The sequence below is a fragment of the Flavobacterium phragmitis genome (assembly GCF_900112575.1).
In the GTDB taxonomy this organism is placed as follows: Bacteria; Bacteroidota; Bacteroidia; order Flavobacteriales; family Flavobacteriaceae; genus Flavobacterium; species Flavobacterium phragmitis.
On sequence record NZ_FOMH01000007.1, the window covers coordinates 57672 to 115342 of the forward strand.

Annotated in this window: 56 protein-coding genes (2 of these 56 cut by a window edge); 23 read left to right on the top strand and 33 right to left on the bottom strand. The window is 33.6% G+C overall.

The genetic code is table 11. From position 1 onward, the window contains the following. A protein-coding gene (locus BM289_RS13375) for a hypothetical protein (RefSeq protein WP_091494343.1) crosses the window boundary here: on the top strand, positions 1-182 show its 3' end. The gene continues 226 nt to the left of window position 1, outside the view; 182 of the gene's 408 nt are visible here — the last part of the coding sequence; its start codon lies beyond the left edge, outside the window; the stop codon is at positions 180-182. A 139-nt stretch (positions 183-321) separates the two neighbouring features. Here the strand turns inward: BM289_RS13375 and BM289_RS13380 are convergent, their stop codons facing one another. Continuing rightward, a complete protein-coding gene (locus BM289_RS13380) occupies positions 322-1317 on the bottom strand; it encodes an NAD(P)H-dependent glycerol-3-phosphate dehydrogenase (protein WP_091494345.1) in 996 nt (331 codons plus the stop codon). 252 nt (positions 1318-1569) lie between these two features. On the opposite strand from BM289_RS13380, the gene BM289_RS13385 reads away from it, so the two are divergent. Then, a complete protein-coding gene (locus BM289_RS13385) occupies positions 1570-3981 on the top strand; it encodes a toxin-antitoxin system YwqK family antitoxin (protein WP_143102080.1) in 2412 nt (803 codons plus the stop codon). A gap of 221 nt (positions 3982-4202) precedes the next feature. Here BM289_RS13385 and BM289_RS13390 read toward each other — a convergent pair whose 3' ends face one another. Beyond that, positions 4203-5360, bottom strand: coding sequence for an iron-containing alcohol dehydrogenase (locus BM289_RS13390; RefSeq protein WP_091494349.1), 1158 nt, complete (start codon positions 5358-5360; stop codon positions 4203-4205). A gap of 339 nt (positions 5361-5699) precedes the next feature. Then, positions 5700-6461: a type 1 glutamine amidotransferase domain-containing protein gene (locus BM289_RS13395; RefSeq protein ID WP_167365426.1), complete on the bottom strand. Its 762-nt coding sequence runs from the start codon at positions 6459-6461 to the stop codon at positions 5700-5702. Between the two features lie 85 nt (positions 6462-6546). Between BM289_RS13395 and BM289_RS13400 the strand changes: the two genes are divergently transcribed. From BM289_RS13400 to BM289_RS13465, 14 genes are all read left to right on the top strand, one after another. Then, positions 6547-7452 (top strand): LysR family transcriptional regulator, encoded by a 906-nt coding sequence (locus BM289_RS13400; RefSeq protein WP_091494351.1) that lies wholly within the window; start codon positions 6547-6549, stop codon positions 7450-7452. A gap of 113 nt (positions 7453-7565) precedes the next feature. Beyond that, a complete protein-coding gene (locus tag BM289_RS13405) occupies positions 7566-7934 on the top strand; it encodes a PKD domain-containing protein (RefSeq protein ID WP_091494354.1) in 369 nt (122 codons plus the stop codon). 162 nt (positions 7935-8096) lie between these two features. After that, a complete protein-coding gene (locus tag BM289_RS13410) occupies positions 8097-8789 on the top strand; it encodes an NUDIX hydrolase (protein WP_091494356.1) in 693 nt (230 codons plus the stop codon). A 74-nt stretch (positions 8790-8863) separates the two neighbouring features. Continuing rightward, positions 8864-9697: a ribose-phosphate diphosphokinase gene (gene prs, locus BM289_RS13415; protein WP_091494358.1), complete on the top strand. Its 834-nt coding sequence runs from the start codon at positions 8864-8866 to the stop codon at positions 9695-9697. 104 nt (positions 9698-9801) lie between these two features. Further along, a complete protein-coding gene (locus BM289_RS13420) occupies positions 9802-10188 on the top strand; it encodes a hypothetical protein (protein WP_244165374.1) in 387 nt (128 codons plus the stop codon). A 2-nt stretch (positions 10189-10190) separates the two neighbouring features. Beyond that, complete coding sequence (locus BM289_RS13425) at positions 10191-11066, top strand: hypothetical protein (RefSeq protein ID WP_091494361.1); 876 nt, start codon at positions 10191-10193, stop codon at positions 11064-11066. Positions 11067-11511: 445 nt separating this feature from the next. Beyond that, entirely contained in the window at positions 11512-12600 is a 1089-nt protein-coding gene (locus BM289_RS13430) for an adenylosuccinate synthetase (protein WP_091494362.1), read from the top strand. A 106-nt stretch (positions 12601-12706) separates the two neighbouring features. Next, the gene (locus BM289_RS13435; protein WP_091494364.1) at positions 12707-13234 is read left to right on the top strand and encodes an NADAR family protein; all 528 of its coding nucleotides are present in this window, start codon (positions 12707-12709) and stop codon (positions 13232-13234) included. A 50-nt stretch (positions 13235-13284) separates the two neighbouring features. Then, positions 13285-13827, top strand: coding sequence for an RNA 2'-phosphotransferase (locus BM289_RS13440; RefSeq protein ID WP_091494366.1), 543 nt, complete (start codon positions 13285-13287; stop codon positions 13825-13827). Between the two features lie 2 nt (positions 13828-13829). Then, entirely contained in the window at positions 13830-14561 is a 732-nt protein-coding gene (locus BM289_RS13445) for a metallophosphoesterase family protein (RefSeq protein WP_091494367.1), read from the top strand. A gap of 2 nt (positions 14562-14563) precedes the next feature. Next, entirely contained in the window at positions 14564-15016 is a 453-nt protein-coding gene (locus tag BM289_RS13450; RefSeq protein WP_091494369.1) for a nucleoside 2-deoxyribosyltransferase domain-containing protein, read from the top strand. Between the two features lie 17 nt (positions 15017-15033). Next, complete coding sequence (locus tag BM289_RS13455; RefSeq protein ID WP_091494371.1) at positions 15034-16002, top strand: ADP-ribosylglycohydrolase family protein; 969 nt, start codon at positions 15034-15036, stop codon at positions 16000-16002. Then, complete coding sequence (locus BM289_RS13460; protein WP_091494372.1) at positions 15995-16303, top strand: hypothetical protein; 309 nt, start codon at positions 15995-15997, stop codon at positions 16301-16303. Before BM289_RS13455 ends, BM289_RS13460 begins: the two co-directional genes overlap by 8 nt. Before the next feature lie 9 nt (positions 16304-16312). Further along, a complete protein-coding gene (locus tag BM289_RS13465; RefSeq protein ID WP_091494374.1) occupies positions 16313-17782 on the top strand; it encodes a nicotinate phosphoribosyltransferase in 1470 nt (489 codons plus the stop codon). Between the two features lie 160 nt (positions 17783-17942). On the opposite strand, the gene nadD is transcribed toward BM289_RS13465, so the two are convergent. The 6 genes from nadD to BM289_RS13495 form a co-directional block, all read right to left on the bottom strand. Next, on the bottom strand, positions 17943-18524 hold the full coding sequence (gene nadD / locus BM289_RS13470; RefSeq protein WP_091494376.1) for a nicotinate (nicotinamide) nucleotide adenylyltransferase: 582 nt from the start codon (positions 18522-18524) through the stop codon (positions 17943-17945). 53 nt (positions 18525-18577) lie between these two features. Next, positions 18578-18943, bottom strand: a complete 366-nt coding sequence (locus BM289_RS13475) for a four helix bundle protein (RefSeq protein WP_091494378.1) — start codon at positions 18941-18943, stop codon at positions 18578-18580. A gap of 100 nt (positions 18944-19043) precedes the next feature. Next, a complete protein-coding gene (gene gmk, locus BM289_RS13480) occupies positions 19044-19616 on the bottom strand; it encodes a guanylate kinase (protein ID WP_091494380.1) in 573 nt (190 codons plus the stop codon). 25 nt (positions 19617-19641) lie between these two features. After that, a complete protein-coding gene (locus tag BM289_RS13485) occupies positions 19642-20172 on the bottom strand; it encodes a hypothetical protein (protein ID WP_143102081.1) in 531 nt (176 codons plus the stop codon). A 67-nt stretch (positions 20173-20239) separates the two neighbouring features. Then, positions 20240-21100, bottom strand: a complete 861-nt coding sequence (locus BM289_RS13490; protein WP_091494383.1) for a YicC/YloC family endoribonuclease — start codon at positions 21098-21100, stop codon at positions 20240-20242. A 272-nt stretch (positions 21101-21372) separates the two neighbouring features. After that, positions 21373-21720, bottom strand: coding sequence for an arsenate reductase family protein (locus BM289_RS13495; protein ID WP_091494385.1), 348 nt, complete (start codon positions 21718-21720; stop codon positions 21373-21375). Between the two features lie 81 nt (positions 21721-21801). On the opposite strand from BM289_RS13495, the gene BM289_RS13500 reads away from it, so the two are divergent. Beyond that, positions 21802-22257 carry a DinB family protein gene (locus BM289_RS13500; RefSeq protein WP_091494901.1) on the top strand — a complete coding sequence of 152 codons (456 nt, stop codon included), beginning with the start codon at positions 21802-21804 and terminating at the stop codon, positions 22255-22257. 32 nt (positions 22258-22289) lie between these two features. On the opposite strand, the gene BM289_RS13505 is transcribed toward BM289_RS13500, so the two are convergent. The 14 genes from BM289_RS13505 to uvrC all read right to left on the bottom strand — a co-directional run bounded on the left by BM289_RS13505 (position 22290) and on the right by uvrC (position 40506). After that, on the bottom strand, positions 22290-22781 hold the full coding sequence (locus BM289_RS13505) for a septal ring lytic transglycosylase RlpA family protein (protein ID WP_091494387.1): 492 nt from the start codon (positions 22779-22781) through the stop codon (positions 22290-22292). A 93-nt stretch (positions 22782-22874) separates the two neighbouring features. Next, a complete protein-coding gene (locus tag BM289_RS13510) occupies positions 22875-23297 on the bottom strand; it encodes a hypothetical protein (protein WP_091494389.1) in 423 nt (140 codons plus the stop codon). A 104-nt stretch (positions 23298-23401) separates the two neighbouring features. After that, on the bottom strand, positions 23402-26653 hold the full coding sequence (locus BM289_RS13515) for a TonB-dependent receptor (RefSeq protein ID WP_091494391.1): 3252 nt from the start codon (positions 26651-26653) through the stop codon (positions 23402-23404). Positions 26654-26972: 319 nt separating this feature from the next. Beyond that, the gene (gene pgi, locus BM289_RS13520; protein ID WP_091494393.1) at positions 26973-28616 is read right to left on the bottom strand and encodes a glucose-6-phosphate isomerase; all 1644 of its coding nucleotides are present in this window, start codon (positions 28614-28616) and stop codon (positions 26973-26975) included. A 113-nt stretch (positions 28617-28729) separates the two neighbouring features. Further along, a complete protein-coding gene (locus BM289_RS13525) occupies positions 28730-29176 on the bottom strand; it encodes a hypothetical protein (RefSeq protein WP_091494395.1) in 447 nt (148 codons plus the stop codon). 4 nt (positions 29177-29180) lie between these two features. Further along, the gene (locus tag BM289_RS13530) at positions 29181-29801 is read right to left on the bottom strand and encodes a hypothetical protein (RefSeq protein ID WP_091494397.1); all 621 of its coding nucleotides are present in this window, start codon (positions 29799-29801) and stop codon (positions 29181-29183) included. Positions 29802-29826: 25 nt separating this feature from the next. Further along, positions 29827-31047, bottom strand: coding sequence for a peptidoglycan DD-metalloendopeptidase family protein (locus tag BM289_RS13535; protein ID WP_091494399.1), 1221 nt, complete (start codon positions 31045-31047; stop codon positions 29827-29829). Between the two features lie 24 nt (positions 31048-31071). Continuing rightward, positions 31072-32013, bottom strand: coding sequence for a tryptophan 2,3-dioxygenase family protein (locus tag BM289_RS13540; RefSeq protein WP_091494401.1), 942 nt, complete (start codon positions 32011-32013; stop codon positions 31072-31074). Beyond that, positions 32010-32783: a DUF3108 domain-containing protein gene (locus tag BM289_RS13545; protein WP_091494403.1), complete on the bottom strand. Its 774-nt coding sequence runs from the start codon at positions 32781-32783 to the stop codon at positions 32010-32012. The genes BM289_RS13540 and BM289_RS13545 overlap by 4 nt, the downstream gene beginning before the upstream one ends. Positions 32784-33081: 298 nt before the next feature. Further along, a complete protein-coding gene (hppD, locus tag BM289_RS13550; protein ID WP_091494404.1) occupies positions 33082-34242 on the bottom strand; it encodes a 4-hydroxyphenylpyruvate dioxygenase in 1161 nt (386 codons plus the stop codon). A gap of 167 nt (positions 34243-34409) precedes the next feature. Continuing rightward, on the bottom strand, positions 34410-35567 hold the full coding sequence (locus tag BM289_RS13555; RefSeq protein WP_091494406.1) for a homogentisate 1,2-dioxygenase: 1158 nt from the start codon (positions 35565-35567) through the stop codon (positions 34410-34412). Positions 35568-35852: 285 nt separating this feature from the next. After that, positions 35853-38057, bottom strand: coding sequence for a patatin-like phospholipase family protein (locus BM289_RS13560; RefSeq protein WP_244165375.1), 2205 nt, complete (start codon positions 38055-38057; stop codon positions 35853-35855). Between the two features lie 130 nt (positions 38058-38187). Then, positions 38188-38625 (bottom strand): XAC2610-related protein, encoded by a 438-nt coding sequence (locus tag BM289_RS13565; RefSeq protein WP_091494410.1) that lies wholly within the window; start codon positions 38623-38625, stop codon positions 38188-38190. 81 nt (positions 38626-38706) lie between these two features. Next, entirely contained in the window at positions 38707-40506 is a 1800-nt protein-coding gene (gene uvrC / locus BM289_RS13570) for an excinuclease ABC subunit UvrC (RefSeq protein ID WP_091494413.1), read from the bottom strand. 137 nt (positions 40507-40643) lie between these two features. Between uvrC and BM289_RS13575 the strand changes: the two genes are divergently transcribed. From BM289_RS13575 to BM289_RS13585, 3 genes are all read left to right on the top strand, one after another. After that, entirely contained in the window at positions 40644-41621 is a 978-nt protein-coding gene (locus tag BM289_RS13575) for a succinylglutamate desuccinylase/aspartoacylase family protein (protein ID WP_091494415.1), read from the top strand. Next, positions 41608-42177: a 5-formyltetrahydrofolate cyclo-ligase gene (locus tag BM289_RS13580; RefSeq protein WP_091494417.1), complete on the top strand. Its 570-nt coding sequence runs from the start codon at positions 41608-41610 to the stop codon at positions 42175-42177. Before BM289_RS13575 ends, BM289_RS13580 begins: the two co-directional genes overlap by 14 nt. A gap of 364 nt (positions 42178-42541) precedes the next feature. Then, positions 42542-44095, top strand: coding sequence for a vWA domain-containing protein (locus tag BM289_RS13585; RefSeq protein WP_091494419.1), 1554 nt, complete (start codon positions 42542-42544; stop codon positions 44093-44095). An 84-nt stretch (positions 44096-44179) separates the two neighbouring features. On the opposite strand, the gene BM289_RS13590 is transcribed toward BM289_RS13585, so the two are convergent. The 8 genes from BM289_RS13590 to BM289_RS13625 form a co-directional block, all read right to left on the bottom strand. Then, positions 44180-44926 (bottom strand): tetratricopeptide repeat protein, encoded by a 747-nt coding sequence (locus tag BM289_RS13590; RefSeq protein ID WP_091494421.1) that lies wholly within the window; start codon positions 44924-44926, stop codon positions 44180-44182. 95 nt (positions 44927-45021) lie between these two features. Then, the gene (locus BM289_RS13595; protein WP_091494423.1) at positions 45022-46767 is read right to left on the bottom strand and encodes a BatD family protein; all 1746 of its coding nucleotides are present in this window, start codon (positions 46765-46767) and stop codon (positions 45022-45024) included. A gap of 88 nt (positions 46768-46855) precedes the next feature. Continuing rightward, positions 46856-47626: a tetratricopeptide repeat protein gene (locus BM289_RS13600; RefSeq protein ID WP_091494425.1), complete on the bottom strand. Its 771-nt coding sequence runs from the start codon at positions 47624-47626 to the stop codon at positions 46856-46858. Positions 47627-47744: 118 nt separating this feature from the next. After that, positions 47745-48788: a vWA domain-containing protein gene (locus BM289_RS13605; RefSeq protein WP_091494427.1), complete on the bottom strand. Its 1044-nt coding sequence runs from the start codon at positions 48786-48788 to the stop codon at positions 47745-47747. A gap of 80 nt (positions 48789-48868) precedes the next feature. After that, entirely contained in the window at positions 48869-49870 is a 1002-nt protein-coding gene (locus tag BM289_RS13610) for a vWA domain-containing protein (protein WP_091494429.1), read from the bottom strand. Then, complete coding sequence (locus BM289_RS13615) at positions 49870-51504, bottom strand: hypothetical protein (RefSeq protein ID WP_091494431.1); 1635 nt, start codon at positions 51502-51504, stop codon at positions 49870-49872. Before BM289_RS13615 ends, BM289_RS13610 begins: the two co-directional genes overlap by 1 nt. A gap of 64 nt (positions 51505-51568) precedes the next feature. After that, positions 51569-52432 carry a DUF58 domain-containing protein gene (locus tag BM289_RS13620; RefSeq protein ID WP_091494433.1) on the bottom strand — a complete coding sequence of 288 codons (864 nt, stop codon included), beginning with the start codon at positions 52430-52432 and terminating at the stop codon, positions 51569-51571. A 78-nt stretch (positions 52433-52510) separates the two neighbouring features. Beyond that, a complete protein-coding gene (locus BM289_RS13625; RefSeq protein WP_091494435.1) occupies positions 52511-53515 on the bottom strand; it encodes an AAA family ATPase in 1005 nt (334 codons plus the stop codon). A 212-nt stretch (positions 53516-53727) separates the two neighbouring features. On the opposite strand from BM289_RS13625, the gene BM289_RS13630 reads away from it, so the two are divergent. From BM289_RS13630 to BM289_RS13640, 3 genes are all read left to right on the top strand, one after another. Next, a complete protein-coding gene (locus tag BM289_RS13630) occupies positions 53728-54603 on the top strand; it encodes an aldo/keto reductase (RefSeq protein WP_091494437.1) in 876 nt (291 codons plus the stop codon). Between the two features lie 201 nt (positions 54604-54804). After that, positions 54805-55563: an SDR family NAD(P)-dependent oxidoreductase gene (locus BM289_RS13635; protein ID WP_091494903.1), complete on the top strand. Its 759-nt coding sequence runs from the start codon at positions 54805-54807 to the stop codon at positions 55561-55563. A gap of 104 nt (positions 55564-55667) precedes the next feature. Beyond that, positions 55668-56813: an ATP-binding protein gene (locus tag BM289_RS13640; RefSeq protein ID WP_091494439.1), complete on the top strand. Its 1146-nt coding sequence runs from the start codon at positions 55668-55670 to the stop codon at positions 56811-56813. A 137-nt stretch (positions 56814-56950) separates the two neighbouring features. On the opposite strand, the gene BM289_RS13645 is transcribed toward BM289_RS13640, so the two are convergent. Together BM289_RS13645 and BM289_RS13650 are read right to left on the bottom strand one after the other, a co-directional pair. Further along, the gene (locus tag BM289_RS13645; protein ID WP_091494441.1) at positions 56951-57259 is read right to left on the bottom strand and encodes a hypothetical protein; all 309 of its coding nucleotides are present in this window, start codon (positions 57257-57259) and stop codon (positions 56951-56953) included. Positions 57260-57270: 11 nt separating this feature from the next. Beyond that, positions 57271-57671 carry the 3' portion of a DUF6932 family protein gene (locus BM289_RS13650; RefSeq protein ID WP_091494443.1) on the bottom strand. 76 nt of this gene lie beyond the right edge of the window, so 401 of the gene's 477 nt are visible here — the last part of the coding sequence; the start codon falls outside the window, past its right edge; the stop codon is at positions 57271-57273.

Genomic DNA, 57671 nt, shown 5'->3' on the forward strand with positions numbered 1-57671 from the left:
CTGTTGTAAAGATAGAATTGATTGAAAAAAGCCTTTTAGCGCTTAATAATGAGTTCATGGTAACTTTCTTCATCGGAAATACTTTGTACGATAAGAAGTTTATTTTTAAAGCCAATTCGCTTGACGAAAACAATACGGAAGAAGTGCCGATTTTGTTTGTTGAAGGGGTTATGGTGAAGTAAAGAAAAAAGAGTATAGAATAAATAAAATAGATTTTAAGATAATAAAAGAGTCAATACAAAATTAAATAAGTATTGACTCTTTTTTATTCTCAAAGTTGAGGTCTATTCTCTATGTTCTTTATTCTATTTTCTTTAGAATTTAATCCAAAGACTCTGTTAATTTTCTGAAAACCGTTTTAGCATCTTTTCCTTCATATAAAACCGAATAAACGGCATCAATAATTGGCGTTTTGGCTCCATAACCTTGATTTAGTTTATAAGCACTTTTTGTTGCGTAATATCCTTCTGCAACCATGCTCATTTCCATCATGGCGCTTTTTACAGTGTAACCTTTTCCAATCATATTTCCGAACATTCTATTTCTTGAGAAAACCGAATATCCTGTAACCAATAAATCGCCCAAATAAGCCGAATCGTTAATGTTACGTTTCATTTTATGCACTTTTCTAATGAATTTTTTCATTTCACGAATAGCGTTACTCATTAAAACCGACTGGAAGTTATCGCCATAACCTAAACCGTGGGCAATTCCGGCAGCGATTGAATAAATGTTTTTCAGCATTGCGGCATATTCAGTTCCGATAATATCATCTGAAATTTTAGCTTTAATATAATTTCCGGAAAGTGATTTGGCAACTGTTTTTGCTTTATCCGGATCACCGCAGGCAATCGTTAAGTAAGAAAGTCTTTCCAATGCGACTTCTTCCGCATGACAAGGACCTGTAATTACTCCGATGTTGTAGTAGGGTATATCATATTGAATGTGAAAATGTTCGCCAACGATTAAACTCGTTTCTGGAACGATACCTTTAATAGCAGAAAAAATGATTTTATCTGATAAAGAAACCGTCATGTTTTTTAATTCGGCATCCAGGAAAGCAGAAGGAATAGCAAAAATGATGTAATCTGCATATTCTATCGCTTCGTTTATATTGCTTGTCAGTTTAAGTTTGTTGGTGTCAAATTCAACAGAACTTAAATAGTTGGGATTGTGTTTGTATTTCTGAAGATGTTCAATTGCAGATTCATTACGCATATACCACGCAATTTCTGAAAGATTCACACATAACATTTTGGCAATTGCCGTTGCCCAGCTTCCTCCTCCAATTACTGCAAATTTTAACTTTTCGCTCATTATTTTATTAATTTGAAACAAAAGTACTTAATAATGTGCTAATAAAGCAAAATCTGATTTAAGAAATTTGAGAAAGCACTCCTGAAGAGTTTTCTTTTAATTCAAAAGAGAGTCGAATTTTACAAGATCTCAGTTTTTAGAATCCAAATTTGCTTTAAAAACAGTATTTTTGAGAAAATTCGTTCAGTTATGATTAATAAATTTTCAACTCTTATTATTTTATTTACAACTGTATTTTCTTACTCCCAAAACATGGAACCACTTTATTTCGACGCCGATTGGAAAAATACCACTAAAGAAAACGCTTCTTTTTATAGAATGCAGCCTTTAAAAAAATCAGGAAACCTGGTTTTAGTAGAAGATTTCTACATCAATAATACGCCACAATTTCAGGGATATGCTTTTCAGGATAATGAAGACAACTATGTTGGAGACGTTGTTTGGTTTGATGAAAATGGCTTTGATGCTTCTTTTTATCAATTTTATAATTTTTCTGGAGTTTCTAATTTAACGTATTATTATCCAAATGGTAAAAAATTAAAAACCATTCAGTACAAAAATGGACGAAAAGATGGCGAAACCATCCTTTATCATGAAGATGGTTCTGTGTTAATGAAAGGAAAATATGAAGGAGGAAAACCGGTAAATGGTGATTTTGAAGACGTTTTAAATTGGGATGATTACCGCTTGAATAAAGCCGACAATGAGGCACAAAGAGAAGAACCAATCCGAATGACCGAAGCAATGATCATTCGTGATGAAACAGGAAAAACCAAAAACAGACAAATCATCAGAAAAAAGATATTCTGGGCAAATTCAAAACAGTTGGCTCAGGAAATTTGGTATGATATTGCAAACGGAAATACAGAACCTTTTAAGCAGATTAACTACGATAAATCGGGCAAAGTTTTACAGACTATTAATGAAAAAGATTTTGAGCAATATGGACGTGAAATTGCGAATGGAACGGTTTACGATTATTATTTCCAAAACAAATTTGCTGTTGCGCTAAAGTCCAAAACCAGTTATAAAAACGGACAAAAAAATGGTGAGGAAATTCAATATTTTCCAAACGGAAAAGTTTTAAAAACAGTAAAATATTCTGAAGGAGAAGCACAAGGAGATCAAATAGAATACAATTCGGACGGAAGTATAAAAGCAAAACGAATTTATAAAAACGGACAGCCTTTTGAAGGCAATTTTGATGAACGATTTGCTAGTGATTTATTCGTTAATCAAAACTATAAAAATGGTCAAAAAGACGGAGAAACAATTGTAAAAGAGGAGTCTGGAACTGTTGTGGCAAAAGGGATTTATAAAGATGGAAAACCTTTTAACGGGACATTTGTTATTAAAAATGAAGAGGAACAAAACGAATTAATCAACGTTACTGATTACAAGAAAAATGGCGTACAGAAAATATTTAATTATTATCTCGACGATCCAATTAAAACGTACACTGTTGTAAACGATGTTAAAAATGGAGAAACTGTTTTTTATGATAACCGGGAAATAACAGGAAAACTGGAATATAAAAATGATCTGCCTTTCGAAGGAACTTTAGTAGAATCGAAAAAAAGCACTATTTATAGAAAAGGATCTGTAGCAGAAGAGATTTATTACAGAAGCGAATACGATAAAAAAGACGAAAATAATATTCAGAAAACCATCTATTTTGAAAATGGGAAAAGAACTAAAATCGTTAATAAATCTTTTTTAATTACTTCGGACAGACAGGATTCTTATATTGGAACTTATAAAAATGACAAACCTTTTTCGGGTTATTTTGCCACAGATTCAAGTGAATTTACTCACGTAGATTATTATGAAAACGGTATTATAAAATATCAGTATTCAAATAATTATTTAGAGAATTTGGAGAAATACGAATATCCAAATTATAATATAAAATCAACTTACAAAGACGGTAAAATAGTTGATGGGCCAGAATACATACAATTGGAACGTCAGTTTATTACAAAGCATTGGAAAAATGGTATTCTGCAAAGTTTTGACTTTGATATTTTTGCGATGCATTATTTTAACCGTTATCATTTCGAATTAAAAAATAAAGCAATTGAACTCGAAGAATTGCAACATAAGCTGAAAGGAAAAATTGTTTTGGAAAAATCGAATGGAAAAACAATTGGTAAATTCAGTATAAATAATAAACTTTTGGTTACCAGTTCATCAGTAGAAGTTAATAATGTAACACCAACTGAACCAGGAAGCGTTTTGTATTATGAAGTAAACAATGCAATCGAAGCAAAGCTATTTACAACAATCGAAGATAATAATGATGAGGAAAGAAGAGATGCCGAAATTTTCAGTACAGTATTTAGTTCTTACTTAAATCACGATAAAACAATCGAAGAAAATTTTAATCTGATTGCCGACAAAATCTCATCAGAAAAAGATGTTGAACTATTATTCGGAAATGAACTAAAAGGCGGTTTAATTGCCGGTTTAAGAATTGATAAAGCCAAGAAACCCGAAGTAGGAACTTTGATACTAAAAAATGCCAATAATTCATATGATTTAAAAGCGTTTTTCAAGGAAAAAACAATAGGCGAAAAGAATAACGTTGAGTTTGAAAATGTCAAAGCAGAAATCGAAAATCTTATTAAGATATTGGAACAGAAAATGAATGAAGATTTTAAATAAAAATATTTTCATACTTATACAATAAAACAATTAGCACTACGTTGTAAGTCTTTATAAATTAGAATTTTAATGAATTTAAAAAGATTTGAGTTAGTTAGTTTTGTTTTAGTATTTTAAAAAGGCGTTCTTGAGCAAGTTAGAACGCCTTTTTTTATAGTTTTCAGTTGCAGTCAAAGTTTTCAGTGATTGTTAAAACTGTAAACTGTCACAGAATACTGTGACTAATAAGAAAGTTCCACAATAGATTTCACTTTATCTAAAGTCACTAATTGCTTTTCACCAAGACCTTTCCAGCCTCTTTCGTCGAAACGATTTACGATAAAATCTGCTGTTTTGCTGTAGTCTTCTGTGTATTGCGAAAGTTTGGTGTCCATTCCCATTGTATGGAAAAACTCAACAGTTTTGTTGATGGCTTCTTTTGCCACTTCTTCATCAGAACCGGAAAGATTAAAGATTCTTCTTCCGTATTGCGCCAGTTTTTCTTTCTTAGAATCAAACATTACAGTATACAAACTTGGACCAATAATTGCCAAAGTTCTGGCGTGATCAATTTCATATAATGCTGTTAATTCATGACCAATCATGTGAGTCGCCCAATCGCTCGGAACTCCTTTTTGGATTAATCCGTTTAAAGCCATTGTACAGCTCCACATAAAGTTGGATGCCAAAGTATAATCGGTTGGGTTTTTAACAACACCTGGACCAACTTCAATTAAAGTCTGTAGAATTCCTTCGGCAATTCTATCTTGCAAAAAGGCATCAGTTGGATACGTTAAATATTGTTCCATTACGTGTGTGTAAGCATCAACAACACCATTTTCAAGTTGTCTTTTTGGTAAAGAAGCAATTACGGTTGGATCACAAATAGAGAATTGAGGAAACAAAGCGCTTCCGCCAGAAGATAATTTTTCCTGCGTTGCTTCAATGGTTACTACATAGCCAGAATTCATTTCACTTCCCGTTGCTGGTAAAGTTAAAACAGTTCCAAACGGCATTGCATTTTCTTTAATCAAAATTCTTTTTTGGAGAATATCAATTGGATTTCCTTCAAAATTAACTGCGCCTGAAATAAATTTCACACCATCAATCACAGATCCGCCTCCAACAGCCAAAATAAAATCGATTTTTTCTGCTTTAATAACATCAACCGCTTTCATTAAAGTTTCAAATCTTGGATTTGGTTCAATACCGCCAAATTCTACAATTTCAAAACCTTTTAAGTTAGCCATTACCTTATCGTAAATTCCGTTTTTAAAGATACTTCCACCTCCGTAAACCAAAAGAATTTTGGCATTTTTTGGAACTAGGGTCGAAAGTTTTTCAATTTGTCCTTTCCCGAAAACTAAGTTTGTCGGATTGTATAATTCAAAGTTAAGCATGATTTTTTTTGAGTTTCTAAGATGCTGAGAAACTAAGATTCTAAGTTTTTTAGCATCGGGTTGATTTTATTATTTTAATTTTTTAACCTGTTGGGTCTAATTATTTTCAACACATCGAAACATAGTTTTTGAAAATTTAAAAAAGTCGTTTCACTAATTTAAAAACACATAGTTTAGCTATGTGTGGAAACTAGTTTCTTTTGTTCTCTTTTGCTTTTACACAAAAATCTATGTTTCTATGTGTTAAATTGTTTTTTTAGATTATACTCAACGCGGTATTTTAATAAAGTCTAAGTTGCTAAAATCTTAGAATCTTAGCAACTTAGTATCTCAGCATCTTTAGTTTAATTTCTGTAACAATTTTCCAGCTACCAATTTAGAAGATGCTGGGTTTTGCCCTGTAATTAAAAGTCCGTCTTCTACAGCATAAGGTTGCCAGTTTGGTCCTTTGGAAAAAATACCGCCGTTTGAAGCTAAAGCATCTTCCAATAAAAACGGAACCACTTTAGTTAAACCAACTGCTTCTTCTTCTTCGTTAGTAAATCCGGTTATTTTTTTACCTTTTACTAGATATTCCCCTTTTACTTTTACATTTTTCAAAACAGCAGGAGCGTGACAAACAAAAGCTACTGGTTTATTGTGTGTATAAAAAGATTCGATTAAAGCAATAGAGTTTTGATCCTGCACCAAATCCCAAAGCGGACCGTGACCTCCTGGATAAAAAACAGCGTCATAATCTTTTTGGTTAACCGTTGACAGCTTTATAGTGTTTTTTAATTTTTCCTGTAAAACCTTATCAGCGTCAAAACGTTTGGTGTCTTCTGTTGCCGAAGCAGGATCGGCACTTTTTGGATCAATTGGCGGTTGTCCTCCAAGTGGAGACGCAATTGAAATTTCAACACCCTGATCTAATAATTCATAATAAGGAGCAGCAAATTCTTCAGACCAGAATCCTGTTTTTTCTCCGGTATTGCCCAGCTTATCGTTGCTGGTTACAACAAATAATACTTTTTTCATTTCTTTTTTATTTGATTTTTGAGCCAAAGCAGAGGTACTTACAGCTGTAAATGCAATTATTGCGAGTAATGCTATTTTCTTCATAAGATTAAATTTTGAACAAATTTACGGCTTATGTGATATCAGTAAAAATAAAATAAACTATGTTTGTTATAAATAAAATTATATCATGGTAAATCTAGAATGGTACAGAACATTTAAGGCGGTTTATAAAAATGGTAATTTTTCGGTTGCCGCCAAGGAGTTGTTTATGAGTCAGCCTGCGGTTAGTCAGCAAATTTCTATGTTAGAAGCGCATGTTGGCAATAAATTATTCAACCGAAAATCAAAAGGCGTTGAACCAACAGAATACGCTAAGTTACTGAATAATTTGATTATAGACGCACTAGATCGTCTCGAAAGTGTCGAAACCAGTTTTAGAGCTAAAGCAGAAGATGCCAATCGTTTGATTTCTGTCGGGATTTCGAAACATCTATTTGAATGTGTTGGAAATCTCTTGATTTCAAAATTTGATTTAATTGATTTTACTTTCGCAGAAAACGACGAACTCTTCGCATTGGTTGATGCTAAAAAATTAGATTTTGCTATTACCACAAAACGATTTGACACGTTTGATACGACTTACGAAGTTGTTGGAAAAATCAAATTGATATTAGTTGCTCCAACTTCTTTGGATATTACTGAATTCCGCCAGAAATTAAAATCGGATAATTTTACTGAAATCGAACAGTGGCTCAATGCACAAAAGTGGTACAGCCATGATGCGAGAATTCCGCATATAAAATTGTTCTGGCTTCATGCTTTCAATAAAAAAAGACCTTCAATGGTTCCGAATTATATTATTCCTTCAGAATCAGAAATGCTTCGTCTTTTAGGCAAAAATGAAGGAGTTGCAGCTACATGGAATTGTAATGCGAGAGAATTTATTAAAAAGAATAAACTGCAGTTATTGTGGAACAGTTTTCATGTGCCGGAAGAATTTGTGTACTTATTGGCTCCGAAGAATAACAACTTAAAATCGTTTTTTGATATTATTGAAAAAGAACTGAAGTTGTTTTTTGGAAATCGTTTATGATGCACTATCAATCGTTTATTCTTATTTTACGGGTGAAAATTCTTTCTTTTTCTTTTGACTATGTCTTTTAAAAAGAATAAATTTGAGAATATAAACCACTAAAATTTCCAATTATGAAAAAGATTGCAACAGTTTTAATGTTTACCATGGTATTTTTTATGATCAATTCTTGCAGTAAGAGCGATGATGAGGCAATTGTAGACTGTTTTGGTGATTCTATTTTAACTGAATTAAAACATTCGGCAGATGGAACAAATTCGAAAATAATTAATTACTCTATACAATATAGTGGCAGCAATACCGTAACTTCAGTAAAATGGACTTTTGGAGATGGAAAAACAGAGACAGTAAATACTGCAACAGGAGCTGTATCTCATACTTATAGTGCTTCTGGTACATTTGAAGTTAAAGCAGATGTGACACTTACTAAATCGGGAGGCAGCTGTACGGTTAGTCCTAAGAAGAATGTCACGGTAAACTAGGGGTAAAAAGTTTTTTAACCGCAAATTGCACAAATTTTCACAAATGAATTCGTGAAAATTTGTGCAATTTGTGTTTAAAATCATGCTTTCCAAACTTGGAGGCTTTAAGTCGATAATAGATTAACTCTCATTCGTTATATTTGTTTGATACGATTTTTGACTATGGAAAATTTACAAAATATTAGAATTGCGGTTGATGCGATTGTTTTTGGCTACAAAAACAATGATTTGTATGTGTTATTGATCGAACAGCAATTCGGAACTTCAGAAAAATATTGGGCTTTGCCAGGTGGTTTAGTTCAGAATTCAGAATCTTTGAGTGATGCCGTTATTCGGGAATTGCATGAAGAAACGAATGTACAGCTTACTTTTATGGAACAATTATACACTTTTGGCGATGATATTCACCGTGATTCAAGAAACCGTGTAATTTCAGTTGCTTATTATGCCTTAGTAGATGCTTCCAATTTAGAAATTAAAGCAGATACAGATGCAGAAAGAGTACAATGGTTTAAGATTGATGAGATTCCGTCTTTAGCATTCGATCATAATAGTATACTTCAAAAAGCAATTTCGAGACTTAAATCAAAGCTCACTTATGAACCAATTGGCTTCGATTTGCTGCCGGAGGAATTCCTTTTCTCCGATTTGGAAAATCTCTATTGCACGATTTTGGAAAAAGAAATCGACCGCAGAAACTTCAGAAAAAAAATACTCAGTTACGGAATTTTAGAGGAGACCGAAAAATTTTCACCTATAAAAACAGGTCGTCCAGCAAAACTTTTTAAGTTTAATAAGTTGAAATACAATGAATTGATTGAAAAAGGTTTTCACTTCGAAATAAAGTTTGCGTAATTTTTACACAAAATAAATTGTTTATTCAAAATTAAATTCTACATTTGCGTATAATTAACGCAAACTACAACACTATGATACTAAATCTCGACCCAAAATTCGCTCCGATTCAAAATCAGGAAGAAATCAAATTTCAAAGTTTTACATTTTCTGGTGGAGAGCCACACATTAAAATCAATCCGGATTTTGATGTTAATCAAAAAGTAACGATTACACACAGATTGAATTCATTCAACGATTTAGGTTTATTGTGTATCACAGTTGATGCGTTACGCAGAATGGACGTTAAGATCATCGATCTTTTTATTCCGTACTTCCCAGCTGCGAGACAAGACCGTGTTATGATTCCGGGAGAACCGTTATCTGTAAAAGTGTATGCAGACATTATCAATGCCATGCAATTGAATAAAGTGTTTGCTTTTGATGCACACTCTGAAGTGACTCCAGCTTTGTTGAATAATAGTACTGTAATTCCGAACTATACTTTTATCAAAGAAGTGCTAAACAAAATAGGTCAAAACGTAAAATTGATTTCTCCAGACGGAGGCGCTTTGAAGAAAATCTATAAAGTTTCTGAATTTCTAGGAGGAGTTGAGGTAGTAGAATGTAGTAAAAGCCGAGATGTAAAGACAGGAAAATTATCTGGTTTTAAAGTGTATGAAGAGGATTTACAAGGAATGGATTGCTTAATTGTAGATGATATCTGCGACGGAGGCGGAACCTTTGTTGGTTTAGCCGAAGAATTGAAAAAGAAAAATGCAGGAAAACTGTACTTGGCCGTAAGCCACGGAATTTTCAATAAAGGTTTCGAAGTTTTAAATTGCTTTGATGGCATTTTTACAACGAACTCTTTTAAAGACTTTGACGGTGAAAGTGTTCAAGTGATTGGATTGGATCAATTAGTTTAAAAAAAGTTTCAGGTTTCAAGTTGTTGTTTAGAACGTGAAACTTAAAATCAGAAAAAAGGAAATCTATTAATCGTTTCAGTTTTAAAACCCAAATTTTAAGTTCAGTGCACAACTTGAAACAAGAAAAACCTGAAACAAAAACAACCAAAAGTATTATGAGTGATGATTTAAAACCAAGATTCATTGAGTCTTTAAGAAGAAACAATGATCAGATTAGAGAAGACAGAGCCAAAGTAATTGGTGAGGATTCAGAATTAATATACAGACGTCGAGTTGAAGACATTGAATTAAAAATCAAAAGACTCGAAAGAGAACAAGAAGGACTGATTGATATTAGTCCGTTGGATAAAAACAGTTTAACCTTTGCCGATTTTCAGCCAGAAGCTTTTGTACAAAAAGATATGGAGCTTTCGCTGACCATCAGAAATTTGAATATCCAGTTTGAAGTAACAAAAAAAAGATTTGAGTATTTATTTGGTAAAAAATATTAGTCATGGGAGGTACAAGATACGATATAAGCGCTCGTTTGAGCAGAGCAGAAGCAGCAGGTTATGGAAAAAAATCTGCTAGCGAGATATTTACACAAAATGCATTGCATAAGGCTCACGAATCTATGAATCCAAATGGAGTGATTTTTAGAGAAGCGAGAGATTCAGACGTTCATCCCAATACAGTTCCAATTATTTTAGGACTGGACGTAACAGGGAGTATGGGACATATTCCGCACGAACTGATTAAAGAAGGTCTTCCAAAATTAATGGGAGGAATTATTCAGGGAGGCGTTCCAGATCCGGCACTTTTATTCTTAGGAATTGGTGATCATGAGTGCGACAGATATCCTTTGCAAGTAGGACAATTTGAATCTGGCGATGAAGAACTGGATATGTGGTTAACGAGAACTTATATCGAAGGTGGAGGAGGAGGAAACGCTGGAGAAAGTTATCTCTTAGCGTGGTATTTTGCAGCCTTTCATACCAAAACCGATGCCTTCGAAAAAAGAGGACAAAAAGGATTATTGTTTACAGTGGGTGATGAACCTGGTTTGAAAACACTTCCAGCATCAGCCATCAAAGAAATTATGGGGCAAGGACAACAGACTTATACGCATCTTGAATTATTGGCAGAAGCCCAAAAAAGATACGATGTTTATCACATTAGTGTACTGCATTCAGGACAAGCAATTAATGCCGATGTGGAATGGAAAGAATTGTTAGGACAAAATTGTTTATCAATAGAAGATCATAGAGAAATTCCAAATGTAATCAAGAAAATAATCTGTGATAAACATAAAAGTTCAGGTTCAGGTTTAGGAACAATACCAGTTTCTGATACAAATGATTCAGGTTTAGATAGTATACAAATGCTTTAAATTTTTCAAACATATAGAAACATAGATTTTTTTGAATACGAAAGATTAAAGAAAGAAACTAGTTTCTAACACATAGTTGCTATGTGAATTGATGCAAGTGAAACGCCTTTTTTAAGTTTCTAAAAATCTATGGTTCTATGTGTTAAAATGATAATTACATTAATCTTTAAAACTTTGCGATTTAGCGACTTTGCGAGATTAAAACATAAAGCATTTTTTCAGCTGCGAGATATTTGCTCGCAAAGACGCAGAGACGCAAAGTTTTTTTTACGCAGATTTAAAACGATTTAAGCAGATAAACGCAGATTGTTCATTTCTAAAATCTTAGAAGAAATCTTTTTGCATCTGCATTAAAAAAATCTTTTTAATCTTAGTAATCTGTGGCTTCAAAACAAAACCCTTTACGACTCTGTGGCTTTGCGAGATTAAAATAAATAAAAACAAAATGAAAACAGCGAAAATAGTTATAGGATTAGGATTTGGTGATGAAGGAAAAGGAATAACAACAGATTTTCTGGCGAAACAAAATCCTGAATCTATAGTTATTCGGTTTTCGGGAGGACAGCAGGCGGCTCATACGGTTATGATTGGCGATAAAAAACACGTTCATTCTAGTTTTGCCAGTGGTGCACTTCGAGGTCTGCCATCTTATTACAGTGAACACTGCACGATTCATCCGCTCTTTTTATACAACGAAAGAGAGGAATTAAAAGAGAAAGGAGCTAATCTGGATTTATATATTCATCCGTTGGCAAAAGTAACTACTCCGTTTGATGTTTGGCACAACAGAGGAAACGCTAGAAACCTAGATCATGGAACCTGCGGAAAGGGCATTGGTTCAACCATGAAAAGAAACGAAGGCCCGTATAAATTGTTTGCCATAGATTTGATTGCGCCTCGCGAAATGCTTTTGGAAAAGCTAAATCAGATTGCTTATTATTATGGTTTTTTGAATGAAAGCGAAATTGACGAAGAAGCTCGGGCGTATCTTGATGCAATTGATAAACTAAAATGGAATATTGTCGATTATACTTTCCTTTCAAAATACAATAATCTAATTTTTGAAGGCAGTCAAGGGATTCTTTTAGATATGGATCATGGAGTTTTTCCGAATGTTACTTATGCGAATACCACTTCAAAAAATGCAATTGAAATCTGTAATAAACTGAAGATTGAAGAGTTGGAGATTTATTATGTAACCAGAAGTTACGCCACAAGGCATGGCCATGGCTGGATGCCGAATGAAAGAGAAATACAATTAAAAAACAACGAAGAGGAAACCTGTGTTTTCAACGAATATCAAAAACAGCTCAGATTTGGGGATTTGGATTACGATTTGTTGAATTACGCATTACAATTAGATGCAACTTACAGTCCAAACGCGAAAAGAAATTTGGTGGTAACCTGTATGGATCAGTTAGAAAAAGAATATGAATTTGAAAAGTTAACGACAGATTTCAATACAATTTACGGATCATTTTCACCCGATTCTAAAGATTTTAAAAACATAATACCGATTGTATATTCAATATAGACCAATTGCATTGTTCTATTTTCATATTACATCGGCATTATACTAGAAGATTTTAATAAAAACAAATTAGGTTAGCATAACTTCTTTGTTTCAATAAATAGAAAAAATGAAATATAATATAGAAAATATAGCTCCAGAAAGTAAATTTTTATTTTTCTGGGGACATCAGCCAAGTCAAGATGGAACGATTACTAAAACTTGTTTCAGCCAATGGTGGTTAAGTTCGTTTAAAGTCAATGATGTAACTTATAAAACTGCTGAACACTGGATGATGGCAAAAAAAGCCGAATTATTCAAAGACCAAGAAATTTTAGATAAAATCATAAAATGCAATTCTCCTGCCGAAGCTAAAAAGTTAGGCCGTAAAGTGAGAAATTACGATGACAAAATCTGGTTGGAAAACCGATTTGAAATTGTAAAAGAAGGAAATTTCCACAAATTCAGTCAAAACCCTGATTTGAAAACATTTCTCTTAAACACTAACGACCGAGTGATTGTAGAAGCAAGTCCGGTTGATCCAATCTGGGGAATCGGAATGGCGGGCGATCACAAAGACGCTTTAAATCCAGAAAAATGGAAAGGTTTGAATTTGTTGGGTTTTGCTTTGATGGAGGTTAGGGATGAATTGAGATAATTACAAATTATAAAATAATAAACATGTTCCATAGGAACATTTCATAGGTAATGAATGAAAATATAGCAAAGAGCGTCAGCAAGTTTTTGAGTTTGGTGCTCAGACATTCGCCAGAAAAAATCGGATTAAAATTAGACGAAAACGGCTGGGCAGATGTTGAGGAATTAATAGCAAAATGTAATAAAAAAGGGAATCGTATGGATGCTGCACTTTTGGAGTATGTTGTAGAAAATAACGATAAAAAACGTTTTGCTTACAACGAAGATAAAACCAAAATCCGTGCAAGTCAGGGACATTCTATTTCGGTTGAATTAAATTTAGCAGAAACAGAACCTTTAGAATATTTGTATCACGGAACAGTCGGAAAGTTTATGGAAAACATAAGAAATGAAGGTTTGAAAAAAATGAGCCGTCAGCATGTACATCTTTCCAAAGACAAAGAAACCGCAGTAAAAGTAGGAAGTAGAAGAGGAATTCCGCAAATTCTGACAGTAAGAAGTGGCGCCATGTTTAGAGACGGATTCAAATTTTATTTGTCCGAAAACAATGTTTGGCTGACGGATGAAGTTCCGGCAAAATATATTGAGTTTTAAAAATGAAAAGAACCTTAGTTTTTGGAGATATTCACGGTGGATTAAAAGCCTTAATTCAGTTATTAGAAAGAATTGATTATTCAGTAAATGACCGTTTTGTTTTTCTGGGAGATTATGTAGACGGTTGGAGTGAATCCAAACAATTAATTGATTTTCTTATTGAATTGTCTCAAAAACAGGAATGTATTTTTATAAAAGGAAATCACGATGCTTGGTGTCAGGAATGGTTGGAAGAAAATGTCATAAATGATATTTGGTTTCTGCACGGAGGAAAGTCAACAATAGAAAGTTATACTGGAATTGATTCTTCTCAAAAACAAAAACATCGAGATTTTTTCAATTCAATGATAGATTACTTTGTAGATGAAAATAACAATTTATTCATTCACGCTGGATTTTCATCGATGCACGGCCCGGAAAAAGAACATTACAAAACCAATTATTCCTGGGATAGAACTTTATGGGAAATGGCTTTGACAATGGACAAAAGAATCGATAAAAATTCACTTTTATACCCAAAACGATTACTGCTTTTTAATGAAATTTATATCGGTCATACGCCAACATTACATTATGATTTCGAAATTCCAATGCAAGGATGCAATGTTTGGAACATAGATACTGGAGCAGGTTTTTATGGAAAGTTGAGCTGTATAGATGTTGAAACGAAGCAGTTTTGGCAAAGTGATGCCGTGCAAGTGTTTTATCCAAATGAAAAAGGAAGAAATAAATAATCATGAAAAGAATTTTTAGATCACCCGAAGAAATACCAGTACAGGCTGATGTCAAAACCATTTTTTTAGCTGGTTCTATAGAAATGGATAAAGCCGTTAACTGGCAGTTATATTGCGAAGAGCAGTTAAAAGAAAAATACATTCTTTTCAATCCAAGAAGAACGGAATGGGACAGTAGCTGGTCACAAACTATAGAAAATCCTAATTTTAAAGAGCAGGTTAGTTGGGAACTTAATGCATTAGAGAAAGCAGATATTATTATCATGTATTTTGCAGAAAATACAATGTCACCAATTTCTTTATTGGAGTTTGGACTTTACGCGCAATCCAAAAAAATGAAAGTGGTTGTTGAAGAAGATTTTTGGCGTAAAGGGAATATTGATATTGTTTGTGAAAGATACAGAGTAGAGCAGTTTAAAACTTTAAACGAGTTAATACAAAATCTATTGGACTAATAGAAAGGGAAGAATCCATGAAAAATAAAATAGAATCAGGTTTGTTTGGAGTTGCAGTTGGAGATGCTTTAGGAGTTCCCTATGAGTTTCTTTCAAGACATCAGATGAAAGAATCACCTGCTGTCGATATGATTGGGTATGGAACTCACAATCAACCCAAAGGTACTTGGTCAGATGACAGCTCCTTGACCTTTTGTCTTGCAGAAACATTAGCAGAAGGATATGACCTTCAAAAATTAGCGAATCGTTTTGTGAATTGGAAAGAACAGAATTATTGGACACCACATGGCGAAGTGTTTGATATTGGAATTGCAACCTCTATTGCCATTCATGAACTGCATTGCGGAAAAGATCCTGTTTTGGCAGGAGGCGATACAGAAGACAGTAATGGAAATGGATCTCTAATGCGCATTCTGCCATTACTTTTTTATATTAAAGATATGCCGATTAAGGAACGATTTCAGCGCGTAAAAGAAGTTTCGTCACTTACACATCGTCACATTCGTTCTGTGATGGCTTGTTTTATTTATCTTGAATATGCTTTGCAATTATATAATGGGAAAAATAAAGATGAGGCCCTAAAGCAAATGCAAGAAATTGTGAAATCGTTTTTTGAAAATGCAGAGATACCTCAATCAGAAATCGATCGTTTTCACCGAATACTTTCCATTAAGGTTGGTGAATATGATGTTCAGGACTTACAATTTCTTTCAGAAGCTGAAATATTTTCTTCAGGTTATGTATTGAATACTTTAGAAGCTGCTATTTGGTGTATTCTTTTGGAAGACAATTATAAAGATACGGTGTTGAAAGCCGTTAATCTTGGAAGTGACACTGACACTACTGCGGCAGTGGCTGGCGGTTTGGCAGGAATTTATTACGGAATCGATAATATACCCGAAAAATGGATTGATAATTTGGTAAGATCTAATGATATAAAAGACCTTGCAGATCGGTTGTCTAAGAAATTAATGGGAAATGAGTAGGGATAACATGGATAATCTATGGAATGAAGTAATAAAAGTATTGCAAGTAGTTAAATCAAAAATTACTTCAGAGATAGATTTGCTTTGGACACATTATAATTCGGTAGAAGAATTAAGGTCAGAAATAAATAGAATTGATTATTTACTGAAAGATAAAAATGAAAAAGGCCTCGAATTGTTAGGATATTTATTCGCACCAACAGGAACTTTTCAGGAAATTTCTATGCAGAACGAATGGATTGAAGAATATATAAATTTGTCCTCGGAATTTGATACATTGTACAAAATTTTAAAAACATAATAAAAATATATGAACCCACTATTATTAACCGATGGTTACAAAGTTGACCACAGAAGACAATACCCAGATGGAACAAGTTTAGTATATTCTAACTGGACACCAAGAAAATCAAGAATTGAAGAAGTTGATGAAGTAATCTTTTTTGGATTGCAGTATTTCATCAAAAAATATATCATTCACGACTTTGAAGAGTATTTCTTTAAGAAATCAAAAGAAGAAGTGGTGAAAAAATATGCCCGAAGAATCAATAATTATTTAGGCGAAAATCAGGTTGGTACTAAACATATCGAAGATTTACATGACTTAGGTTATATTCCGATGGTTTTTAAAGCATTGCCAGAAGGAGCAAGCGTTCCATTAAGAGTACCAATGTTTACGATGTACAATACCATTCCGGAGTTTTTCTGGCTGACGAATTATTTCGAAACTTTGCTTTCTGCTGTAATCTGGTTGCCTTGCAACTCAGCAACTATTGCAAAAGAATACAGAAAAGTATTGGATAAATATGCTGCAGAAACTTCTTCTGTTCCAGAATTTGTAGATTGGCAGGCACATGATTTCTCTATGAGAGGAATGGGCGGAATAGAAGCTTCTTTAACTTCAGCTGCCGGACACTTATTGAGTTTTACAGGATCAGATACAATTCCGGCTATCGATTTCTTGGAAGAATATTACAAAGCCAATTCAGATCAGGAATTAGTAGCAGGTTCAGTTGCCGCTACAGAACATTCTGTTATGTGTATGGGAACAACAGAAGGAGAATATGAAACTTTCAAAAGGTTAATCACTGAAGTTTATCCAAAAGGAATTGTTTCTATCGTTTCGGACACTTGGGATTTATGGAAAGTTTTGACGGATTATCTTCCAAGATTAAAAGAAGCTATTGTTTCAAGAGAAGGTAAGGTCGTGATTCGTCCTGATAGTGGTGATCCAATTCTAATTATCTGCGGAAATCCTGATGGAAAAACGGAACAAGAAAGAAAAGGAGTTATCGAATTGCTTTGGGATGTTTTTGGCGGAACAACAAATGCTAAAGGATTCAAAGAACTAGTGCCGCAAATTGGTGCTATTTATGGAGATAGTATTACAGTAGCAAGAGCGACTCAAATCTGCGAAAGATTAAAAGAAAAAGGATTTGCTTCTACCAATGTGGTTTTAGGAATCGGATCTTTTACGTATCAATACAATACTAGAGATACTTTCGGATTTGCAATGAAAGCAACTTACGGAGAAGTAAACGGAGAGGGAAGAGCGATCTTCAAAGATCCAATTACAGACGACGGAACTAAAAAATCGGCTAAAGGATTAATGAAAATCGACTTGATTGATGGAAAGTACCACTTAAGTGATAATGTTTCCTGGGAAGAAGAAAAACAAGGCGAATTGAAAGAAGTTTTCCGAGATGGAAAACTTTTAATTGATCAGTCACTTAGTGAAATCAGAACAAGAATAAAAAGTGAAGTAAGTATCGAAGCTTAATTATAAAAACGAAAGCCTGAATGTAAGTTCAGGCTTTTTTGTATAGTATTGTCATTTCGACCGAAGGGAGAAATCACACTAGAAACTCCGTACAGCATATCGCCAATCTTTGTCGAATAGCGAGTGTGATTTCTCCCTTCGGTCGAAATGACAAGTTTACTTATTTCTTATAAAAATTATTATGATCAATATATTCCCAAACCTTTGGAGGAAGCAAAGGCTGAATATTTTTCCCCTCTTTAATACTGTTTCGAATAAAAGTTGAAGAAATCTCTACAATCGGTGCATCGATAACATGAATTTTTGGATGCGATTTTAATTCGACATTTTCGGGTTCGTCCGAAATTCTCGGATACACATAAATATCATGATTCTCGAGAATTACTTCATAGTTTCTCCATTTGTGAAGCGTTTTTAAATTGTCTTCTCCCATAATTAAAGAAAACTCATGATTTGGGTATTTCTCTTTTAAATGTTCGAGGGTAATCACGGTGTAACTCGGCTGAGGTAATTTAAACTCAATATCCGACGGTTTTATCTTTGGGTAATCTTCTGTTGCCAGAAAAACCATTTGAAGGCGCTGTTGGTCGTCTAATAAAGTTGCCTTTTTCTTCAACGGATTATGAGGTGTAACTACCATCCAAATCTGATCTAAATCGGCAAACTCAGCCATATGATTGGCAATGATCAAATGCCCAACATGAATGGGATTATATGTTCCGAAATAAAGGCCTATTTTCATTTTTTGTAGTGGGTAAGTCCTTAGTTTTTAGTTCTTAGTCTCGCTTTTAGTTATTAGTCTTTTAGATTTTTGGCGAAAGCGCTTATCATTTTGCTTTCTTCTTCAATTAACAACATAATTTCATTAAACAAATTATCATCAGAAATAAATTCTAATTCTTTTGCAATAATTAATTGTGTCTCTATCTCATTCAAAGAACCTCTGGAAATATTCAGAAAATGATTAAATGACTTGTCCGTTTGACGTCCAAAACCTTCAGCAATATTTGACGGAACGGATACGCTGGCTCTTTTTAACTGACTAGTCAAGGCATATATTTCTTCTTTAGGAAAGCTTTTAGTAAGTTTATAAACAAGAACAACCAGTTTTATTCCTTTTTGCCAAATGAATAACTCTTTATAGGATTTAATACCGCTCATTTAGATTTTACAGTTTGATGTTTTATAGACTATTTAACTAGAGACTAAGGACTAACAACTAAGGACTAACAACTAAGGACTAACAACTAAGGACTAATAACTATTTAGAAACAAATTCCTTAACCAATTGATGTGCTTCTTCCAAAGCTACTGGCAAATCATAGTTTTTGATAATTACATCAAATTGTGGAGCAGTTGCCAATTCTACAGATGCTTTTGCAATACGCATATTGATTTTATCTTCACTTTCTGTAGAACGTTCTTTTAGTCTTCTTTTTAGTTCGTCGACACTTGGTGGTTTTACAAAAACAGCCAAAGTCTGCTCAGGAAATTTATGTTTAATTCGTAATCCGCCGGCAACATCAATGTCAAAAATCACGTTTTTTCCTAAAGCCCAAATACGTTCGATTTCAGATTTTAAAGTACCGTAAAAGTTATCACGATAGACTTCTTCCCATTCCAGGAAATCTTCTGCTTTAATGTGTTTTTTGAATTCTTCTAACGAAATAAAATAATAATCTTTTCCATGAACTTCCTCTCCACGTGGTGCACGCGACGCTGCCGAGATCGAAAATTCTAAGTTTAAATCTTCTTGTCCTAATAAATGTTTTACGATAGTTGTTTTTCCTGATCCTGATGGTGCTGAAAAAACAATTAATTTTCCTTTGTTCATTTTTGTTTATATGTAATCTGTCAGGCTAAAAGTCAAAGTCTTTTTTTATGACTGATAATAATTCATTGTATGAAATTAATTCGTCGACTGTAGGATAATATTTTAAATAGAAAGATGGATTATCAAAAGAAAACTCATTTTTAATAGTTTCATTTTTAATGAATACTCTGTATGACTCACCATCTATTGCATGTTTTTTATTTTTGGATATTCCAAATTCTCCATCTTCAAAAACAATCTTTGCATCCTTGAGTTTATAATCAATATTTGTTTGACTTGTTAAATATTCTACATTACAGAGAAGTAAATTTAACCAAATCAAATGTGCATTTTTAGGTTTTAACTTTCCAATAGCTTCCTTTGGAAAGCGAAACTCATCAATTTTTGTTACACTTTTGAAATCTTTTTGATACCAAAATTTCTGAACAATCCACTCATTGGCCTCATCATTGAACATTCTAAAGAGAATTATTCTATTACCAATAGAATAATCTTTGTAAATGCGAATTTCTTTTTGATTTTCTATGGAGTCTGATATTTCTAAAACTTTATTCATTTCAGAAAAATCTTGTCCGAAACATTTAGATATTACCAGAAAGAAGAAAACGCAATAAAATTTCATTTTACAAAACATTCAAAACCTGCTCCTTAATCTTCTCCAATTCATCTTTCATCATCACCACCAGTTTCTGCATTTGAGCATGATTGGATTTGGAACCCATAGTATTGATTTCACGACCCATTTCCTGAGTGATAAAACCTAGTTTACGTCCATTTGCTTCATTTCCACCCAAAGTTTCAATGAAATAATCCAAATGATTGGTTAAACGAACTTTTTCTTCCGTAATATCTAATTTCTCTAAATAATAAATCAATTCCTGTTCAAAACGGTTTTCGTCCACATTTACTTGTAATTCTGAAATGGCAGTTTGCAGACGATCTTTGATTGCCTGAACACGTTCTGGATCAAGAGCCAAAGCATCATTCATATATTGGCGAATATTTCCAATTCGTAAATTGAACTCTTTTTCAAGAGATTCTCCTTCGTCTTTACGGAAACTTAAGATGTTTTGAAGCGCTTCATCAATAATTACCTGAATTTGCTCCCAGTCATTTTCATCGATTTCTTCGCGTTCTGTTTTCAGGGTATCTGGCATGCGAACAGCCATTTTCATCAGTTCCGTTTCATCGGCATCCTGATAAACCTCTCTCAATTGTGCTATATAATTTTTTACAACAGGAACGTTTACTTTAGTTGAAGTTTGTTCTGCCGTACTTTCTACATAAATAGCAAAATCGATTTTTCCTCTTTCCAGTTTAGTTGAAATCTGCGTTCGTAAGCCCAATTCCATTTCACGATAAAGAGATGGCATTCTTACATTTAAATCTAAACCTTTACTGTTTAAGGATTTTACTTCAACCGTGATTTTTTTTGTTGGCAATTGCAAAGAAGCTTTGCCAAACCCTGTCATAGATTGTATCATATAATTGACTATAAAGGCGCAAAGATAACTAAAAGTTTGCTCTGTTTATGACGTAAAATACTATTCTCTGCAAGAGAAAAGCCGTTTAATGTCTTTTTTCTAAAATTTTACCAATTGTCAATGGTAATTTGGGCGTGATCCCGATAAGATAAGTGGGCTAATCTTCTTTGCGTATATGTGCCCACTTATCTTATCGGGACCGGGCTATCCGGGCTACTTCGGTAGCTTCCTCCTATCCCTCACGCAGACAATCGAACTTAAAATGGAGTTCTTTAACTTAAAGCCTTTAGTACTTCGGCAACATTTTTCTGACTGTTGCCAATGTAAATTTTTCCATCAATTATAAAAACAGGGCGGCTTAAAAAGGTGTAATGTTCTAAAATGTATTTTTTAAAATCAGCTTCGGTCAAAGATTTGTCTTTTAATCCCATTGATTTGTATAATTGCGCTTTTTTGCTAAATAAAGCTTCATAACTTCCTGATAGTTTATACATTTCTTCCAATTGTTCTTCAGTAATTGGATCTTGTTTGATATCCTGAAAAACCAAATTGTTTTCAGGTAAACTTTTGATGATTTTTCGGCAAGTGTCGCAAGAGGCTAAATAATATATCTTGTTCATGATTTTTTGAGTTTTATTAGACTGCAAAGAAAATTCATTTGAAACTTAAAAATGCCTAATTTTAAAAAAAAAAATAATTGTATGAGTTCAGTTTTTGAGACACAAAAAACAATAAGAGAAATTCTTTTGAAAATTTTAGAAAGTCATTCTTTGGAACAGTTGAATAAGATTCCACAAGGGTTTAATAATAATATTATCTGGAACGTGGCACATTGTGTTGCAGCGCAACAAACCTTAGTTTATAAATTATCGGGTTTGCCAACGATGGTTTCAGAAGAGTTTGTCAATAAATATCGAAAAGGGACAAAACCAGAAGGCGATGTTTCACAAGCCGAAGTTGATGAGGTAAAAGCTTTTCTTTTATCAACATTAGAAAAAACAAAAAATGATTTCACCAGTGGTCTTTTTGTAGATTATCATGAATATACTACGAGCATGGGATTTACATTGAGTAATGTCCAAGATGCGTTGGATTTCAATAATTACCACGAAGGAATTCATACCGGAATGGCGATGACCTTAAGAAAATTAGTTTAAATAGAAAATCCCGCCTTTTGAGCGGGATTTTTTTATTCTACTATAGTCTCAATTGTGACTTTCATTGCACCGGCACCTTTATGTTTGGTGATGTCCATAAAAGCTCTTTTAGATAAATCTATTTCGCGAGTTTTTACAAAAGGACCGCGGTCTGTAATTTTTACAATAACGAATTTTCCATTGGCTTCGTTTGTCACTTTTACTCTTGTTCCAAAAGGAAGTTTTTTATGAGCAGCAGTGTATTGGTTGTTGTTGAATCGGCTTCCGTTAGCAGTTCTTTTTCCATTAAAACGATCAGCATAGTAGGAGGCGTGAGCGTTTTTTTTGTATGGTCTAAGTTTTAAACCTTTGTCTGTAAAAACAGAGTCTACAGGTAATGCAATAAGGTTTGGTCTTGCATTTTTAACCGTGTCTTGAATGATTTTAGGTTCTGTTGTAGGTTTGGTTTGGCTTATTACATAAGTGAAGCCGCTAATTAGAGTCAGAGCGATTGTGGCGAATAAAATATTTTTTTTATTTCTCATGGGTTATTTTTTTTCAGACTTGGGGGGAGTTTGTACAAATAATATGCCGAGATAAAAAAAGCCCTGATAAAAGGGCTTTTAAATTGGTATTTTCTAGAACCAAAGGTTCCAAGGAATTCTACTTAAGATAAGTAACAATCCTAATCCGTAAAAAATAGCAAAGGTTTTAAATTTAGCTTCGCTGTTGATTAATTTTTTATGTTTAGACCATCCAATTGTAATTAGGACGATAGCAATAAGATTAATTAGTGGGTGTTCTAATGATGTTAATCTAAGTTCTGCATTAGACATTTGTCCAAAAGCCGCTTTTCCCAGAGGAGAAACAAAATATAGTATTAGACCAATCAATAATTGTGTATGAGTACCGATTAAAGCAAATAAAGCGATTTTACGATCTTTAGCGGTAAACTCTTTTTTTGAAGTAAATCCGAGAATGGCGTTAACAACTGCAACCAGCAAAATAAGCAATGCTAAGTATGCCCAGCCAGAGTGAAATTTTTGTAGAAAATTATACATAAATCTTGTTTTTTGTTTGAAACAAATATAACAAAAATGGCTATAAAAAAACGGCATTAAACTTAAAAGTCAATGCCGTTTTTATTATTTAGGATGGTTCTTTATTAGTTGAAAGAATATCTAGCTCCAACTTGCATTTGCCATCTTGATGATTGTAAACCTACGTCATCAATTTGATTTTTAACATTACTTGTAGTACTTGGATTAAAAGTGAATGTTGGAGTTGTTCCATCTGCTAAGAATCCACTGTGTTTAAGAAGTAAGATCTGATCGTTTGACATAAAGTATCTTCTTCCCCAGTTTTTGTTTAACAAGTTTGTAAAGTTAAAGATGTCAGCTGTAAATTCTAATTTATGGCTTTTCTTATTTACATTGATTGAGAATTCCTGAGCAATTTTCACATCTACAACATGACTCCAGTCTAAACGATCTCCGTTACGTTCTGCATATTTACCTCTTCTGCTGTTTAAATATTTATCATGAGAGATAAAATTATTAAAAGCATCCCATTGTTGATCTGCTGTCATTGTCGCAGTAGGAGTGAAAATTATTTCACCTTTGTTAGCAGGAACATAAATTAAAGCTGAAGGCTGAAAAGTATCACGTAATAAGTTACCAGTGTCATCATAAACATAGCTAAAAGGAGTTCCTTGAGTACCTTCGTAGTAAAGACCAATTGTAGTTTTAATTGATTTATTCCATTTGAATTTTACAGAAGAATTAGCAAGTACTCTTGATCCCTGATCAAAATCAGATCTAGATACTCCAGAAATTGCATTTGAACCGTTAACTGTTTCTATGTATTGCCATTGTGAACTGTTTTGAGAACTTGTTGCATCCATCCAAACATATGACTCTCCATAAGCATAAGTTGCTGAAATATTTGCATCAATAAAATCTGATGTGAAGTTCTTAGCTACAGTAAAGTTTGTGTTCCATGAACTTCCTGCTTTTTTATTAGATGCCAAGTAAATACCTTGGTAAGTATTGTCGATACGAACATTTCCGTTGTATCGTGGTCTGTTGTCTGCTCCTGTTAAATGAGTTACAGGCGCATCAATGTTTAAGTTTTGGTATTGGATTGAGTTAAGGTTTTCATTCCAAATTGCCTCAGCAGTTATTATCCAACCAGCACCTAATTTACGATCAAAAGCTAAACTAGTTTTTAAAACTTGTGGAAGCTTAAAATCTTTAGCAAATAAGTCAATATTTCCACCTACTTTCCCGCTTCCAGGTAATGGAGGTGAAGGAACAATACCACTTAATTGGCTGTCAATATTAGTGTTAGGATTGAAATTTGGTGTAGGAGTAGCAGTAGCATTGTTTATTTGGATACTGTTTTGAGAAATACCGTTGTTATTGTATGCTCCACCTGGCCATACTAATGGAACTCTTGATGTAAATACACCAATACCTCCTCTAACTTGAGTTATTTTATCACCGTCAACATCGTAGTTAAAACCGATTCTTGGTGAGAAATGTACTGTGCTTTTAATAGGTTGACCAACTTTTGCTCCTTTTAAATCTTTTCCTTTAGCTTCTAAAAGGCCAATTGTTCTTGTATTAAAATCTTCATTCACAAGTCCATCGTACCATACAGGCATATCAGCTCTTACACCAACATTTAAGCGGAAGTTATCTGATATTCTAATATTGTCCTGCACATATAAGCCAAATTGATTCATGTTGAAATCAGCAGCTCCTTTAGAGTCATCTCCTGAACCACCAAATAATGAGTATCCTAAACGATAACGGTATGCCTTAACTCCCGTCATAAAATCGCTTACGCTATTGTAATCATACGCTCCGTAGTTTCTATTGATAAATACGTTTTTAGCGTGAGATAATTCATTGTGAGTACCAATTAAAATATTGTGTTTCCCCACATTAATTTCAAAGTTATCTGTGATAGTTAACACTCTTTGATTTAATAAGTTCGCTGTTGAACTTGCTTCAGATCCAAAATAAATCGTTGCACCAACACCATCTCTAATAGTTACTGTTGGGAATGGATCTCCAGATGCATCTCTATCATCATTTACAGTGGTGTATCCAACAACTAAGTTATTCGAAAATTTATTATTGAATCTAGTGTTTAATTCTAACGATGCTGAATTTGTAATAGATTCAAAAGATTGAGCACCGTTCAAGAAATTAATTGCAGTGTTTGAAGAACGAAATGGAGAAAAGTTTGTAGCTTTTACATAACTGTTTTTAACAGATAATTTATTGTTATCATTAATATTCCAATCCACTTTAGCAATTAATTTATCACTTGTCAATGATAATTTATTATTTTGATATGATCCAGGGTTGTAACCATATGTATTTATTAAAAAATTACTTAAACTCTCTAGCCCTGCAGCTTTCGTAGTTCCTGTGTAATTTGCAATATCAAAAGGTTGTGGTGTTTCATTTTCCTGTCTTTCATAGTTAATGAAATAGAACAATTTATCTTTTAAAATTGCTCCTCCAGCTCTAACACCATATGTTTGTGCTGTAAAATCACCCAGTCTTTTTCTCTCGACACCGCTTCCGCTACGTGTTGGAGTCTTTCCTGCCAAAGATTGATCTCTGTATAAGAAATAAGCAGAACCATCAAAGTTATTTGTTCCAGAACGTGTAATTGCACTAATAGCACCTCCAGCGAATCCTGATAATTTAACATCGTATGGAGAAACACTCACCTGGAATTGCTCAATAGCATCTAGTGAAATTGGAGAAACTCCTGTTTGTCCACCGTTTGTTCCGTTTGCAGCTAATCCGAAAACGTCATTGTTTACAGCTCCGTCAATGTAAATTGCGTTGAATCTGTTATTTTGTCCACCGATTGAGATTACATCATCATTACGCATTTGCGCTTGTGGTGTAAGTCTGGCAAAATCAGCAATATTTCTAGATAAAGAAGGTAATTCTGTTATCTTTTCGTGATCGATAATGGTTTGAGCTCCAGTTTTTTTAGAGTTGAAAGTTGGGTCTTTTTTACCCATAACTACAACTTCACTAAGTTGGTTTGTCTCGTCTTTTAAAACAACTTTTAAACTTTTAGAGTCACCAAGTTGTAAATAAGCGCCTTCCTCTGTGTAGGTTGTGAAACCTATGAAAGTTACTTCAATTTTGTAAGGACCACCAACACGCATGTTAGAGATTCTAAAGTGACCATCAAAATCCGTTGTGGTCGAATAACGGCTACCTGAAGCCTCGTGAACTGCAAGAATCGTTGCTCCTGGAAGCGACTTGTTTTGCGAATCGTAAACAACCCCATTGATAGAAGAAGTTGTGTTACCTTGTGCATAAATATCTCCTGCATAAATAAACGCTAAAAGCAGTAAGAGAAACTTTGACAATTTTTTCATCTGTTTTGTTATTTGTTTTTGGCAAAATTATAACAATTAACTCAGATAATGTTATCGAAATGTTAAGAAAAATAACTTTTGTCTTTTGTGTTGCGCATTAAAATGAATTTTTCTCTTTTCAATAAAAAAAATATTGTTTTGTTGAATTTTTGGATCGGTTTTTTGTTAAATGTGTAATTATTTGAATTGTGTTGTAAGCTAAAACTTGCAGATGGGCGTATTTTTTATGTTTTTTGTCGGTATTTTATGCGAAAAAACGCCTTAATTTAGGTTAAATTAAGGCGTTTCAAAATGTTATGAAATTTTTAAATTTCTGGTTTTATTTGTTTTTTAAGAAATGATTCAACAAAAATGAAGTTGAACTATCATGACTTTTAACAGTCTTGGAATTGATTTCATCCAAGATAGAATTGGCTAATTGTTTTCCTAATTCAACTCCCCATTGATCAAAACTAAAAATGTTCCAAATAACTCCCTGAACAAAAATTTTATGTTCGTACAATGCGATTAAAGAACCTAAACTTTTTGGCGTAAGTTTCTGAATTAAAATGGTGTTAGTTGGTTTGTTACCTGTGAAAACTTTAAAAGGTAATAAATAAGAAGCTTTGTCTGCTGAAAGTCCTTGTTTGTCAAATTCTGCCTGAACTTGAGCTTCTGTTTTTCCATTCATTAAAGCTTCTGTCTGAGCGAAGAAGTTTGACATTAATTTATCATGGTGATCTTCGTTTCCATAAAGTGGTTTTACAAATCCAACGAAATCTGTTGGGATTCTTTTTGTTCCTTGGTGAATTAACTGGAAGAAAGCATGCTGAGAATTTGTTCCTGGTTCTCCCCAGATAATAGTTCCTGTTTGGTAGTTAACAGGTTTTCCATCACGGCCAACACTTTTTCCGTTACTTTCCATAAAGGCTTGCTGTAAATACGGAGCTAATTTTGATAAATATTGTGTGTACGGAATCAAAGCTTCGCTTTCTGCTCCGAAGAAATTATTGTACCAAATACTTAACAAAGCCAATATTGTTGGGATGTTTTCGTCAAATTCTGCTGATTTGAAATGCTCATCCATTTCGTTGGCACCTTTCAGTAAATCATTGTAATTGTCAAAACCAACTGCCAATGCAATACTTAATCCAACGGCACTCCATAAAGAAAATCTTCCTCCAACCCAGTCCCACATTGGGAAAACATTGTCTGGATTAATTCCGAATTCTGTTACTTTCTGAATGTTGGTCGAAACAGCTACGAAATGTTTAGCGATATCTTCCTGAGAAGCCGATTTTAAAAACCATTCTTTAATAGTTACTGAATTCGAAAGTGTTTCCTGAGTCGTAAAAGTCTTAGACACAATTACAAAAAGAGTAGTTTCAGGATTTAATTTTTTGATGATTTCGTTTACGTGATCGCCATCAACATTGGAAACGAAATGAGTATTTAAATGGTTTTTGTAAAACTGTAAAGCTTCTACAGCCATAACAGGACCAAGGTCAGAACCACCGATTCCGATATTTACAATGTCAGTAAAAGCTTTTCCTGTGTATCCTTTTCTTTGACCGGAAATAACTTCTTCTGTAAATTGTTTGATTTTATTTTTTACTTCGAAAACTTCTGGAATTACATTTTCTCCATCAACAGTAATAACTGCTGATTCTGGAGCGCGTAAAGCAGTGTGTAATACAGCGCGATTTTCAGTTTGGTTGATTAATTCTCCTCCAAAATATTGAGAAATTGCATCTTTTAATCCAATTGAATTTGCTAATTCTAATAAAAGAGAAACAGTTTCCTGACTGATATTATTTTTAGAATAATCTACTAAAAAGTCATTCCATTGTAAATGAAATTTTTCGGCACGTGCACTATCTCGTTGAAACAATTCCTGTATTGTGGTTTCGTGAATTGCGTTATAGTGATTTTGGAGATTTTTCCACGCTTCAGTCCCGGTTGGGTTTGTTGTGTTTAAAGCCATTTTTATCTATAATTGAGTTTGTTTTCTGAAACACAAAAATACTGAAATAACTTTTAAAAGGGGAACGGTTCGCGATTATATAACAATTAGTTACGAAAACGTTTTATGATAAATTATCGAATTGGAAAACGATAAGGATTACAAATACAAAATATTTCTTTTGTTGATTTTTTTCTTGCAACATCAAATCCATCTGCTAAAACAATTTCAAAATCATTTAGATTTATTTCTTCAGAATTGGGAAACCATTTTGGTTTGAGATTTTCGTTTTCTTTTATTTTTTGTTGAAATGAAGCGACTGTAACTTTTGGATTTTTTAAGAAAATAGAATCATAACTCTGGTTTTCAGAATAACTGAATTTGACAAAATCACAAATATTAAGATGTGAATCGCTTCTCAAATCATAAGAATCAGAATTGATAATATTGGGAAACCATCCTTTAATTCTTGGATTTGTTGTTTCTTTTAAATCTTCATACTTGTCAAATCGCAATTCATATGGTTGATTTCCACAGGAAAATAAAATTAGAAATGTAAAATATAAAATCCCGTTTTTCATATAATCACCAAAACTTCCACCATGGCTTTTTATTAATTTCTATAACTTTCTTAGTAATATCAACATCAATTCTTTTTGGAGATTCTGTTTTAATTTTAGAATCATCAAAAAATAATAATCCATTTTCATCCATTCCAAGTGGCAATTTGGTTCTTTCTTTCCATTCTTCGGTTTGTAATTCCGGAATTAAAGGCAAATCGATTTTTTCGCGAAAGCGTTTTTGAGCTTTTTCTATAATTTCTTCTTCTAAATTGGAAGAGGAATTTTTAAAAAGTGAAATAGAAATATCAGGAATATTCAAAAGAAAAACCTGTGTTTTGTTGTCGATTTTCTGAATATCCAATACTTTAAAATAAGCAATTGAATCTAAAAGAAAATGACCAATTTTTGCAGAACCAGGATTAAATTTTGATAAATCTTTTGGTTGGGAACTCGCAATTAAATATCTCAAATTTCCCGAAAGTCCTCCGCCAATCGAACTCATGTCGGTAAAACCTTTTTCTTGAATAATCTGTCCGATTTTATAATTTGAAATTAAATTTTCGGAGAGATTAGTGTCTCTGTAAAATAGTTTTAAACCCGAAAAAGTTTCATGATAAATAGTTCTAAGGCGTGTACTTTTCATACTTAAACTTATAAAGAAGGTTTGTTTACAGGTTCCCAATGCTGTCTAATTCTCTTTTCAAAGGTTCAATTTGTTGCATGAAACGAGTTCTGTCACTTCCTGTCAACGATTCTCCTGTTGGAAGATTCAATCGAAGCGCATCTACCTGAACGCCATTTTTCCAGAAACGGTAACAAACGTGAGGGCCAGAAGCTAAACCTGTGCTTCCGACTAAACCAATAGTTTGTCCTTGTGTTACACGCTGTCCGCGGCGAACCAGGATTTTTGACATGTGTAAATATTGAGTAGAGTAGGTTCCGTTGTGTTTTACTTTTACAAAGTTTCCGTTTCCTGCTGTATATCCTGTTGTTTCAACAACTCCAGATGCTGTGGTGGAAATTGGTGTTCCAGTTGGAGCCGCATAATCGGTTCCTTTGTGTGCTTTCCAAGTATGCTGTACAGGGTGAAATCTGTTCATAGTGAATCTTGAAGTGATTCGGCTGAATTTTATTGGTGTTTTTAAGAAGAAGTTTTTAAGCGTTTTTCCTTCATCATCATAATATTCAATTTTTCCAGAAGTAGTATCTTTTTCAAAAGGAAAGGCGTAAACAATTTTACCCTTATATTCAAAAAATGCAGCTTCAAGATTTTCTACACCGTCATATGTTTTTCCGTTGATAAAACGTTCTGTAAAAATTAATCCGTAACGATCTCCTTTTTTTAGTTTGAAGAAGTCAATAGACCAAGAAAATACTTTTGTAATTCTGCTGGCCAAAGCGGTTTCTACACTTTCGTTTCCTAAAGTTTCAGATAAAGAACTTTTTAAAACACCACCAATCATTTTTCTTTTTAAAGTAACAGGCTTTATTTTTTTATAAGCTTTGGCAATGCTGTCACGTAAATCAATTACATAATAACTTAAAGCGTCGGGCTGATAAATAAAAACCTGAAGATTGTTGGTTTTGTTTTTTGAACGAAGTAAAGTAAAAGGTTTGTTGTAACGAATAGATCTTACATTAAAAGAATCTTTAACCTGTTCTACAATGTCATGTACTTTTTTATTTCCAATATTCTGACTTTGTAAAATCGATCCGAAAGAATCTCCTTTTGAGATTGTGTCATTAACAACATTAAAATCTGCGTAATTAAAACCGAATTCTATTTTTTTGGTTGCTGGTTTAGTAATTTTGGTTTCTACTTTTTCTTCTGCTTTTTTACATGAAAAAATAGAAAACAAGACAATTAAAATTACGACTGCTTTTTTCAAACTTTTGGGATTTTTGCGGCGAAATTAAACCTCGGTTTCATTTCCCCAATTGGACAATTCTTCTTCGGTCCACAATTTAGGAAAAAAGATGCGTCTTTGGTATTTTGGATGCATATATTTTTGCCAATCGCTTCCTCCTGTAGCTTCTCCATTCCCTTTTCCGCTTTCCAAAATATATTTTCTAGCGGTATTAAGATGCTGCATAACCCAAGTGATATTCACCGTTTTATCGTAATGGCGCATGGCCGAAATTAATTCGGGATTTTGCTGATCAGTTTCTGGAAGCTGAGAAAATTTTTGCCAGATATTTTTTGTTTTAAAAGTAGACATTTGTCTGAGAAACTGAACTTTATATTTATTTTCAAATTCCTGTAGCAAATACGATTTTTCGCCAGTATGATAATCTTTTCCAGCTGCCTGCCAATATAGATGTTCAAAACTAGTTTCAAGATCGGTGTTTTCGTCAAAATTGGCTTTGTATCTGCGATCTGTTAAATTGATAACATTAGTAGAAGCAAATTCGATCATTCTGTATTGTGCGCTCTGAAAACCACTTGCCGGTGTAAGTGTGTTTCTGAACTTCATATATTGATCAACTTCCATTCCGTTCTCCATAATACTGAACGAATTGGTAAGCATGTCGAAATATCTTGTAATTCTAGATAATCTTTCACTGAAAAAATCAACCTGTATGTTTTCTTTTTCAGCAATTTGATCAATTTCCCACAAAATCATTTTGAAGATTAATTCGTTTACCTGATGGTACATGATAAATACCATTTCATCAGGAAGTGTGGTGCGTTGTATTTGTAAATTTAAAAGAGCATCGGTTTGAATGTAATCCCAATAGGTGATTGGTTTAGCCCAAAGCAATCCTTCCAATTGTACATCGGTTTTTTGGTTTATGGCTTGAAATTTAAGATCAATTTCTTTTAAAATTGCTTCTGAATTATCAGTTAAATTCATTTCTTTTTTACTTTAAGTGGACTTTTCAATCCTTTATATTCATCAAGATCTGCTTTTAGCGAGCCAACCGCCAGATCTGCTTTAATTCTAATTGGAATTTTGTTGTCGTCATCTGTGATCCAGAGCGTTAAGCTTTCTTTTTCTTTGAAGACTCTTCCAGTCTGTACCAAAGGTTTAAATACCATCGTGGAAACTGTGCCAAATTTAGTTGTAATATCTTGACGGCCTACAAATTTTAACTTAAATTTTGTGATTTCGTCATCAAAAAACATATCAATTGTAATGGCTTCTCCAGATTTCAATTTGTCGATGCTAGGATGGTTTCTTAAAAAATAAAAAGACGAAACAATATCCTGCACATTATCAGTAATTACAATTGTTTTTTCCGATTTTCTTTTGTAATCTTTTACTAAGACCTTATTTTCATTTTGGTTGAAAAATCCTTCCTGATTTTTAGTATAACCACCTTCGTCAATTTTACGAACATATCGATAAGGGTTTCCAGATTCTTTGTCAAAATAACTTTCGTATAAGTCTTCTACCTTAAAAAAGAATTTCGACATTCCAGTTGTATAGCCTTTACCTACAGCATGATATACTTTTTTGTTGCTGATGGTCGCATCTTTTAATTCTAAAGTGGCATATCCGGCATTTACAATTCCGTAGTGAATTCTAAATTTGAAAAATTCTCCTGTATCAAATGAATCCTCTTTTTGTGAATCGAAGGCTAAGCAAGTAAGTGCTAATATAGTGAATATGAGTTTTTTCATAGTGCATTTTTTACATTCAATAATAAAGATAAATAAATGCAAATTCTATTCCAAATGTACCAAAACAAAAAAACTCAGTCAAGGATGACTGAGTTTTTATGCTATTAACTAACCAAAAAACTATAAATTATGAAATTTATATCAATTCGGAAGGAAACCACCCCTTCCTGATTTGCGAGTGCAAAGATAGATAGAAAGTTCAGATTTCAAATAGCCAAAGTCAAGTTTAACATAACATTTGCAAAAAAAGCATCGTTTTTTGGTGAAATCCTCGTTTAAATGCAAAAAAAATGCATTTTTACAAAGTTCCTCTTAATTCTTGTTCTCTCTCAATTGACTCAAACAGCGCTTTAAAGTTACCTGCACCAAACCCTTTTGCACCCATTCTTTGAATAATTTCGAAGAAAAGCGTTGGTCTGTCCTGAACAGGTTTTGTAAATATTTGTAAAAGATAACCATCTTCGTCTGCGTCGACCATGATAGCCAGCTTTTCGATTTCGTTCAAATCTTCTTTCATCATATCCATATGAACACCTAATCTTTCAGGAATTGCTTCATAATAAGTATGAGGAGGAGCTGATAAAAATTCAACACCGCGTGCTCTTAACTGAGATACTGTTTTAATAATATCATCTGTAGCAATAGCAATATGCTGAATTCCAGGTCCGCCGTAGAAATCTAAATATTCTTCGATTTGTGATTTTTTCTTTCCTTCAGCTGGTTCGTTGATTGGGAATTTAATTCTTCCGTTTCCGTTTGACATTACTTTACTCATCAAAGCAGAATATTCTGTAGTAATTTGTTTGTCATCAAAAGACAGGAAGTTTACGAATCCCATAACGTCTTCGTAGAACTTTACCCAAGTGTTCATTTCGTTCCAACCTACGTTTCCAACCATGTGATCGATGTATTTTAACCCTGTTGGTTCTGGATTAAAGTCAGATTTCCATTCTCTGTAACCTGGCAAGAAAACACCGTTGTAGTTTTTTCTTTCTACAAAAATGTGAACGGTTTCTCCATAAGTGTAAATTCCGGAACGAACTACTTGTCCAAATTCATCTTCCTCAACTGTTGGTTCCATGAAAGAGCGTGCGCCACGTTTCATGGTTTCTTCGTAAGATTTTGTAGCGTCTTCAACCCAAAGTGCTGCCACTTTTACTCCGTCTCCGTGTTTTTTCAAATGTTCGTTGATTGGAGAATCTGCTGTTAATGGAGTTGTTAAAACAATTCGTATTTTATCTTGTTTGATAACATAAGAGGCTCTGTCTTTTACTCCAGTTTCTAATCCAGCATAAGCCAATGACTGGTATCCAAATGCAGATTTGTAATAATGTGCCGCTTGTTTTGCATTCCCTACGTAAAATTCTACATAGTCTGTTCCTAATAATGGAAGGAAATCCTGTGCTCCTTCAAATATTTTCTCTAATCCGTATTCTACTGATTTTACTTCTTTTGACATGATGTTTATTTGTTTAATCGGTTAATCGTTTAATTGATTTTTCCGAAATGTTGTGTTTAAGATTTTTTCTAACCGCAAAGTTCGCAAAGATTTTACGCAAGGTTCGCAAAGTAATCATCGCGCTCTTTGCGTAAAATCTTTGCGAACTTTGCAGTTAAGAAGGTTAACTATTCCGTCCAGGATTTATAATATTGTCCATCGTCAAGCCCCATAGCTTCCTCTGTAACCATTAAAGGACGGAAAGTATCTACCATAACGGCTAATTCTAAAGTTTCTTTGTGACCAATACTGCGTTCCATTGCGCCAGGCGCAGGGCCATGCGGAATTCCTTTTGGGTGTAAAGTGATATGACCTTGCTCAATATTATTACGGCTCATAAAATCGCCATCTACATAATACAGTACTTCGTCAGAATCTATATTGCTGTGGTTGTATGGAGCCGGAATAGCTTTTGGGTGATAATCGTAAAGTCTTGGGCAGAATGAACAAACAACAAAAGTGGCTGTTTCAAAGGTTTGATGTACTGGAGGCGGTTGGTGCACGCGTCCCGTTATAGGTTCAAAATTGTGAATGGAGAATCCGTACGGAAAGTTGTATCCGTCCCAACCCACAACATCAAAAGGATGAGTAGCATAAACCACTTCATGCATCATGCCTTCTTTTTTGATTTTAATTAAAAAATCGCCTTTTTCGTCATGCGTTTCCAGTTCGTTTGGCAAAATAAAATCACGCTCACAAAATGGAGAATGTTCTAAATGCTGACCAGATTGGTTTTTGTATCGTTTTGGAGTATAAAATGGAGAATATGATTCTACATAAAATAGTCGATTGTCTTCTGTTTCGAAATCAATTTGGTAAATAATGCCACGCGGAATAATCAAATAATCTCCATATTCAAACGGAATATTCCCTAACATGGTTCTTAATTTTCCTTTTCCTCTGTGAATGAAAAGCATTTCATCTGCATCGGCATTTTTGTAGAAATAATTTCGAAGCGATTCTTTCGGCGCAGCCAAACCAATAATACAGTCTTTATTGACTAACATGGCTTTTCGGCTGTCCAGGAAATCATTTTCGGGCTTCAGTTCAAAACCTTTAAAAAGTAATGATTTTATATTTTTTCCGATTGCAATTTTTGGTTCAACCGAATACGAGTTTAAAATTTCTTTAACCTGAGTTGGTCTGTGAACATGATAAGACAATGACGAATGTCCATGGAAACCTTCTGTTCCAAATAACTGTTCGTAATAAAATCCGCCGTTTGGTTTTTCGAATTGGATGTGTCTTTTTTGAGGGAAGTCCCCAAGTTTGTGATATAGTGGCATGGCTTTTTCAATTAGATAATTTGTAAATTAGATAAATCGAAAATTTGAATTGTAGAGTCAATAGCCAATTTTAATTGACTAATTTATCTCAATTCGATAGAGCCATTATTCAGGATTTCTCTTGATTAGGAATTGAAGATACTCTAATAAACCTGTCCATTTAGTTTTCATCACAGCAAATATCGTAATTTTTATTAATTAAAATTACAAATTGTATTTTTTTAGCATTAAATTAATTCGAGATGCTTTTTTATTCAGCCAAATATATAGGAAAAATGTTTATTACTAAAATAAAAATCCGATACTAAACCAAGTAAAACTTCGTGACATTTCTGGCGACCAAGATTGTTTAACTTCAATTGGGCCAATAATGGTTTCCAATCCGTAACCTACGGCATAACCTGTATATTTTGGCATCGAAATCCAATCCACACCGCTGAAAATATCATTTCCTAAATTGGCAAAATTAGCAGAAAGGTTGATGTGGTTCTTTTTCAGAATCTCATAATCCAAAGTAATTCCCGTTTTGATGAAACTGTTTCCAGCAATACTCAAGAAATCGTAACCATAAAAATAATTAAAGTTATTGATTTTGCTATAACCGTAACCTCCCAAAATATAATCAAAGAATGGAACACTGCTGTTGCCAAAAGTAAAACCGGCATCGGCATCAATTCTAAAAGTGGCTTTTGGGAAAAGGGTATTCACAAAAGAAACTTCCGCTTTTGCCATCGAAAACGGTTTAAAAGTGTTCGTGTAATCTGAAGATGCGAGATAAGTCTGTAAATCTGTGGAAAAATATAATCCGGAACTTGGATAGTATTTTTCGTCCAATGAATCGTATTTCAAATAAGCAAATGCACTAAAATAACTGCTTTTGTCAATGATGTTTTCTTCGTTGGCAAGTGTAGGTGAATTGATTTTTAAATATTTGTATTCTAAACCGCCTCCCATCAGGAACTTTTGTACAAAAATAGTCTGGAAGTATGCCTGATTATTCAAGTCCATGAAATCTACATTAATTAAATTGACACCTGGATTATCATAAACCAAATTACTTAAACTGGTTGTTACATTTCGATTGAATTGATTCAATCTGGAGCGGAAACCAAAGCTGATGTTAAATCCGTTTTCAACATAATAATTCAAATCATATCTGAAATTATCTCCCAAAATAACGTCCAGTGAGGTAACATCGTTTTTTAAGAAAGTTTTCTTATGGGTTAAATTTAATAAGATACCGCTTTTATAAAGTCCGTCGTAATGAAGCCCTAATTTCAAATAGGTCTGCGTTGGATTTTCTCTTAAAACTAAATCCAAATCATCTTTGTCGCCGTTTGGCTGTAAACAATAGGAGATGGCGCTAAAGTTTTGTGTAGCATTTAAATTGTTAATTCCAGCTTTTAGATTGTTGTAAGTAATGGTACTTCCTGGTTTAAAACGAAGTTTACCGCGAATGTATTCTTTAGTGTAATTATCTAATTGATCAGTATTAATTTTTTCGATATGAATTGTATCTGTAGCAACTTTTAATTTTGGTTTTTTGTAAAAAGTGGTTTCGTTAGATAATGTTTTAATTTTTTCATAAACCGCAAAAGCCGCTTCTTCTCCTTTTCGGATGATTTCTTCTCCTTTGTCAAATGAAATTACACCGTAGTCACGAATGTCTGGTTTAATATAAACATCAGTGTCTTTTATTTTGCCTTTCATTTTTTCGATAGATTGCAGATTGGTAATCTGAACCAGAATTCGGGTGGCATTTTTCAGGTTTTTTCTTTTCATCAAGTCGTCTTGAACATCAACACCAATAATAATATCGGCGCCCATTTTTCGAACTTCATTAATTGGATAATTGTTTACAACACCTCCGTCAACCAATAAATTGCCATCAATTTCTACCGGAGTAAATAGGGATGGGAAAGCGGCGCTCGCCATCATGGCCTGAACCAGATTTCCTTTGTTCAACAAAACTTCTTCGCCCGTTTCTATATTAGTTCCAATGCATAAAAAAGGAGTTGGCAGCTGATTGAAGTCTCGAACATGACGAACATTTCGAGTTAAACTGCTCAATAAATTATAATTATACATTCCTTTAGAAAGTGCTTCCGGAATGCCAACTCTAAAATTACTAAATGGTAAAACGATGGCATACAATTCGTCATTCTTTTTGCCGTAAAAGTTTTTGGAGGATCGCGGAATATAATCACTTATTAATTCGTCGAAATTGGTTTTTTTGAAAATAGAATCAATTTGTGAGGCATTGTAACCAGAAGCATACAATCCGCCAATTACAGACCCCATACTGGTGCCGCCAATATAATCGATTTTGATTCCGGCTTCTTCCAAAACTTTAAGCACTCCGATATGAGCGAAACCTTTGGCACCACCACCGCTTAATACCAATCCGATTTTAGGTCTTTTTATACTGTCTTTTTTTATTTCCTGTGAGAATGATTTTTGTGAAAAAAGAACCAACAAGACAAATATCATAGAGACTGCTTTCCAAATTGTATTGGAAAGAAGTTCTTTTGATGAGATATTTAAAATAGAAAACTGATTCGGGCGCATAAAAATTTGCAAGTTAGTTTTGTAAAAGTCGGCAATTTTTTTGGGTTTATTCTTAATCCGATAGTGTTTGTGCTAGTATTAACTTTTTGTTCTTGTCATATTTCCAGAAATCGGTATGAAATTTTGCGCCACCTCTGCAACTCGATGTCAGGGTTTTTTTGGTTTTGTCCACTTTTATATCGCAAAACATATCGCATTGTGGATTAAAGTTGGATGGGAATTTTAAACTCTCAAATTGTTTGTTCTTTGGATTAAAGATAAAAATTTGATAAATGGTATAAACTCCCATTCCATCATCGGTATGATAAACGGCAAAATCTGTAAAACCATCAAAATTGTAATCGTTTATTTCCAGATGAGAAGGTTTGTCGGTTATCGAAGCTTCTAGATTATCGATAAGTTGTGTTTGTTTGGTTTTGGAATTTTTGATTTTTAAAGATTCAAAACCATCTGCAAAATTTACTTTGAATTCACTTTTATCTTTTTGCATAATCGACACTTCATTTTGACTGTATGAAACAGCAAAAAAGAAAAGTAAACCAATATGTAAAAAGTGCTTTTTCAAAATAAATTAATTCTCTTTAGGATGATAAAATTCGACAATTTTTTTGGCTTTAGAAACACCTATAACGCCTGCAATTTCTTTTTCCGTGGCCAATTTTAATCTTTTAACACTTTTGAAATGCTGAATTAAGGTTGTCATGGTTTTTTCGCCAATTCCGGGTATGCTTTCTACTGAAGAATTCAAAGCCGCTTTACTTCGTTTATCTCTATGGAACGTAATTCCGAATCGGTGCGCTTCGTTTCGTAACTGCTGAATTACTTTTAAAGTTTCTGATTTTTTATCCAGATATAACGGAATGGAATCGCCCGGATAAAAAAGTTCTTCCAAACGTTTTGCGATACCGATGATCGCAATTTTACCTCGTAATCCTAATTCATCAATACTTTTTAAAGCAGATGAAAGCTGTCCTTTTCCACCGTCGATAATAATTAATTGCGGAAGTGGTTCGTTCTCATCTAATAATCTTTTATAACGGCGGTACACGATTTCGGTCATCGAAGCAAAATCGTCTGGACCTTCAACGGTTTTTACATTGAAATGACGATAATCTTTTTTGCTTGGTTTTCCGTCTTTAAAAACCACACAAGCCGCAACTGGATTTGTTCCCTGAATATTCGAGTTATCAAAACATTCTATATGTCTTGGCTCAACAGGAAGACGTAAATCTTTCTGCATTTGTGCCATAATTCGGTTTACGTGACGATCCGGATCTACAATCTGTAATTGTTTTAATTGTTCGATTCGGTAGAATTTTGCATTTCGAATTGATAAATCCAGAATCTGTTTTTTGTCTCCAAGTTGTGGAACGGTTACTTTTATGTTTTCGCCTAAATCCAATTCGAAAGGAACAATGATTTCTTTAGACAATAACTGAAAGCGTTCACGCAATTCTACAATCGCTAATTCTAATAATTCTTCATCGCTTTCATCCAATTTTTTCTTGATGTCTAAAGTATGTGAACGAATAATTGAACCATGCGAAATCTGAAGGAAATTGACATAAGCGGCACTTTCATCAGAGACAATCGAGAAAACATCAATATTGGTAATCTTCGGATTGATTATCGTTGATCTGGATTGATAATTCTCTAAAACTTCAATCTTTTCTTTGATTTTCTGTGCTTCTTCAAACTGAAGATTCTGCGCATAAGTATTCATCAATTTTTTGAAATCCTTCAAACTTTCTTTGAAGTTTCCTTTCAGGATTTCTCGAATAGCATTGACTTGTCTTTGGTATTCTTCTAAAGGTTCCAAACCTTCGCATGGACCTTTGCAATTGCCAATATGATATTCCAGACAAACTTTGAATTTACCAGAATTAATATTCGATTCACTCAGATCATAATTACAAGTTCGAAGCGGATACAATTCTTTAATCAAATCTAGAATCGTATAAACCATTTTGAAATTGGTATACGGACCAAAATATTCCGAGCCGTCTTTGACCATTCTTCTCGTTAGAAATATTCTCGAAAAAGGTTCTTTTTTAATGCAGATCCACGGATAACTTTTGTCATCACGAAGCAGTACATTATATCTTGGCTGAAGTGTTTTTATTAAATTGTTTTCCAGTAAAAGTGCATCGGTTTCGGTTGGAACTACGATGTGTTTTATAGTCACGATTTTTTTGACCAAAACATTGGTTTTGGCTGTATCGTGAATTTTATTGAAATAGGAAGAAACCCTTTTTTTTAAATTTTTGGCTTTACCAACATACAAGATTTTCCCGTCTTTATCATAATATTGATAAACGCCGGGATTGTCTGGCAAAGTTAAAATTTGAAGATCTAAGGCTGGTTTTTGCATTCTTTTTTGTTTCTGAAGATATCCGAAAAGCTTTTTTCAAAAACCATTCCGATTTCCAAATGAAGCTTAACATTGAATTAGTTTCAAATTTACGAAATCAAAAGAATAATTTCTATATTTAGATTTTATAATTCTACATGAAAAATAGTGCTCCATTAGTTATTTTTGGCGAATCGATTTTGCCGGGAGAACATAGAACCATAAACGTCGAAATCGCTAGACTGCATACCACAACTAAGTTGAATATTCCTGTTATTGTGCGTCGTTCCAAGCATGAAGGCCCTGTTGTTTTATTTTCTGCAGGAATTCACGGAGACGAAATCAATGGTGTTGAAATTGTTCGTCAGATCATCAGTAAAAAAATTAACAGACCTTCTCGCGGTACCATTATTTGTATTCCGGTGATTAATATGTACGGTTTTGTCAATAAATCAAGAGAGTTTCCGGATGGTCGGGATTTAAACCGAGTTTTCCCAGGAAGTAAAAAAGGTTCTTTGGCGAGCCGATTTGCCTATCATATAGTCGAAGAAATTTTGCCGATTTTAGATTATGCAGTCGATTTTCATGCCGGAGGAGCAAGCCGTTTCAATGCGCCTCAGATTAGAATTACCGAAAACAATCCTGATCTGAAAGTTTTGGCCGATGTTTTTAATGCACCATTTACTTTGTATTCTAAAAATATAAATGGCTCTTTTAGAAAAACGTCTGAAAATGCCAATGTAAAAATGCTTCTTTTTGAAGGTGGGAAATCTTTGGATATCAATAACGAAATTGCCAATCAGGGTGTTTTAGGAACCAAACGTTTGCTTCATTATTTGGAAATGTTGGATGCCAAACAAATCGCAGAACCAGCATTGACACCTTCCATTTATATCAAACAATCGGTTTGGCTTCGTGCGAAATGTTCGGGTTTACTGCATGATTTTAATTTGATTGGAAAATTTGTAACCAAAGGAACTATCTTAGCCATTATTACAGATCCCTTTGGGAAATTTGAACAGAAGATCAAAGCACCGCATGATGGTTATGTAATTAATGCCAACCATTCGCCGATAGTTTACGAAGGCGATGCTATTTATCATTTATCTAAAACCCCAGACAATGCCGACGAGTAAAAAAGAACTCCGAACAGAATACAAAAATCTACGTAAAGCACTTTCTTTTGATGAAATAGAAGAAAAAAGTCTGGCGATTGCCAATCAATTAATCCAAATGCCAATTTGGGATAAAAGTTATTATCATGTTTTTCTTCCGATTGAAGAACATAAAGAAGTAAATACCGAATTTGTCCTGCACTTACTTTCTGGAAAAGACAAAGAAATCCTGATTTCTAAAAGTGATTTTGAATCTAGAAAAATGACTCATTTTCTTTTAACAGACAATACCAAAATAAAGAAAAATGAATACAATATTCCAGAACCTGTTGATGGAATTGAAGTGCCATCGTCTAAAGTGGAAGTTGTTTTTGTACCACTTTTGGCGTATGATGTTTTGGGAAACCGAATTGGTTATGGAAAAGGGTTTTATGATAAATTCCTTTCAGAGTGCAAACCAGAAACCATCAAAATCGGACTTTCATTTTTCGAACCTGTGAACGAGATTGATGATGTTTTTGAATCGGATATCAAACTGGATTTTTGTGTGACGCCTGAGAAAGTTTATCAGTTTTAGTTTCACGATTTTTTTTGCCACAGATTAAAATGATTAAATGGATTAATCTTTTGAAATCCTTTAATCTGTGGCAAAAAAAATCATTCCAGTGCTTAACACAATCGTTGCCGATATGCTGAACGTAGACGCACTGCGGTGCGTCTCTACAATTCTGTGTGGAATGACAGAACTAAAAAATATTTTCTAAAGAATTCCCTTAAAAATCAAGGTTTCCAAAATTATTTTCTCGTAAGAAAAATAATTTTAAATTTTTTGGCACGATTTTGCATACTCGAAAATTGCAAATAATCGCCTCTAGTACATCCGGAATGCTAGTCCTTATTTGAAACCAAAATTTATTTACTAATCTTTAAAAAATTACTTTATGAGAAATTTTAATTTCTTTATGATGGCATTCCTTGTACTTACTATTTTCAGCTGTAAGAAAGCTGATTATGCTACAGAAGAGAGTGCAGATGCAAGTGAAATTGCAGTAGCCACAACGGATTCCGTTTTAGACGAAGAATATATGCCAGAACCCAACACAGAGAGCTATGCAGGACTAGAAGAAAATCCGTTTGAATCGCCGATTAAATCTCCACTTTCTACTTTTTCTATAGATGTTGATAATGCATCTTATACCAATATTCGCCGATTTATTAACGAAGGACAAAAAGTGCCAAAAGACGCTGTTCGCGTAGAAGAAATGATTAATTTTTTCAAATACAAATATCCGCAGCCAGATGGCCAGCATCCTTTTGCAATTCATACGGAATACAGCGATTGTCCTTGGAATAAAAACAGCCGATTGCTAAAGATTGGTTTGCAGGGAAAGGACGTTCCAATGGCACATTTGCCGGCTACTAATTTGGTTTTTTTAGTGGATGTTTCGGGTTCTATGGATGAACCCAATAAATTACCATTGTTAAAAGAATCCATGAAAATCTTAGTGAAAGAACTTCGCAGTACCGACAGAGTCTCGATTGTAGTTTACGCAGGTTCAGCTGGTGTAGTTTTGGAGCCAACATCTGGCGAAAACAAAGATGAAATTATGGATGCCTTTGATGAGTTGCACGCAGGCGGAAGCACAGCGGGAGGAGAAGGAATCGAATTAGCTTACAAACTGGCACAGGAAAATTTTATTAAAGGAGGAAATAACAGAGTAGTTATAGCCACTGATGGTGATTTTAATGTTGGAGCTTCTACCGATGATGATATGCTGAAATTGATTGAACAAAAAAGAGAATCGGGTGTTTACTTGACTGTTTTAGGATTTGGAATGGGAAATTATAAAGATTCTAAAATGGAAATTCTAGCCGATAAAGGAAACGGAAATTACGCTTATATCGATAACATTCAGGAAGCCAATCGTTTTCTTGGAAAAGAATTTAAAGGTTCTATGTTTGCCATAGCGAAAGATGTAAAAATCCAAATTGAGTTTAATCCGAATTATGTTCTGGCATATCGATTGATTGGTTATGAAAACCGAAAACTAAATGCTGAAGATTTTAAAAATGATAAAATTGATGCTGGTGAATTAGGAAGCGGACACTCCGTTACAGCTTTATATGAAATAATTCCTGTTGGGGTTGAAAGTGATTACATTCCGTCAGACTTAAAATATACCAAAACACAGAAAGTGTCTGAAAATCATAGTGATGAATTAGCTACAGTGAAATTTAGATATAAAAAACCTGATGGCGATAAAAGCATTGAAATAGTAAATGTAATAGCAGATAAGAAAACGAGTCTAGAAAACAGTTCTCCAGATTTCAAATTTGCAACTGCAGTTTCCTGGTTCGGATTAAAATTGCGTGACTCAAAATATATTGCCAATACTTCTAGTTCAGATATAAAAAGACTGGCAAAATCCGGTTTGCAAAATGATGATGAAGGTTACAGAGCAGAGTTTGTACGACTGGTTGATGCAGTAAATTAAAAATAAATTCCCAAAAAAAGAGAAATTCCAAATCCCAATTTTAAAATTGGAATTTGGAATTTTTTATTTGAATATTTTTAAAATTTATTTTACTTCTTTGATGGTTGAAGATTCAATCCAGCCTTGGGTTCCATCTGTTAATTCGACTTTTTTCCAGTCAGCTGTGGTTTCTAAAACATAAACTTTTGCTCCTTCATGTAACAGAATAATACCGTTGGCAGATTTTTGAGGTTTTGCGCGAACCTGGCTCATTTCAGAAAAAACAATAGCAACACGATCGTTGTCAAAATGACGTTTTTCAGCTACAGCAGCCGATATGCTTAAAGCAAAAGCAATCAGGAAAATGAACATTCCAACAAAATAGATTCTTTTTGAAATGGTTGCTTTTGAAAAGTAATAACCAATAAAGCTCAGTAAAAAGACAAATCCAATTGCAACAGCAATTTTTGCCCACATATTATAATCAAAAATAGAAGTAAAGTTCTGAATCAATTTGGCAAAACCAACTTTTGGAACTTCTTTAATCTCATCGATTGTCAGCTTTTTAGCAAACTTTAAGTTGTTTAAGGTTTCTGGATCATTTGGTTTTAAAACCAATGCTTTTTCATAATTGTAAATCGAAGGCGCAACCTGATTTAGTTTGTAATAACAGTTTCCGAGATTAAAATACAATTCAGCAGATTGTAATTTATCTTCTTTTACTATGTTTTCATAAACCTGTACAGCTTCTTTGTATTGTCCTTTTTGGTATAACGCATTTCCTGCTTCAAAGCGTCCTTGCGCAAAGAAAACCTGTGAGATGAATAAAAAGAGATATAGTATATTTTTCATTTTCTAAAATATTGTAATAAGATCTTCAACTTTGCGAACTTAAATTCAACGCAATCTAAATCAATTTTCTTAGCGTACTTTGCGGTAAAAAAAAACTAAACAATCTGTTTTTCTAGTTCAGAAATAATCAATACCGCTTTGTTATAATCCTGTTGAATCGAAGCGCTTGATGCTGGTGCATAACGCGCAAATTCACAGTTTTCAGTCAAATCAATAAAATTCTGAACAGTTTCTGCATTGGCGTTTCTGGACAATAACAATTCTCTGATATTATCCTTACTCATTTCTGAAGTTTCTATATGCAATTTCGCTTTTAGGAAATTGTGCATTGCTTTTTCTAATGCGATATAGAAAGGTTCTTTATTGTTAAGATGTTTTTTAGCCTGAGACAGATATTTTTTGGCCAGTTTATTGTTCATTCTAATTCTGTTTCCGGTAACATCACTGTCCATAGCCTCTTTTTTCTTCTTAGCTAAAATAATAAGCGGAATGATGATGAAAGGGGCAAACAATAAACCTAAATACAAATCTGAACCGTAAAACTCTTTTTTAGCAATAGGAATTAAAACTGTTTTAGATTTGATGTTTTTAAAATGATCCGTTTGAGCAATTGCATTTTTAGAAGCCGTTCCTGTATTTGCTTCTGCTGGTGTCGGTCCGTCCAGAACATCAACCATAATTTCTTTTGAGGTTATGGTTTTATAAGTACCAGAACTCAAATCGAAATACGAAAACTGCATTGGTTTAATCGCATATTTTCCTCTGTATTGAGGAACGATAGTATATTTGTCCGAAATTCTTCCAGACATTCCTGCTAACGAAGTGGTTACGCTTTCATCATGAACAGGGTCATACATTTCCAATGCATTAGGTACAACAGGTTTTGGAAGTGTAAATAACTTCATATTTCCAGTTCCCTGCGCACTAACAATTAAATCAAGACCTTCGCCATTTTTAAGTGTTGTTTTGGATGGCGTAACAGTAAAGTTCAGCTTACCAACAGCACCTGTAAAACCTTCTGGTTTACCTGCTTCAGGTAATGGTTTTACATTGATTGTTTTGGCTCCGGCAGAAACTACTCTGTTGTCATCTACTGGAATTACCTGACCAAACATATTTATTTTACCAGAAGCTACTTGTATCCCAATGTCTAACGAAAGGGGTTCTATAGTTAGTTTTCCTGATTTTTGAGGATATAAAATAGTTTTCTTTAAAATCACATAATAACATCTCTGACCCTGAAAAGAACCTTCTTCAATTGCCAGTTGCTTAATATCAATATTTTGATTCCAGAAATCATTGTATTTTGGTTTAGCCAATTCTTTAAAACCAGTAACTCCAATGTTGTTGAAATAGAGTTTGTAAACTACTGTAATTGGTTCGTTCAGATACGGATTTGTTTTAGAAATCTCTGCAACCAAAGTCAATAATTCATTTGGTGATCCGGGAGGTCTGTCGTTTGGATCTCTTTCTTGTGCAACAGCGTTGGTAACGGTAACTTTGATTGGAGAAGTTTTATAAACTTGTCCATTATATTCTATTGAAGCCTGTTTAATTAGAAGTGCTCCTTTTCTTTCGGGCTGTAAAATATAAGAGTAAATTTTTTGAAAAGAACTTCTTCCGTTTATCCAAGACTGGCTGATTTGCTGACTTGGTCCTGCAACAAGTCTGAATCCTTCAAAAGCAGGTTGTTCGAAGTTGTCTCCGTCAACATTCATGATGAAGTCTATACGAAGTCTTTCGTTCAATCCAAGTGTATTTTTGCTGACTTTGGCTTCAAATTGTACTTGAGCCATTAGTCCTTGAAAAGTGAGTAGGAATAGAATTAAATATCTTTTCATTACTTGTTTTAATCGTTGTTTGTTTAACTGTTTAATCGTTTAACCGTTTTGTAATAACAAATAAAACGATTAAACGATTCAACTTATTTTACCAGTCTTTTTCTGTTTTCTTTGGGTTTCCTTTTACTTTTTGAGCGTTAACTTTATCCTGAATTTTCTTTTCTTCGTTGTTAACGGCATCTAATAAATTCTGAACACGTTCTTTAGATATGCCGCCTGGCTGTGGTTTTGGCTGTCCCTGATTGTCTGACTTGTCGTCTTTCTTAGGATCATTTTTGCCATCTTTTTTGTCTTTATCCTGATCGCCTTTGTCGTCTTTTTTATCCTTGTCTTTGTTCTGATCTTTATTTTTGTCCTTGTCTTTATCTTTATTTTTATCCTTGTTTTTGTCCTTATCCTTATTCTTGTCTTTGTTCTGATCGTTTTTAGGAGGATTCTCTTTTAATTTTTGTTTTGCGTAGGCATAATTGTAACGCGTTTCCTCATCCGTTGGATCATTTCGTAAAGCTTGTTTGTAAGCTTCTACTGCCTGAGTATAATCTTTCTCTTTCATGAAAGTATTTCCAAGATTATGATAAGCCTTGTGTTTTTCAGGTCGCGTTTTGGCATTTTTTATGGCTTTCGCGTAAGCGTATTTAGCCTCAGAAATCTGATTTTGTCTATAAATAGTGTTTCCTAAATTATATGGCGCTGTTGATTTTTTAGGAAATTTTGATTCCGAAATTCTATAGTTTGCTTCAGCATCAACAAATTTATTCTGTTTATATTCTTCATTCCCAACAGGCAATGATTTGTCTTTCTCTTGTGCAGAAACTGCAAAAGAAACGGTTAGTAAAATATAAAGAAGTAAATTTTTCATTCTTAGTTTTTATTTTTTTTTGACACGAATGTCACTAATTGTCACTAATTTTTTTATTTCTTTTTGAATTTCACAAATTAAACAATTTGTTATTCGTGTAAATTCGAGCAATTAGTGGCTAACTTTTTTGTTTCTTTTCGTTAAATAAATCCAACTCTTTGATCCAGTTTGTTTTTCTTTCTAATAAGAAAATATCAAGTAAAAGCAGTAAAAATGCAAATCCGATAAACCACTGGAATTGCGATTGGAATTCGGCCATTTGCGTAGCTTCAAATTCTGTTTTCTGAATATTGTTTAAAGCGTTTTTTACATATTCTAAAACTTCTTTTGTGCTTCCGCCATAAACATAACCGCCTTTGGTTGCTTTTGCAATTGTTTTTAAACCTTCCTGGTTTAGTTTTGTGATTACTGTTTCTCCGTTTTGATCTTTTTGATATCCTCTTACAACACCATTTTCTTTTAACGGAATTGTTCCTCCTTTTTCTGTTCCAACACCAATGGTTATGATTTTCATTCCTATTTTGTTGGCTTCTTCCGCCGCGGCGGTTGCTCCTTCAGAATGATCTTCTCCGTCAGAAATTAGAATTAATAATTTACTCGTCTTGCTTTTTTCGTCAAAATAAGTGGCAGATAATCTAATAGCTTCATCCAAAGATGTTCCTTGTGAAGAAACCATTCCTGGACTCATGCTCTGCAAGAACATTTTGGCAACACTATAATCTGATGTTATCGGTAAAACAGGAAAGGCACTTCCAGCATAAGCTACAATTCCGATTCTGTCGCTTCCTAAATTGTTGATGATTTGCGAAACCAATTGTTTACTCTTTTCTAAACGGCTTGGAACAACGTCTTCTGCAAGCATACTTTTTGAAACGTCGACAGCAAAAACAATATCAATACCTTCTCGTTTTACGGTTTCCATTTTAGTTCCGATTTTCGGATTTACTAAACCAATAATCAAGCAGGTAAGTGCCAGAAGAATTACAACAATTTTTAAAACAGGTTTAAAAACTGATTTCTCAGGGCTTAATCTTTTTACCATTTCCAAATCACCAAATTCCAGCTGTTTTCTTCTTTTCCAATACATATTGAAAAGGAAAACACATACCACAATTGGGATGAGTATTAAAAGGTATAAATATTTTTTTTCGTCTAATTCCATTTTTTAATTCTAGTTCTCAGTCGCAGTTTACAGTCACAGTTTTTAGTTGTAAACTGTAAACTGTGACTGCGACTAAAATATTAAATAAAGCTTCTATAAACTGTATTTCTTAATCCAACTTCAAGCAATAATAAAAAGGCTGCAAATAAAACAAACCCTCTGTATTTTTCATCGTAATCATAGAATTTTAATTCCTGAATTTCTGTGGTTTCCAATTTGTTGATGGAGTTGTATATTTCTGCTAATTTATCGTTGCTTGTTGCTCTAAAATAAGTTCCATCGGTTTTTCTTGCGATGTTTCTCATTAGCTTCTCGTCGATTTCAACTTTCTGCATTTTGAATAAGAAACCTCCGTTTGGTGCATAAGCGTATGGAGATTCTGCCATTCCGTTGGTTCCTAGACCAATCGTATATACTTTTATTCCATATTGTTTTGCAATGTCAGCAGCGGTTTCCGGTTCGATAAATCCGGCATTGTTAACACCATCGGTAAGAAGGATGATAACACGACTTTTTGCTTTACTGTCTTTTAAACGGTTAACTGCAGTTGCCAATCCCATTCCAATTCCAGTTCCGTCTTGAAGAGTGGTGTCGTATTTAATGCCTTTTATAGCTTCCAAAATAATTGCTTTATCACTAGTTACAGGAGTTTTTGTGTAAGCTTCAGAAGCATATAAAACCAACCCAATTCTGTCATTTGGTCGTTCTTCAACGAAATTACCAGCCACTCTTTTTAAAGCTTCCATACGGTTTGGCTTTAAATCTTTAGCCAGCATAGATCCAGAAACGTCAATTGCCATTACAATATCAATTCCTTTTGTTGTTTTCGTTTGATTGCTGATATCTACTGTTCTTGGTCTTGCTAACGCAATAATTAAAGAGCTTAAAGCTAAAATTCTAAAAACATATAGAGCAGGTTTGAACTTTGTCCAAAACGATTCGCTGTTTTGAAACCCTGCCATCGAGCTCATTTTTAAGGTAGCCGATTGCTGGTTGCGTTTCCAGAAAAACCAGATTATCGCAATCGGAATTAATATAAACAACCAAAGAAACTCTGGATTTAAAAAACTGAAATTGCCCATTAGTTGTTTGCTCTTTGAAGTTCAACAGAATTTAAGATTCGAGTTGTAATCTCGTTCGCATATGTATCGCCTTCTTCGTGTAGAACCAAAATTTGCTGTAAACCTTGATCTTGTTTGAAAAGCAACAATTCATAATATGCTTTTGTACTTGTTTTGGTTGCTGGATTCAAGATTGACATTGTTCCATAACCTTTAACTCCCTGAATACCTTCGTTTGTTTGAAAATCTTCTTGTTTTACAATAATATTTTGTGCTCCTTGAGCTTCCATTACTTTTAAAGATCCTTCAAGGGCTTTTGCCAAATCGATATCGGTTGGCTGTTTGAATTTGGCAGTAGAAACGGTTACATAGAAATTGTCAATCATGCTTCCATAAACAAATAGTTGCATTTCTTTGATTAACGCCATCGTTTCTTTTGGAAGTACTTTTTCAGTATCCATTCTTTTTAAAACTTTTGGGGTTTCAATTAAGACAGCAGGACTTCCGTATGCACTTTTTACCCATTCTCCTTCCAATAATTCTTTAGAAGGATGACCAATTATATTATCTTTTACATAATTGAAGCCTTTAGTAACTATAAAATAAGTTGTAGTTACAAACAACAATAAGATTACAGCTGCAACAGAATAACCAATTCGAGCATTACGCTTTTTGCGAAGTTGTGCCTGAATTTGTTTTTGTCTTTGTGCTTCGTTCAATAATTGATCTTCTATGTCCTCAGGAGCTTCTGTCGGAATAGCATTATCAAGCGTTAAAATTACTTTTTGAATTTTGTTTCTATCATCAGTAATTTCAAAATCAAGCGGTTTGGATTTCGCAAATTTTACTAAATCGGCCTGACGTAAAACGCGTTCCAGATTTTCTACCGTTTCCGGAGTCAGCGTCATTTTCTTTTGAGTCGATGCTGTTCTGATGGCTTGAATTAGCTCAGAAGTTGTACTTTCCATTGCTGGAATATGAATGGCTTCTTCGATATAATTTCTAGCAATATCGGTTAATTCACTATAGTATTCTTTGATTTCACCTTTTTGAACCAGTTCTTTTTTCTCTAAGTTGTTTAATAAACTTGTCGCTTTTTCGATAGGCGTTTTATAAACTTCTTCTTCAATCTTTTTCAGCTGGCGTTTTTTAACATACCAGTAAACAAATGCTCCAATTCCGATAATAACTAAAACAATTAAAACGTAAATCCACCAAGTTCCCATTCCTTCCTCAGCTGAAGCAATGTCTTTGATGTCGTACATTTTTTGCTGCAAAGTGTCCACTTTTACATTGGCAACTTCAACTTTAAGAGAATCAGAATAAAAAGGTTTTTTATCAATTAAAATTTTGATACTTGGAATTGTATAACGACCAGAATCAAACTGGGTTAAACCATATTTTTTAATCAATTCATAAGTTTCATCTTTCTTAACCGTATCAACAGGATAAGACTGAATTACTTCTAAAGCACCAATATTTTTAAGTTTTGGAAATTCAACTTTTGATTTTGAGCTTACGACAGTTTTAAGTGTCAGTTTAAACTCTGCACCAATTTTGTTTTTTGTGGTATCAATGCTTGTTTCTACTGATTTCTGCTGTGCAAAAATCATGGTAGAAAAGAGAAATAAAAATATATAAAGTTTAAATTTCATTTGAGTAACGATTGTTGATTTTAGATTAACGATTTTTGATTTGTTAATCAAAATTGCCAGATTTTTATCGTGATTTGAAATAGCCTAATAGTTTCGTAACGTAATTTTCGTCTACTCTGGTATTTACAATTCCTGCTCCTGATTTACGGAAACTATCTTTAAAATAATTCAATTTTTCCTGATAATGTTTCTCGTAATTCATTCGAACTGTTTTAGAACTTGTATCAACCAATTGTAATTTACCTGTTTCGGCATCCAGCATCGTTACCATTCCTAAATTCGGAATTTTTTCTTCGCGGATATCATACACACGAACACCCGTAATGTCATGTTTTTTAGAAGCAATTTTTAAAGTATGCTCGTAAGAATCAGACATAAAATCGGAAATCATAAAAATGATTGCTTTCTTTTTCTGGGTTCCGGATAAGAACTTTAAAGCCTGAGCAATATCTGTTTTATGACTTTTTGGTTCAAATTCTATCAATTCACGAATGATACGCAGTACGTGTGAACGTCCTTTTTTAGGCGGAATATATAATTCTACAGTATCAGAAAATAAGATTAAACCAATTTTGTCATTGTTTTGTGTAGCCGAAAAAGCCATCGTTGCCGCAATTTCGGTTACGATGTCTTTCTTAAATTGATTTTTAGAACCAAAAGATTCCGAGCCCGAAATATCAACCATTAAAACCATGGTCAATTCGCGTTCTTCTTCAAATACTTTAACGTGAGCTTCGTTATAGCGTGCGGTTACATTCCAATCGATGTTACGAATATCATCTCCGTATTGGTATTGACGCACCTCGCTAAACGTCATTCCTCGTCCTTTAAATGAAGAGTGGTATTCTCCCGAAAAGATATGATTACTCAGCCTTTTCGTTTTGATTTCTATTTTCCGTACTTTTTTTAAAAGCTCTTTTGTATCCATTTCTTTAGTTTTCAGTCGCAGTTTTCAGTCGCAGTTAATCTTAATGTGTTTACTGTGACTGAAAACTGAAAACTATTTTTAAGGTACTTCAATCTCGTTAACGATTTTGTTGATAATGTCTACAGAAGTAATGTTTTCTGCTTCTGCTTCGTAAGTGATTCCAACTCTGTGACGTAATACATCGTGAACAACTGCACGAACGTCTTCCGGAATTACATAACCACGACGTTTGATGAAAGCATAACATTTAGCAGCATTAGCCAAGTTGATACTTCCACGAGGAGAAGCTCCAAAACTGATAAGCGGTTTTAAATCGGCTAATTTGTATTTTTCTGGGTAACGCGTAGCGAAAATAATATCAAGAATATATTTTTCAATTTTTTCATCCATATAAACTTCACGAACCGCTTCTTGCGCACGTAAAATCTGATCTACAGAAACTACAGGATTTACTTTTTCGTAAGTTCCTTTTAAGTTCTGACGGATTACAAAACGCTCTTCGTCAATTTTTGGATAATCAATAACAGTTTTTAGCATGAAACGGTCAACCTGTGCTTCAGGAAGTGCATAAGTACCTTCTTGCTCAACAGGGTTTTGTGTTGCTAATACTAAAAACGGACGATCTAGTTTGAATGTAGAATCACCAATTGTAACTTGTTTCTCCTGCATCGCCTCCAAAAGTGCTGACTGAACCTTTGCAGGAGCACGGTTAATCTCATCGGCAAGTACGAAATTGGCGAAAATTGGTCCTTTTTTAATTGAGAACTCGTTTGCTTTAATGTTGTAAATCATGGTTCCGATAACATCGGCAGGTAATAAATCGGGCGTAAACTGGATACGGCTGAAAGAACCTTGAACCGCTTGAGAAAGCGTATTGATAGCCAAAGTTTTTGCCAGACCCGGAACTCCTTCCAATAAAATATGTCCCTGTCCAAGCAATCCGATTAATAGACGCTCGACCATATGTTTCTGACCCACAATAACTTTGTTCATTTCCATTGTAAGAAGGTCTATAAAAGCACTTTCTCTTTCAATTTTTTCATTTATCGCTCTAATGTCTAAAGTCGTTGTATTTTCTTCCATATAAATATTTTTAAAACCTTGATTTTAACGCCTAATTTTTGAGAGTGCAAATTGACTATTTTTTAAGAAGTAAGATGTTAAAGAATGGTTAAAACTTCGACCAATGCCTTAATTTTAAGGACTAATTGTGAATCTATTTTTATATTTTTAAGAACTTTGATGATTATGTTTTATTAAAGCATAATTATTACCAAAAATAACGCATAATTATTATGAGCAAAACAGTCTTATCGCCTATAATTTCAGGCACTATGAATTGGGGAGTTTGGGATAAAAACCTTACAACCAAAGAAATGGAAAACATGATACAGGTAAGTATCGAAAACAAAATTACGACTTTTGATCACGCGGATATTTACGGTTCGTATACGACCGAAGCCGATTTTGGAAAAGCCTTTCACGCTAGTAAAATAGATCGTGAAAAATTACAATTAATTACAAAGTGCGGTATTCAGATGATTGCGGATAAACGCCCTGAAAACAAAATCAAACATTATGATTATTCTAAGGATTATATCATTAAATCTGTAGAAGGATCTTTGAAAAATTTAAAGACTGATTATGTTGACGTTTTCTTGCTTCACAGACCAAGCCCGTTAATGCAGGCTGATGAAATTGCTGAAGCAGTGGAGAAATTAAAAGGAGAAGGAAAGATTATTGATTTTGGTCTTTCAAATTTTACAAGTTCACAAACTGAATTAATTCGCCAAAAAACAGAAGTAAGCTATAATCAAGTACAGTTTTCAGCAACACATTACGAAGCAATGACTGATGGAAGTTTAGATTATATGCAGACTAATGGAATTCGTCCGTTATCATGGAATCCGCTTGGAACTGTTTTTAGAGAAGATACAAAACAAACGCGTCGTTTGAAAAAACTATTTTCAGCTTTATTAGAGAAATATCATTTAGGCGCTGATACACTTTTATTATCATGGATTTTGAAACATCCAGCAAAAGTAATTCCAATCGCAGGAACTGTGAATATTGCAAGAATTCAATCTTTGTCAAAAGCAATTGAATTGGATATGGATACAGAAGACTGGTTTGCAATCTGGACAGAAAGTATGGGCGACGATGTGCCTTAAATTTTAGTGTTCAGTTTACCGTTTTTAGTATTCAGTTAGAGTGCAAAAAAATAAACACATAGAAACATAGATTTTTTATGTTTTTAAAAAGATGGATTTAGCGTTTCACTTACACAAAGCTATGTGAATTTATGCAAATGAAATGCCTTTTTTAAGCAAAGTATATCTATGTTTCTATGTGTTAAAAACAAAATATTTAAAATGAAAAAAACAGTTTTAATTACTGGTGCCACAAGCGGAATTGGAAAAGCAACTGCGCAGATTTTGGCAAAAAACAATTATAAAGTGATTCTTTGCGGAAGACGTAAAGATCGTTTAGAAGAACTTGAAAAAGAACTTTCGGTTTTTACAGAAGTTTATTCCCTTGCTTTTGATGTTCGTGATAAAGAAGATGTTTTGAAGAAGATAGGTTCTTTGGCAAATGATTTTTCAACAATCGACGTTTTAATTAATAATGCAGGAAATGCTCATGGTTTAGATCCAATTCAAAATGGAGATTTAGACGATTGGGATGCTATGATGGATATTAATGTCAAAGGACTTTTATATGTTTCAAAAGCTATAATTCCACAGATGGTTGAAAGACAATCAGGACATATTATTAATATCGGTTCAACTGCAGCTAAAGAAGTTTATCCAAACGGAAATGTGTATTGTGGTTCTAAACATGCAGTTGATGCCATTACAGCTGGAATGCGAATCGATTTAAATCCTTTCGGAATTAGGGTTGGCGGTATTCATCCAGGAATGGTTGCGACCGAGTTTAGTGAAGTTCGTTTTAAAGGCGATGCCGAAAGAGCAGCAAATGTTTACAAAGGATTTGATCCGCTTCAGGCGGAAGATATTGCCGATATTATTCACTTTGTGATTTCAAGACCTTATCATGTAAATATTGCCGATTTGGTTGTGATGAGTACGGCGCAGGCATCTTCGACGATCGTCAAGAAAAATATTTCATAATATTTACTGTAGAGACGCACAGTAGTGCGTCTTTTTTTTAATTTTAAGTTTTAATAAATTAAATTAGTGCGAATTAGTGCAATTCGTGGCAAAATAAAATCGACATGATTAATAAACGCCTTTTAATTAAAAATCTTCTAGCTCATAATGACGAAAGCAGTTTTTATGATAAAAAAAGGCAGTTGAATCTACATTCCAGAGAAGGAAAAGGAAAGTTCTTGAAACACATTTGTGCACTTTCCAATTCCAATCCAAACAATAATTCTTATATAGTAGTTGGAGTAGAAGATCAGGATAATGAAATTGTAGGCGATGATTTCTTCGATGATAGCCGAATTCAGAATCTGGTCAATGCGTTTTTAGAAAATCCCCCAAAAATTCAATATGAAAACGTCCCTTTCCCAAACCTTCCAAAAGACAAAGTAATCGGTCTGGTTACAATCAAGCCTAAAAGTAAAATCTCTTATTTTAAAAAAGGAATTCATACGATTTTAGCCAATAGCGTTTTCATACGACGTGGCAGTAACTCGATTCCGCTGGAAGAACATGAGGAAATCGAAAAAAACAATCAGAATACAGAAACTGTTATTGGAATCGAAAATAGTTCTCGAAATAGTATTCAGTATACTTTAGACGGCGTTATCGATTTTATGAATTTCAGACATAAAGATATGTCGCCCAAATATCATGTTTTTAAAGAGTTATTTATAATCTGCTGGGCTGGAGTTCCTAAAAAACTCCGAGATAAAACGTATTTATCGCGTGTTGATATTGAATTAATAAATGAACAGATTAAGCTTTTCTATTCTGCGCAGGATGTTGTGACTATTTTTTATAATGATGATAGTTTTACGATTACAGAATATGTACCATTGGGCTTAAATGATAAAACAAGTTATTATCCGCTCGAAGAACAAACTATCCATTTCTTTGATAATGGTTATTATAAAATAGACCGTCAGATGCTTTTTCAACCGCCAGAATTCAATAGGAAAATGCTCTATCATATTTATAATTCGAATATGGCTCTTTTGGGTAAACTTCAGAAAGAAATCACATTGTCTGATCGCGAAATGAAAGATTTAGAAAATCTGCCTTCCACTTTTATGATTTGTCATTTGAACGGCTTTGAAGATGCCAGACAAAAATTAATCGATGCAAAATTATTACTGAAACCTTATAAACAGGTTTATTCTTCTTTTAAGGAAGCTTTGAGGGTTTTACGAAAGATGAAATATGATGTTCAGTAAAAAGGTTCAAAGGTTCAGAGAGACAAAGTGACAAAGGTTTTTTTGTAGAGACGCACCGCAGTGCGTCTAAATCCAACATGTAAAAAGGATTTTGTTCTGTCTTTGTACTTATAAAATTATTTCAACAGATTTTCGTGTTAATTATAATTTTCGATAAAAACATTTTCAATTTTTTTTAAGTTATCATTATCATCAAACTTTAGATGATTCATTTCGTTAGTATAAAATTTTTCAATAAAAAGTTTTATGATATACATGACTTCAGATCTATTATCGCTATTGCTTAAAAGTTCTTTAACCAAGTAGTTACTTAGTTTTAATTTTTGATTTTTGTATTGGTCTGACATTAGATTTGAAGATGAATCTTCATGCAAAAAAATCATTTTATCAACCTTAGCGATTTCTTCGATTAAATCAAGAATGTGATATAGTTTGTTGTCTTTCATTGTGATATGAATTATGATTTTATCTCTAGAAAACCTTTTGATAATTTATTTCCTCTAATTCTTCTCGTTTTTGTAAATCGATCCAGCCAATATGCCACGTCTCCTCTATATCTAAAATTATTTGGATGATTTTCTGGATAAACCTCAATTATATAAGCATCAACACCATAAAGAAGTTCAGATTTAGGATATACAAAATCATCTAATTTAGAACCTAATTGCGAAACAATAGAATTGTCGACGAATGTTAATAAATCGATGTCTCCTGGATTTATTTTCTTTGTAACATATGAACCATCTATCCATTGATGGAGTTTGTCTAAATTACATACTTTTTTGAAATCTTCATTATATTTAACATAAGCTTCGAAAATTTCTCTTCTTTTTATTGAAGCGATTTTAGATACAAATT

Coding starts and splice junctions, on each gene's coding strand:
- BM289_RS13380 (WP_091494345.1), bottom strand. CDS start 1,317: ATGAGCGAAAAGTTAAAATTTGCAGTAATTGGAGGAGGAAGCTGGGCA.
- BM289_RS13385 (WP_143102080.1), top strand. CDS start 1,570: ATGGAACCACTTTATTTCGACGCCGATTGGAAAAATACCACTAAAGAA.
- BM289_RS13390 (WP_091494349.1), bottom strand. CDS start 5,360: ATGCTTAACTTTGAATTATACAATCCGACAAACTTAGTTTTCGGGAAA.
- BM289_RS13395 (WP_167365426.1), bottom strand. CDS start 6,461: ATGAAGAAAATAGCATTACTCGCAATAATTGCATTTACAGCTGTAAGT.
- BM289_RS13400 (WP_091494351.1), top strand. CDS start 6,547: ATGGTAAATCTAGAATGGTACAGAACATTTAAGGCGGTTTATAAAAAT.
- BM289_RS13405 (WP_091494354.1), top strand. CDS start 7,566: ATGAAAAAGATTGCAACAGTTTTAATGTTTACCATGGTATTTTTTATG.
- BM289_RS13410 (WP_091494356.1), top strand. CDS start 8,097: ATGGAAAATTTACAAAATATTAGAATTGCGGTTGATGCGATTGTTTTT.
- prs (WP_091494358.1), top strand. CDS start 8,864: ATGATACTAAATCTCGACCCAAAATTCGCTCCGATTCAAAATCAGGAA.
- BM289_RS13425 (WP_091494361.1), top strand. CDS start 10,191: ATGGGAGGTACAAGATACGATATAAGCGCTCGTTTGAGCAGAGCAGAA.
- BM289_RS13430 (WP_091494362.1), top strand. CDS start 11,512: ATGAAAACAGCGAAAATAGTTATAGGATTAGGATTTGGTGATGAAGGA.
- BM289_RS13435 (WP_091494364.1), top strand. CDS start 12,707: ATGAAATATAATATAGAAAATATAGCTCCAGAAAGTAAATTTTTATTT.
- BM289_RS13440 (WP_091494366.1), top strand. CDS start 13,285: ATGAATGAAAATATAGCAAAGAGCGTCAGCAAGTTTTTGAGTTTGGTG.
- BM289_RS13445 (WP_091494367.1), top strand. CDS start 13,830: ATGAAAAGAACCTTAGTTTTTGGAGATATTCACGGTGGATTAAAAGCC.
- BM289_RS13450 (WP_091494369.1), top strand. CDS start 14,564: ATGAAAAGAATTTTTAGATCACCCGAAGAAATACCAGTACAGGCTGAT.
- BM289_RS13455 (WP_091494371.1), top strand. CDS start 15,034: ATGAAAAATAAAATAGAATCAGGTTTGTTTGGAGTTGCAGTTGGAGAT.
- BM289_RS13460 (WP_091494372.1), top strand. CDS start 15,995: ATGAGTAGGGATAACATGGATAATCTATGGAATGAAGTAATAAAAGTA.
- BM289_RS13465 (WP_091494374.1), top strand. CDS start 16,313: ATGAACCCACTATTATTAACCGATGGTTACAAAGTTGACCACAGAAGA.
- nadD (WP_091494376.1), bottom strand. CDS start 18,524: ATGAAAATAGGCCTTTATTTCGGAACATATAATCCCATTCATGTTGGG.
- BM289_RS13475 (WP_091494378.1), bottom strand. CDS start 18,943: ATGAGCGGTATTAAATCCTATAAAGAGTTATTCATTTGGCAAAAAGGA.
- gmk (WP_091494380.1), bottom strand. CDS start 19,616: ATGAACAAAGGAAAATTAATTGTTTTTTCAGCACCATCAGGATCAGGA.
- BM289_RS13485 (WP_143102081.1), bottom strand. CDS start 20,172: ATGAATAAAGTTTTAGAAATATCAGACTCCATAGAAAATCAAAAAGAA.
- BM289_RS13490 (WP_091494383.1), bottom strand. CDS start 21,100: ATGATACAATCTATGACAGGGTTTGGCAAAGCTTCTTTGCAATTGCCA.
- BM289_RS13495 (WP_091494385.1), bottom strand. CDS start 21,720: ATGAACAAGATATATTATTTAGCCTCTTGCGACACTTGCCGAAAAATC.
- BM289_RS13500 (WP_091494901.1), top strand. CDS start 21,802: ATGAGTTCAGTTTTTGAGACACAAAAAACAATAAGAGAAATTCTTTTG.
- BM289_RS13505 (WP_091494387.1), bottom strand. CDS start 22,781: ATGAGAAATAAAAAAAATATTTTATTCGCCACAATCGCTCTGACTCTA.
- BM289_RS13510 (WP_091494389.1), bottom strand. CDS start 23,297: ATGTATAATTTTCTACAAAAATTTCACTCTGGCTGGGCATACTTAGCA.
- BM289_RS13515 (WP_091494391.1), bottom strand. CDS start 26,653: ATGAAAAAATTGTCAAAGTTTCTCTTACTGCTTTTAGCGTTTATTTAT.
- pgi (WP_091494393.1), bottom strand. CDS start 28,616: ATGGCTTTAAACACAACAAACCCAACCGGGACTGAAGCGTGGAAAAAT.
- BM289_RS13525 (WP_091494395.1), bottom strand. CDS start 29,176: ATGAAAAACGGGATTTTATATTTTACATTTCTAATTTTATTTTCCTGT.
- BM289_RS13530 (WP_091494397.1), bottom strand. CDS start 29,801: ATGAAAAGTACACGCCTTAGAACTATTTATCATGAAACTTTTTCGGGT.
- BM289_RS13540 (WP_091494401.1), bottom strand. CDS start 32,013: ATGAATTTAACTGATAATTCAGAAGCAATTTTAAAAGAAATTGATCTT.
- BM289_RS13545 (WP_091494403.1), bottom strand. CDS start 32,783: ATGAAAAAACTCATATTCACTATATTAGCACTTACTTGCTTAGCCTTC.
- hppD (WP_091494404.1), bottom strand. CDS start 34,242: ATGTCAAAAGAAGTAAAATCAGTAGAATACGGATTAGAGAAAATATTT.
- BM289_RS13555 (WP_091494406.1), bottom strand. CDS start 35,567: ATGCCACTATATCACAAACTTGGGGACTTCCCTCAAAAAAGACACATC.
- BM289_RS13560 (WP_244165375.1), bottom strand. CDS start 38,057: ATGATATTTGTCTTGTTGGTTCTTTTTTCACAAAAATCATTCTCACAG.
- BM289_RS13565 (WP_091494410.1), bottom strand. CDS start 38,625: ATGCAAAAAGATAAAAGTGAATTCAAAGTAAATTTTGCAGATGGTTTT.
- uvrC (WP_091494413.1), bottom strand. CDS start 40,506: ATGCAAAAACCAGCCTTAGATCTTCAAATTTTAACTTTGCCAGACAAT.
- BM289_RS13575 (WP_091494415.1), top strand. CDS start 40,644: ATGAAAAATAGTGCTCCATTAGTTATTTTTGGCGAATCGATTTTGCCG.
- BM289_RS13580 (WP_091494417.1), top strand. CDS start 41,608: ATGCCGACGAGTAAAAAAGAACTCCGAACAGAATACAAAAATCTACGT.
- BM289_RS13585 (WP_091494419.1), top strand. CDS start 42,542: ATGAGAAATTTTAATTTCTTTATGATGGCATTCCTTGTACTTACTATT.
- BM289_RS13590 (WP_091494421.1), bottom strand. CDS start 44,926: ATGAAAAATATACTATATCTCTTTTTATTCATCTCACAGGTTTTCTTT.
- BM289_RS13595 (WP_091494423.1), bottom strand. CDS start 46,767: ATGAAAAGATATTTAATTCTATTCCTACTCACTTTTCAAGGACTAATG.
- BM289_RS13600 (WP_091494425.1), bottom strand. CDS start 47,626: ATGAAAAATTTACTTCTTTATATTTTACTAACCGTTTCTTTTGCAGTT.
- BM289_RS13605 (WP_091494427.1), bottom strand. CDS start 48,788: ATGGAATTAGACGAAAAAAAATATTTATACCTTTTAATACTCATCCCA.
- BM289_RS13610 (WP_091494429.1), bottom strand. CDS start 49,870: ATGGGCAATTTCAGTTTTTTAAATCCAGAGTTTCTTTGGTTGTTTATA.
- BM289_RS13615 (WP_091494431.1), bottom strand. CDS start 51,504: ATGAAATTTAAACTTTATATATTTTTATTTCTCTTTTCTACCATGATT.
- BM289_RS13620 (WP_091494433.1), bottom strand. CDS start 52,432: ATGGATACAAAAGAGCTTTTAAAAAAAGTACGGAAAATAGAAATCAAA.
- BM289_RS13625 (WP_091494435.1), bottom strand. CDS start 53,515: ATGGAAGAAAATACAACGACTTTAGACATTAGAGCGATAAATGAAAAA.
- BM289_RS13630 (WP_091494437.1), top strand. CDS start 53,728: ATGAGCAAAACAGTCTTATCGCCTATAATTTCAGGCACTATGAATTGG.
- BM289_RS13635 (WP_091494903.1), top strand. CDS start 54,805: ATGAAAAAAACAGTTTTAATTACTGGTGCCACAAGCGGAATTGGAAAA.
- BM289_RS13640 (WP_091494439.1), top strand. CDS start 55,668: ATGATTAATAAACGCCTTTTAATTAAAAATCTTCTAGCTCATAATGAC.
- BM289_RS13645 (WP_091494441.1), bottom strand. CDS start 57,259: ATGAAAGACAACAAACTATATCACATTCTTGATTTAATCGAAGAAATC.